The organism is Paraburkholderia hiiakae (assembly GCF_904848665.1).
In the GTDB taxonomy this organism is placed as follows: domain Bacteria; phylum Pseudomonadota; class Gammaproteobacteria; order Burkholderiales; family Burkholderiaceae; genus Paraburkholderia; species Paraburkholderia hiiakae.
The window spans coordinates 227,437-276,980 of the sequence record NZ_CAJHCQ010000011.1; the positions used below are offsets into that span (position 1 = coordinate 227,437).

Annotated in this window: 47 protein-coding genes, 2 pseudogenes and 1 riboswitch (1 of these 50 running past the window's edge); of the genes and pseudogenes, 25 read left to right on the forward strand and 24 right to left on the reverse strand. The window is 64.3% G+C overall.

Annotation, left to right across the window (positions count from 1 at the left end):
• Window positions 1-764, reverse strand: partial view of a M20 family metallopeptidase gene (locus tag JMY28_RS21770; RefSeq protein ID WP_201697978.1) — the 5' portion only. It extends 655 nt beyond the left edge of the window; 764 of the gene's 1,419 nt are visible here — the first part of the coding sequence; its start codon is at window positions 762-764; its stop codon lies beyond the left edge, outside the window.
• A 123-nt stretch (window positions 765-887) separates the two neighbouring features.
• Here JMY28_RS21770 and JMY28_RS21775 point away from each other — a divergent pair, with 123 nt between their 5' ends.
• Window positions 888-1,796: a LysR family transcriptional regulator gene (locus JMY28_RS21775; protein WP_201697979.1), complete on the forward strand. Its 909-nt coding sequence runs from the start codon at window positions 888-890 to the stop codon at window positions 1,794-1,796.
• A gap of 6 nt (window positions 1,797-1,802) precedes the next feature.
• On the opposite strand, the gene JMY28_RS21780 is transcribed toward JMY28_RS21775, so the two are convergent.
• From JMY28_RS21780 to JMY28_RS21790, 3 genes are all read right to left on the reverse strand, one after another.
• Complete coding sequence (locus JMY28_RS21780) at window positions 1,803-3,146, reverse strand: type II toxin-antitoxin system HipA family toxin (protein WP_201697980.1); 1,344 nt, start codon at window positions 3,144-3,146, stop codon at window positions 1,803-1,805.
• Window positions 3,143-3,571: a helix-turn-helix transcriptional regulator gene (locus tag JMY28_RS21785; RefSeq protein ID WP_201697981.1), complete on the reverse strand. Its 429-nt coding sequence runs from the start codon at window positions 3,569-3,571 to the stop codon at window positions 3,143-3,145. Before JMY28_RS21785 ends, JMY28_RS21780 begins: the two co-directional genes overlap by 4 nt.
• A 325-nt stretch (window positions 3,572-3,896) precedes the next feature.
• Complete coding sequence (locus JMY28_RS21790) at window positions 3,897-4,730, reverse strand: NAD-dependent epimerase/dehydratase family protein (protein ID WP_201697982.1); 834 nt, start codon at window positions 4,728-4,730, stop codon at window positions 3,897-3,899.
• 175 nt (window positions 4,731-4,905) lie between these two features.
• On the opposite strand from JMY28_RS21790, the gene JMY28_RS21795 reads away from it, so the two are divergent.
• The 5 genes and pseudogenes from JMY28_RS21795 to JMY28_RS21815 all read left to right on the forward strand — a co-directional run bounded on the left by JMY28_RS21795 (window position 4,906) and on the right by JMY28_RS21815 (window position 9,469).
• Window positions 4,906-5,898, forward strand: a complete 993-nt coding sequence (locus tag JMY28_RS21795; protein WP_201697983.1) for a LacI family DNA-binding transcriptional regulator — start codon at window positions 4,906-4,908, stop codon at window positions 5,896-5,898.
• Between the two features lie 311 nt (window positions 5,899-6,209).
• Window positions 6,210-6,470, forward strand: a pseudogene (locus JMY28_RS21800) (porin); the annotation flags it as partial.
• Window positions 6,471-6,591: 121 nt separating this feature from the next.
• Window positions 6,592-7,551 (forward strand): TRAP transporter substrate-binding protein, encoded by a 960-nt coding sequence (locus JMY28_RS21805; protein WP_236596985.1) that lies wholly within the window; start codon window positions 6,592-6,594, stop codon window positions 7,549-7,551.
• Between the two features lie 78 nt (window positions 7,552-7,629).
• Window positions 7,630-8,109, forward strand: coding sequence for a TRAP transporter small permease (locus tag JMY28_RS21810; RefSeq protein ID WP_201697986.1), 480 nt, complete (start codon window positions 7,630-7,632; stop codon window positions 8,107-8,109).
• Between the two features lie 7 nt (window positions 8,110-8,116).
• The gene (locus JMY28_RS21815) at window positions 8,117-9,469 is read left to right on the forward strand and encodes a TRAP transporter large permease (protein WP_201697987.1); all 1,353 of its coding nucleotides are present in this window, start codon (window positions 8,117-8,119) and stop codon (window positions 9,467-9,469) included.
• A gap of 68 nt (window positions 9,470-9,537) precedes the next feature.
• Here JMY28_RS21815 and JMY28_RS21820 read toward each other — a convergent pair whose 3' ends face one another.
• Window positions 9,538-10,554, reverse strand: a complete 1,017-nt coding sequence (locus JMY28_RS21820; protein ID WP_201697988.1) for a zinc-dependent alcohol dehydrogenase family protein — start codon at window positions 10,552-10,554, stop codon at window positions 9,538-9,540.
• Window positions 10,555-10,664: 110 nt separating this feature from the next.
• On the opposite strand from JMY28_RS21820, the gene JMY28_RS21825 reads away from it, so the two are divergent.
• Window positions 10,665-11,609, forward strand: coding sequence for a LysR family transcriptional regulator (locus tag JMY28_RS21825; RefSeq protein ID WP_201697989.1), 945 nt, complete (start codon window positions 10,665-10,667; stop codon window positions 11,607-11,609).
• 44 nt (window positions 11,610-11,653) lie between these two features.
• Here JMY28_RS21825 and JMY28_RS21830 read toward each other — a convergent pair whose 3' ends face one another.
• The gene (locus JMY28_RS21830; RefSeq protein WP_201697990.1) at window positions 11,654-11,839 is read right to left on the reverse strand and encodes a hypothetical protein; all 186 of its coding nucleotides are present in this window, start codon (window positions 11,837-11,839) and stop codon (window positions 11,654-11,656) included.
• A gap of 92 nt (window positions 11,840-11,931) precedes the next feature.
• Between JMY28_RS21830 and JMY28_RS21835 the strand changes: the two genes are divergently transcribed.
• Complete coding sequence (locus tag JMY28_RS21835; RefSeq protein ID WP_201697991.1) at window positions 11,932-12,795, forward strand: sugar phosphate isomerase/epimerase family protein; 864 nt, start codon at window positions 11,932-11,934, stop codon at window positions 12,793-12,795.
• 10 nt (window positions 12,796-12,805) lie between these two features.
• Here JMY28_RS21835 and JMY28_RS21840 read toward each other — a convergent pair whose 3' ends face one another.
• Window positions 12,806-13,870, reverse strand: coding sequence for a LacI family DNA-binding transcriptional regulator (locus JMY28_RS21840; RefSeq protein WP_201697992.1), 1,065 nt, complete (start codon window positions 13,868-13,870; stop codon window positions 12,806-12,808).
• Between the two features lie 125 nt (window positions 13,871-13,995).
• Here JMY28_RS21840 and JMY28_RS21845 point away from each other — a divergent pair.
• Window positions 13,996-14,340: pseudogene (locus tag JMY28_RS21845) on the forward strand (TIM barrel protein); the annotation flags it as partial.
• Between the two features lie 162 nt (window positions 14,341-14,502).
• The gene (locus JMY28_RS21850; RefSeq protein WP_201697993.1) at window positions 14,503-14,820 is read left to right on the forward strand and encodes a VF_A0006 family four-cysteine protein; all 318 of its coding nucleotides are present in this window, start codon (window positions 14,503-14,505) and stop codon (window positions 14,818-14,820) included.
• Between the two features lie 80 nt (window positions 14,821-14,900).
• Here the strand turns inward: JMY28_RS21850 and JMY28_RS21855 are convergent, their stop codons facing one another.
• On the reverse strand, window positions 14,901-16,412 hold the full coding sequence (locus JMY28_RS21855; protein ID WP_201697994.1) for a CoA-acylating methylmalonate-semialdehyde dehydrogenase: 1,512 nt from the start codon (window positions 16,410-16,412) through the stop codon (window positions 14,901-14,903).
• A gap of 184 nt (window positions 16,413-16,596) precedes the next feature.
• On the opposite strand from JMY28_RS21855, the gene JMY28_RS21860 reads away from it, so the two are divergent.
• Window positions 16,597-17,538 (forward strand): LysR family transcriptional regulator, encoded by a 942-nt coding sequence (locus tag JMY28_RS21860; protein WP_201697995.1) that lies wholly within the window; start codon window positions 16,597-16,599, stop codon window positions 17,536-17,538.
• A gap of 109 nt (window positions 17,539-17,647) precedes the next feature.
• Window positions 17,648-18,850 (forward strand): phytanoyl-CoA dioxygenase family protein, encoded by a 1,203-nt coding sequence (locus JMY28_RS21865; RefSeq protein WP_201697996.1) that lies wholly within the window; start codon window positions 17,648-17,650, stop codon window positions 18,848-18,850.
• A 3-nt stretch (window positions 18,851-18,853) separates the two neighbouring features.
• Here JMY28_RS21865 and JMY28_RS21870 read toward each other — a convergent pair whose 3' ends face one another.
• Window positions 18,854-19,747, reverse strand: a complete 894-nt coding sequence (locus JMY28_RS21870; protein WP_201697997.1) for an SDR family oxidoreductase — start codon at window positions 19,745-19,747, stop codon at window positions 18,854-18,856.
• An 80-nt stretch (window positions 19,748-19,827) separates the two neighbouring features.
• Between JMY28_RS21870 and JMY28_RS21875 the strand changes: the two genes are divergently transcribed.
• On the forward strand, window positions 19,828-20,673 hold the full coding sequence (locus JMY28_RS21875) for a helix-turn-helix transcriptional regulator (RefSeq protein WP_201697998.1): 846 nt from the start codon (window positions 19,828-19,830) through the stop codon (window positions 20,671-20,673).
• A 185-nt stretch (window positions 20,674-20,858) separates the two neighbouring features.
• Complete coding sequence (locus JMY28_RS21880) at window positions 20,859-22,337, forward strand: alkaline phosphatase family protein (protein ID WP_201697999.1); 1,479 nt, start codon at window positions 20,859-20,861, stop codon at window positions 22,335-22,337.
• A gap of 203 nt (window positions 22,338-22,540) precedes the next feature.
• On the opposite strand, the gene JMY28_RS21885 is transcribed toward JMY28_RS21880, so the two are convergent.
• The 3 genes from JMY28_RS21885 to JMY28_RS21895 all read right to left on the reverse strand — a co-directional run bounded on the left by JMY28_RS21885 (window position 22,541) and on the right by JMY28_RS21895 (window position 24,814).
• Window positions 22,541-22,816 (reverse strand): CsbD family protein, encoded by a 276-nt coding sequence (locus JMY28_RS21885; RefSeq protein ID WP_201698000.1) that lies wholly within the window; start codon window positions 22,814-22,816, stop codon window positions 22,541-22,543.
• A gap of 260 nt (window positions 22,817-23,076) precedes the next feature.
• Window positions 23,077-24,018: a hypothetical protein gene (locus JMY28_RS21890; protein WP_201698001.1), complete on the reverse strand. Its 942-nt coding sequence runs from the start codon at window positions 24,016-24,018 to the stop codon at window positions 23,077-23,079.
• Between the two features lie 304 nt (window positions 24,019-24,322).
• Window positions 24,323-24,814, reverse strand: a complete 492-nt coding sequence (locus JMY28_RS21895) for an LEA type 2 family protein (protein WP_201698002.1) — start codon at window positions 24,812-24,814, stop codon at window positions 24,323-24,325.
• Between the two features lie 285 nt (window positions 24,815-25,099).
• Here JMY28_RS21895 and JMY28_RS21900 point away from each other — a divergent pair, with 285 nt between their 5' ends.
• From JMY28_RS21900 to JMY28_RS21910, 3 genes are all read left to right on the forward strand, one after another.
• Window positions 25,100-26,230, forward strand: coding sequence for a GGDEF domain-containing protein (locus tag JMY28_RS21900; protein WP_328809440.1), 1,131 nt, complete (start codon window positions 25,100-25,102; stop codon window positions 26,228-26,230).
• A gap of 166 nt (window positions 26,231-26,396) precedes the next feature.
• Window positions 26,397-26,639 carry a hypothetical protein gene (locus JMY28_RS21905; RefSeq protein ID WP_201698004.1) on the forward strand — a complete coding sequence of 81 codons (243 nt, stop codon included), beginning with the start codon at window positions 26,397-26,399 and terminating at the stop codon, window positions 26,637-26,639.
• A gap of 261 nt (window positions 26,640-26,900) precedes the next feature.
• A complete protein-coding gene (locus JMY28_RS21910; protein ID WP_201698005.1) occupies window positions 26,901-27,680 on the forward strand; it encodes an ABC transporter substrate-binding protein in 780 nt (259 codons plus the stop codon).
• A 63-nt stretch (window positions 27,681-27,743) separates the two neighbouring features.
• On the opposite strand, the gene JMY28_RS21915 is transcribed toward JMY28_RS21910, so the two are convergent.
• On the reverse strand, window positions 27,744-28,640 hold the full coding sequence (locus JMY28_RS21915) for an AraC family transcriptional regulator (RefSeq protein ID WP_201698006.1): 897 nt from the start codon (window positions 28,638-28,640) through the stop codon (window positions 27,744-27,746).
• Between the two features lie 154 nt (window positions 28,641-28,794).
• Between JMY28_RS21915 and JMY28_RS21920 the strand changes: the two genes are divergently transcribed.
• Window positions 28,795-29,574 (forward strand): SDR family NAD(P)-dependent oxidoreductase, encoded by a 780-nt coding sequence (locus JMY28_RS21920; RefSeq protein ID WP_201698007.1) that lies wholly within the window; start codon window positions 28,795-28,797, stop codon window positions 29,572-29,574.
• A 9-nt stretch (window positions 29,575-29,583) separates the two neighbouring features.
• On the opposite strand, the gene JMY28_RS21925 is transcribed toward JMY28_RS21920, so the two are convergent.
• Window positions 29,584-29,787, reverse strand: coding sequence for a DUF3079 domain-containing protein (locus JMY28_RS21925; protein WP_201698008.1), 204 nt, complete (start codon window positions 29,785-29,787; stop codon window positions 29,584-29,586).
• A gap of 249 nt (window positions 29,788-30,036) precedes the next feature.
• On the opposite strand from JMY28_RS21925, the gene JMY28_RS21930 reads away from it, so the two are divergent.
• The 3 genes from JMY28_RS21930 (at window position 30,037) to JMY28_RS21940 (ending at window position 35,820) form a co-directional block, all read left to right on the forward strand.
• Window positions 30,037-32,526, forward strand: a complete 2,490-nt coding sequence (locus JMY28_RS21930; protein WP_201698009.1) for a penicillin acylase family protein — start codon at window positions 30,037-30,039, stop codon at window positions 32,524-32,526.
• 66 nt (window positions 32,527-32,592) lie between these two features.
• Window positions 32,593-32,664: riboswitch (Fluoride riboswitch) on the forward strand.
• A 92-nt stretch (window positions 32,665-32,756) separates the two neighbouring features.
• Complete coding sequence (locus JMY28_RS21935) at window positions 32,757-34,046, forward strand: voltage-gated chloride channel family protein (protein ID WP_201698010.1); 1,290 nt, start codon at window positions 32,757-32,759, stop codon at window positions 34,044-34,046.
• A 220-nt stretch (window positions 34,047-34,266) separates the two neighbouring features.
• Window positions 34,267-35,820 carry a methyl-accepting chemotaxis protein gene (locus JMY28_RS21940; protein WP_201698011.1) on the forward strand — a complete coding sequence of 518 codons (1,554 nt, stop codon included), beginning with the start codon at window positions 34,267-34,269 and terminating at the stop codon, window positions 35,818-35,820.
• Between the two features lie 17 nt (window positions 35,821-35,837).
• Here JMY28_RS21940 and JMY28_RS21945 read toward each other — a convergent pair whose 3' ends face one another.
• A complete protein-coding gene (locus JMY28_RS21945; protein ID WP_201698012.1) occupies window positions 35,838-37,430 on the reverse strand; it encodes an EAL domain-containing protein in 1,593 nt (530 codons plus the stop codon).
• 217 nt (window positions 37,431-37,647) lie between these two features.
• On the opposite strand from JMY28_RS21945, the gene JMY28_RS21950 reads away from it, so the two are divergent.
• Both JMY28_RS21950 and JMY28_RS21955 read left to right on the forward strand, forming a co-directional pair.
• Window positions 37,648-38,160: a hypothetical protein gene (locus JMY28_RS21950; protein ID WP_201698013.1), complete on the forward strand. Its 513-nt coding sequence runs from the start codon at window positions 37,648-37,650 to the stop codon at window positions 38,158-38,160.
• Between the two features lie 52 nt (window positions 38,161-38,212).
• On the forward strand, window positions 38,213-39,109 hold the full coding sequence (locus JMY28_RS21955; protein WP_201698014.1) for a lysozyme inhibitor LprI family protein: 897 nt from the start codon (window positions 38,213-38,215) through the stop codon (window positions 39,107-39,109).
• Between the two features lie 6 nt (window positions 39,110-39,115).
• Here the strand turns inward: JMY28_RS21955 and JMY28_RS21960 are convergent, their stop codons facing one another.
• The 7 genes from JMY28_RS21960 to JMY28_RS21990 all read right to left on the reverse strand — a co-directional run bounded on the left by JMY28_RS21960 (window position 39,116) and on the right by JMY28_RS21990 (window position 46,031).
• Entirely contained in the window at window positions 39,116-40,006 is an 891-nt protein-coding gene (locus JMY28_RS21960; RefSeq protein WP_201698015.1) for a type 2 periplasmic-binding domain-containing protein, read from the reverse strand.
• Window positions 39,999-40,859, reverse strand: coding sequence for an ABC transporter permease (locus JMY28_RS21965; protein WP_236596978.1), 861 nt, complete (start codon window positions 40,857-40,859; stop codon window positions 39,999-40,001). Before JMY28_RS21965 ends, JMY28_RS21960 begins: the two co-directional genes overlap by 8 nt.
• Window positions 40,852-41,628 carry an ABC transporter ATP-binding protein gene (locus JMY28_RS21970; protein ID WP_236596986.1) on the reverse strand — a complete coding sequence of 259 codons (777 nt, stop codon included), beginning with the start codon at window positions 41,626-41,628 and terminating at the stop codon, window positions 40,852-40,854. Before JMY28_RS21970 ends, JMY28_RS21965 begins: the two co-directional genes overlap by 8 nt.
• A 62-nt stretch (window positions 41,629-41,690) precedes the next feature.
• On the reverse strand, window positions 41,691-42,776 hold the full coding sequence (locus JMY28_RS21975; RefSeq protein ID WP_201698017.1) for an ABC transporter substrate-binding protein: 1,086 nt from the start codon (window positions 42,774-42,776) through the stop codon (window positions 41,691-41,693).
• A gap of 215 nt (window positions 42,777-42,991) precedes the next feature.
• A complete protein-coding gene (locus JMY28_RS21980; protein ID WP_201698018.1) occupies window positions 42,992-44,431 on the reverse strand; it encodes a 3-deoxy-D-arabino-heptulosonate 7-phosphate synthase in 1,440 nt (479 codons plus the stop codon).
• A gap of 95 nt (window positions 44,432-44,526) precedes the next feature.
• Entirely contained in the window at window positions 44,527-45,051 is a 525-nt protein-coding gene (locus JMY28_RS21985; protein ID WP_201698019.1) for a DUF6496 domain-containing protein, read from the reverse strand.
• 68 nt (window positions 45,052-45,119) lie between these two features.
• Window positions 45,120-46,031, reverse strand: coding sequence for a LysR family transcriptional regulator (locus JMY28_RS21990; protein WP_201698020.1), 912 nt, complete (start codon window positions 46,029-46,031; stop codon window positions 45,120-45,122).
• Between the two features lie 121 nt (window positions 46,032-46,152).
• On the opposite strand from JMY28_RS21990, the gene JMY28_RS21995 reads away from it, so the two are divergent.
• Window positions 46,153-47,091, forward strand: a complete 939-nt coding sequence (locus JMY28_RS21995; RefSeq protein WP_236596979.1) for an alpha/beta hydrolase — start codon at window positions 46,153-46,155, stop codon at window positions 47,089-47,091.
• A gap of 8 nt (window positions 47,092-47,099) precedes the next feature.
• On the opposite strand, the gene JMY28_RS22000 is transcribed toward JMY28_RS21995, so the two are convergent.
• The gene (locus JMY28_RS22000) at window positions 47,100-48,638 is read right to left on the reverse strand and encodes an MltF family protein (RefSeq protein ID WP_201698021.1); all 1,539 of its coding nucleotides are present in this window, start codon (window positions 48,636-48,638) and stop codon (window positions 47,100-47,102) included.
• A 131-nt stretch (window positions 48,639-48,769) separates the two neighbouring features.
• Window positions 48,770-49,150 carry a hypothetical protein gene (locus JMY28_RS22005; protein ID WP_201698022.1) on the reverse strand — a complete coding sequence of 127 codons (381 nt, stop codon included), beginning with the start codon at window positions 49,148-49,150 and terminating at the stop codon, window positions 48,770-48,772.
• A 162-nt stretch (window positions 49,151-49,312) separates the two neighbouring features.
• Here JMY28_RS22005 and JMY28_RS22010 point away from each other — a divergent pair, with 162 nt between their 5' ends.
• Window positions 49,313-49,522, forward strand: coding sequence for a hypothetical protein (locus JMY28_RS22010; protein WP_201698023.1), 210 nt, complete (start codon window positions 49,313-49,315; stop codon window positions 49,520-49,522).
• Window positions 49,523-49,544 lie beyond the last annotated feature (22 nt).

Here is a 49,544-nt window from a genome sequence, read left to right on the forward strand (position 1 = left end):
CCCTCTACGAGAATCTTGCCGTTTGCGTCGACCATCGAGGCGATCGCGTTCGCGAGCACGACGCCCGGATTGCGCAAGAGGCCGCCCCAGTTGCCCGAATGATGGCCGCCTTCGCGCAGCGTCAGTTCGAGCTTGAAATTGACGAGGCCGCGCGAGCCGAGAAAGATCGTCGGGCGGTGCGCGCCAAGGCGCGGGCCGTCGGAGGCGATCAGCACGTCGGCGGCGAGTTCGTCGCGCAACTGCGTGCACAGTTCGTGCAGACCCGGCGAGCCGACTTCCTCGCCCGTTTCGAAGAGCAGCTTGAGGTTGAAGCCGAGCTTGCGGCCGCGCGCGTCGAGCACGGCCTTGAGCGCGGCGAGGTTGATGCTGTGCTGGCCTTTGTTGTCGGCGGTGCCGCGGCCGTACCAGCGTTCGCCCTCGACGGTCACGTCCCACGGCGTGAGCCCTGTGCGCCATTGCGCGTCGTAGCCGCGCACCACGTCGCCGTGGCCGTAGCTGAGCACGGTGGGCAGCGCATCGTCTTCGTGACGGTGGGCAATCAGGAATGGGCCCGCGCCTTTGGCGGGATTTTCGACGACACGGCAGGTAAAGCCCCATTCGATAAGGAGCGGTGTGAGCTCATCAACCAGATAACCGCGCAGGCGCTCGCCGCTGTCCGGCTCCTGGCTCTCGGTGCGATACGCCACACGGCGGCGCAGATCGTTCAGGAAGTGACCTGAATCGTATTGACCGGCTGCGGTTTGAATGGCGGTGTCACGGGTCAACTCATGTCTCCCTGTTTTAAGGCCGTCGAACGATCCTGCAGCCGCCGATATTTCGGCACAATTACAATATTTGTGATCTATCTTTGCCGAAACGGCAAAGCGGACGAGGCCGCGCTCATCGACATGGACAACACCGCACTGCGCTATTTTCTGGAAGTGGCCCGCAGCGGCTCGCTGAGCAAGGCGTCCGAACGGCTTTACGTGGCCGTTTCGGCGCTCAGTCGCCAGATCGCCCGGCTCGAGGAAGAACTCGGCACGCCGTTATTCGAGCGGCGGCCGCGCGGCATGGTGCTGAGCGAGGCGGGGCGCATGCTCGCCGAGCACGCGCGGCGCAGTCTGCTCGAATCGGAGCGCGTGGTCGGCGAGATTCGCGGGCTGAGCGAGGGCGGTCGCGCGACCATACGCGTGGCGAGCTCCGAGGGCCTGGCGCCCGATTTTCTGCCGCAGGTGTTCGCGCATTTTCTCAGGACATATCCGCAAACGCATTTTCAGCTGGACGTGTCGGCGCCCTCTGTTGCAACGCAGCGTGTGAGAGAGGGCACGGCCGATATCGCGCTGTGCTTCAGCCTCGCGCCGGAGAAAGAAATTGCGGTGCACTATTCGCAGCGCGCACCGATATTTGCGCTCATGCGTCGCGATCATCCGCTGGCGGCGCGCGAGTCGCTTTCGTTGCGCGATTTGATTCCGTGGCCGGTCGCCATGAACAACCAGGGCGTGACGATCCGCCAGCTACTCGACATCGCGTGCAGCCTCGAAGGGTTGATCTTCGAGCCGGTGTTCGTCAGCAACTATCATGTCGCACTGCAAAGATTCGTACGCCTGACCGATGGCGTGACGTTCACCGGCTTTCTGACCGTGCGCGGCCGTCTCGAGGTAGAGGGGCTTGCCGCGGTGCCGCTCACGAACCCGGAACTGCATCAGCGCACGCTGCAGATCCAGACGATGGCGGGCCGCACGCTGCCGCAGACCATGCGGGCTTTTCTCGACCTGCTCACGCGCGCGATCGACGACGAGGATCTCGCGTGCGGCTGATTTCGCTTAAATCGTGAGCCCGGCCGTAAGCCTCGCGGCGAGCCTGCGCATGCCGGCGAAGACGGCGTCGGCTACGTCTTCGGGAAAATCGACGGGGATCTGCTTCGAGACGGCTTCGATCACACGCGGTGTTTGCGCCGCCACCTGCGCGAGCATCGCTTCGACTTCCGCCATGGCGAATCCCACGCGCTGGCCTTGCGCGATCCAGTGCCGGGGATAGATCTCCTCGACGCGATAGTGCCGGTTGCGCCCGCACACGGCCATCGCGAGGCTCACGCGCTGCGGCGGAATATGATTACGGCCCCGGCCGATGAGAGGATGCGCGCTGAGCACGTCGTAGAGCGGCGTGGTGGCGTACTCGCTGCCGGGCAGCAGCGCAATGCTGTAGTTCTTCGCGTGGCCGTCCGTTGCCGCGAGCAGCCAGAAGACGATTTGCGTCACGAAGAAGTGGCGGCGGTCGGCCGTGGCTTGCGCGGAACCGTCGAGGACTTGCATGATCGCGTCGATGCCCGGGCCGCCGTCGGCTTCGTACTTCACGAGCCCGGATGTGCCCGTGGCCTGGCACAGGTCTTCCTGCGGCAGGCGCACGATCCATTTGCCGTCGCTGGCAAGGCGCCGGTCGAAACGCTCCACGACCAGCGCCTTCGTATCCTCGAATTGCGCGATTTCGCACGGCGCGACGGGCAAGCCGTAGGCCGCGATGATTTGCGTGCACAGCCACTCGTTTTCCACCGAGGTGCGCATGTCGGCGCGCATGTTGCCGACAAGGCCGAGCGGCAGTTTCAGGATGTGCGTGGTCGGTGTGCTGCCTTCGGGAAGCAGCCACTGCCCGCCATGCCGCAGCAGCGCGGTCTTTTCCTGCGCCCCGGCAATGGACAGCCGCAGGCTGTCCACGGAATCGTGCTCGCCCGCGTGCGGCGTGGCAGTCGTTTCGCGCAAGAGTTGCGCGATGTCGCTTTCGCTCAGGACGCGCCCCTTGATGCTCCTCAGGCTGGTGGGCGCAACGCCTGCGGGGAGAATCTGCAGTGCGCCCACGCAATCACGACCGAGCGCGGCGAGCAACTCGAACGGCGAGGTGCCGCCCGTCTGGTAGCGCGCGGCGATGCGTCTGCGAATGCGGTCGCTGTCCGGCAGCAGATTGTCGAAATAATCCGCGACCATCTGGCCGCGCCAGGGCTGGTTGCCGGGCGTGAACGGCAGCGAGAGGGAGAGGGGGCGCCCTTGCTCGTCGTCGAGCCAGCTGTCGAGGTACACGAGGCGTTCATTGCCGCGCACGCTCTCCCAGTAGCCCACGGCCAGGCCGTTCATCCACAGGTCGAGCCGGTTGGGTCGACGTGGGCGTGCGCTCACCAGTTCTCCCTCGGCTTGCGGCGTGTGGCGGGCTGGGGCTGCGGCGCTTCGGCTGCCGGCGTGGTGCGGGTTGGGGTGAGGGTTGGGGTGCGGGTTGGGGTGCGTTTGCTGGCAGCCGGGGGCTTGGCCGTGCTCGACATCCTGGCTGCAGCCGCGGGGGCTTTGGCTGGGCGTGGCGTGGCTTTCGCGGTGACCGGCGATGTCTTGGCTTCGGGCGCGCCGAGTTTGATTTCGACGTCGACGAGCCGCAGAACCCGAACGAGCCGCTCGACGCTTGCCGCTTCGGGATTCGCCTCGAACGCGGCGTAGCTTTGCTGCGAGATGCCGAGCCGCGCGGCCACGTCTTTCTGGGTGAGGCCGGCTTTCTTGCGGAAGCCGACGAGAATCGGGCGCAGTTGGCTCAGAGTCTTGAGAGGGTAGTCCACGGCAACTCCGGGCGGCTAAATGCGGATGCTGCGGATACAAGCGGCCGATGCAAACGGAAACGCGCGGCGCAGGCAAATACAGTCTATACGTTGTAAAGTAAAAATACAAACCATAGACTGTAATTTTCAAATACAGCCCGCAGGTTGTACCAGGTGCCGGGCGAGTGCGGCCGCGGGGTGTGGTGCCGATCAAGCTGCAATTGTGAAACTGCAGTAAACCTGCAACTAACTGTCGAGCGCGGCCTACCACCGCCCAGCCGCTTCGCGGCCAGAGCGGTCTGCCTTCAGGCTGTCGAGCGGAGCCTTCCTATTATCAGGAGTCCGATTAGCGTTCGGCGCCTTGCATCGGCTCGCCAAGCACGAACGGGCCGCCCTGATACAGCTGCGCAGCGTCGGCAAGCTCGGCGTTCGGTGCGGCCGCCGGGAAGCGCTCAGCGTACGCCGCCGAGCTGTCGCGCGGCCGGTAGCCCAGGAAACCCGCGTTGCCGTTGTCCCACCAGCTTGCCGGGTTGTCCGACACGCCATAAACGATCGCATGACCCACGCGGTTGGTGAACAGCGAGCAGCGCACGAGTTCGATGAAGTCGCGATAGCTGAGGAACGTGACGAGCATGCGTGCGTTCTTCGGTTCTTCGAACGACGAACCAATGCGCAGACATACCGTTTCCATGCCGAAGCGATCGAAATAATAGCGCGACAGCGATTCGCCAAAGCATTTCGTCACGCCGTACAAGCTGTCCGGCCGGTGCGCGGCGTCGGTATCGAGCACGCTCGTGACCGGATGGAAGCCCGTGACGTGATTGGAACTCGCGTAGACGATGCGCTTGATGCCGTGCTTGCGCGCGGCTTCGTAGAGGTTGTACGTGCCGCGAATGTTGGCTTCGAGCAGATCGTCGAACGGCGCGTCGATGGAGATGCCGCCCAGATGCACGATCGCATCCACGCCTTCCACGAGTTGCATGACCGCCTCGCGATCCGAGAGGTCGACGCGGTGCGTTTCCTCGTGCGGCGCCGCCTCGCCCAGGTCCGTGATGTCGCTGACGCGAACGACGTCGGCCCAGTTCGCGAGCGCGCCGCGCAACTGACGCCCCAGATTGCCGCCCGCGCCAGTAAGAAGAAGGCGGCCGAATGGTTTGGCGGAAAGTGAATGTTGCGACATCAGGGCTCCCTGGGAATTATTTTGATATTCGTAGACACGAGGAAAACGTTTTCCGAATATAGCCACCGGCAGTCGCAGCGTCAATGGAGGAATACCTGCTCCGAATACGGGGTTCACCCCAGGTCCGTTTCTGCGACAATGCTCGCCGTCGATCATCCTTGGGCGTTGCCAACCTATGAAAAGTGGTTCCCCGACGATTCGCGATGTCGCCGCCATGGCCGGCGTCTCGGTCGCGACGGTATCGAAGTACGTGAACGGCACGCAACGCTTTTCGCCGGCGGTGGAAGCGAAGGTCAAGGACGCCATCGAGTCGCTCGGCTACCGCTCCAATCCGCTTGCGCGCTCGATGATCACGGGGCGCACGCGCACCATCGGCATCGCCATTCTCGACATCGCGAACCCGCACTTCACGAACGTGGTCAAGGGTGCGAACCGCGTTGCGCTCCAGCACGACTACACGCTGCTTCTCGTGGACGCCGAGGAAAATCTCGCGCGCGAGCGCTCGCTCATCGAAGCGCTTTCGCCGCGCGTGGACGGGCTCATCGTCAGCTCGCGCGCGTCCGAGGAAATCGCCAAATGGACGATGAAGCTGGGCAAGCCCGTCGTCATGCTCAGGACCGTGCGCGGGCTCGACATTCCCACCGTCGGCTTCGACAACCGGCTCGCGACTTCCATGCTGGTGCGTCATTTGCTCAATCTCGGGCACCGGCACGTTGCCTATCTCGGGTTCGCAGCGGCGACCATCAATGACGAGCGCATTGCCGGCGCAACCGAGGCGCTGGCCGAAGCCGGCCTCACGCTCGACGTGTACGAGACACACGCGCCGACCGCCCTGGCGGGCGAGCAGGCCTGCTCGCGGGTGATGCTGGGCCCGAAGCGCCCGCAGGCCGTGATCTGCTACAACGACCTCATCGCGCTTGGCTTCATGAAGGAGGCGAGGTCACTCGGCTTTCGCCTGCCGCAGGATGTCTCGGTCGCCGGCATCGATAACGTGCCGTATGGCGAATACGTGGAGCCGCGCCTGACCACGATCGACGGGCAGAGCGAGCGCATGGGCGAGTTGGCCATGCAAAAGCTCATTGACGTCCTGGCTGGCCGCCCGGATGTCGAGCAGGTCGTGCTCGAACCTCGCCTCGTCGTGCGCGACTCGACCGCCGCCTGCCGCTGATTCCCTGATTCCCGAACTTCACGCCCGCTGGCCGCTAATCGACGGCTGGCGGCTTCGTCACGCCTGCTCCCGATGACCCGCTCACGCGCACCTTCGCGCCGCCGCTCCGCGTAACTACCTACTAGCCATTTCGAAAGGAACGCATTAAATTTGAGAAAACGTTTTCCAGAAGTGGCACGCGAAGAACAAAAGGAGATCGGAGAATGTCGGAGAACACGCGCCGTTTGAAGCGCGCCGTTGCCGGGGTGGCGATTGCGGGCGCTGCGCCTGCTTTTGCACAAAGCAGTGATTTGCAACGGGCTAAAGCTATACGCGCAACGCGAGCCAACGGCATCACGAGCCGCGCGCAACACCACCAGTTCAACCTCCCGAAGGACTACACGCTTTCCAGGCGCACGGGACTCAATGCGTTGCAGGCTTTCCAGCGTGCAAACGGCGAGGCCCTCACGCCGGCAGAAAGCGCTACGCAAATCATCAACGCGACCGCGACGATCGGCGACGGCTTCCAGGCCGCGTCGTCGTCGTCTCGCAGCATGGTCGCAGTAGGTGCAGGCGTCATCCACCGGTTCTGAGACACCCGGTTGGCCAGCTAATCAGCCCACACACGGCTCGAAAACAACTCTTCCATTCATGGGGCAAGCGATGAAAAAGACCTTTCGCAACTCACATAGTGCGCGCACCGCAAAGACCGCAATGACGGTTCTGGCAGCGGCACTCGCACTCACCGCTGGCGCCGCGCAAGCGCGCGTGTTCCGCGTAGCCGATGTGCACAGCGACACCTTCCCGACCAACATGGCGCTCAAGCACATGGGCGAAGAGATTTCGCAGGCGACGGGCGGCAAAGACTCCATCAAGGTGTTCGGCAACAGCGCGCTGGGTTCGGAGAACGATACGATCGATCAGGTGCGCATTGGCGCGCTCGACATGGTTCGCGCCAATGGCGCTGCGTTCAACGAGATCGTGCCGGAATCGATGATTCCGTCGCTGCCGTTCCTCTTTCGCGACGTCGACCATTTCCGCAAGGTGATGTACGGCCCCGAAGGCCAGAAGATTCTTGACGCGTTCAAGGCCAAGGGCATGATCGCGCTGACGTTCTACGAGAGCGGCGCGCGCTCGATCTACGCGAAGCGCCCGATCAAGTCGCCGGCCGACATGAAAGGCCTGAAGGTGCGCGTACAACCGTCCGACCTCATGGTCGACGAAATCAAGGCCATGGGCGGCACGCCCACGCCGATGCCGTTCGCCGAAGTCTATACGGGCCTGAAGACGGGCCTCGTGGACGCAGCTGAAAACAATCTGCCGTCGTACGAGGAAACCAAGCACTACGAAGTGGCGCAGGTGTTTTCCGAAACCGATCACGCCATGACGCCGGAAGTGCTCGTGTTCTCGAAGAAGGTGTGGGACACGCTCACGCCGCAGGAGCAGGAGACGATCAAGAAGGCAGCGGCGGACTCGGTGCCGTACTACGTGAAGCTCTGGACGGCGCGCGAAGATACGGCGGGCAAGACGGTGCAAAAGGGCGGTGCGACGATCATTCCGGCCACGCAGGTCGATCGTGCAGCGTTCGTGAAGGCCATGCAGCCTGTGTGGGCGAAGTATGAAAAGACGCCCGAGATGAAGCAGATCGTGGACGAAATCCAGGCGATTCACTAAAGCCCGGGGCTCCGCGTCGCAAGCGGCGCGGAGCCGAAAGAACGCAGTTGTGAAGTCTGTACCGCGCGAGGATGGATCATGACCTTCCTGAAACTCCCCAACGATTTACTGTTTCGCCTGCTGACGATCCTCGCCTCGGTTGCGCTCGCCGCGCTGACGATTCTCGTCTTTTACGGCGTAATCATGCGCTACGTGTTCGAGAGCGCCCCCGATTTCGTGGAGCCGATCGCGTTGCTGCTGGTGGTCACCATCGCCATGTTCGGCGCCGCGCTCAAGGTGCGTGAGCGCGGGCATATCGGTCTCGATTCGCTCGTCAAGAAGCTTTCCCCACGGGGGCAAGTGATCGCAGAGGCGTTTCAGCACCTCTGCCTGATCGCGCTTGGCGTGGCGATTTTCTTCGGCTGCCTGCAAATGGCGGAAACAACCATGGACGACCGCATCGCGATTCTCGGCGTGCCGGAAGCGGTGCGCTACTTCATTCCGGTCGTGGCCGGCACCTGCATCGTGCTGTTTTCGCTCGAGCATTTGTTGGCGCTATTCGTACGCAAGGCAAAGTAGGGCAAACATGGAACTCGCAATTCTTTCGCTCAGCTTTTTGGTGCTCCTCGCCGTTGGAGTGCCGGTTTCTTTCTCCCTGGGTCTCGCCTGCGTCGGTACGTACCTTTACGAAGGACTGCCGGCCGCTACTGCAATGCAGTCGATGATCTCGGGCATGAACGCGTTTTCGTTTCTGGCCGTGCCGTTCTTCATCTTCTCCGGCGAGTTGATGCTGCACGGTGGCATTGCGGACCGCATTCTGCGCTTCGCCCAGGCCGCCGTGGGGCACTTCCGCGGCGGCCTCGGCATGGCCAATGTCGTTGCGTGCACGCTCTTCGGCGGTGTTTCCGGTTCGCCTTCGGCCGATACGTCTGCAATGGGCGGCGTGGTCATTCCGCTCATGAAGCGCGAAGGCTATAGCGCGGCCTACGCGGTTAACGTGACGACGCACTCGTCGCTCGCCGGCGCGTTGATGCCGACCTCGACGAACATGATCATCTACGCGTTCGCGGCGCAAGGCATTACGGGCACGCTGAACGGTCAGCAGATGAGCGGCGTTTCGATAGGTGACCTGCTTTTCTCGGGCCTGCTGCCGGTCCTGTGGGTCATGGGCTTCGTGCTGGTTGCCGCGTACTGGCAGGCGCGCCGCTTTGGCTATCCGCTCAGCGCGGACGGCTCGACCAAGCTGCAAGTGTTCCCCGGCTGGCTCGCCGTGGTGAGGGCTTTCCTCGGCGCGCTGCCTGGCTTGCTCGTGATCGGGATCATTCTTTTCTGCGTGGCCCGAGGCATTGCGACCGCGACGGAAGCGGCCGCGATTGCCGTGGTGTATTCGCTCGCGCTCACCGTGGTCGTGTATCGCTCGATGACGAAGGAGAAGCTGTTCTTCGCCCTCTCGCGCGCGGCCAAGACCACGGGCGTCGTGCTGCTGCTGATCGCGGTGTCGAACATGCTGCGCTACCAGATGGCGTATCTGGAGATTCCGGAGGCCATCGAGCGCGTGCTCGAACACGCCACGACCCTTCCCTGGCTGATGCTTCTCTACATCAACATCATTCAGGTGTTTCTGGGCACGTTCATCGACATGGCGGCGCACATCCTCATCACGACGCCGCTCTTCCTGCCGCTCGCCATGCATAGCGGCGTGGGGCCGGTGCAGTTCGGCATCATGATCCTGCTGAACTGCGCGCTGGGGCTCGTGCATCCGCCGATCGGCTCGGTGCAGTTTATCGGCTGCGCAATCGGCGACGTGTCGATCGGGGAGACGACCAAGGTCGCGTGGCCATACTATCTCGCGATTTTCAGCGCGATCAATCTGGTCACTTACTTTCCGTTCTTCTCGACGTGGCTGCCTAGCGTGATCAACGGGCATCCGGTCTTCTAAAGCGACGTTCACACCCAAAACGAAGCGGGCACCTTGAGTGCCCGCTTCGCATTTCTGCGCACGTGCTGCTAGGCCACGCGTATCACCACCTTGCCAAAATGCTTGCCGGCTTCGAGCCACGCGTAAGCTTCGGGCGCTTCATCGAAACCGAACACGCGATCCACCACCGGGCGAATCTGCTGCGCAGCGATGAAACGCGTGAGATCGTCGAGCATCGTGCGGCTGCCGACCATGAGGCCGTGCAGCCGCTTGAAACCGCCAATCACCGGAAGCAGCCCAAGTTCGGGGCCCGCGAAACTCGTCACGCCGCCGATGATCGAAACGAGCCCGCCCATCTTCGCGGCGGCCACCGAGCGCGGCAGCGTATCGCGTCCGCCCACTTCCACGACGATATCCGCGCCTTCGCCCCCCGTGAGCTTGAGCACTTCGTCCTGCCATTCGGGGTGCGAACGATAATTGATCGTCTCGCTCGCGCCAAGCGAGCGCGCGCGTTCGAGCTTCTCGTCACTCGACGAGGTGACGATGGTGCGCAGGCCCGCCGCGTGGGCGAGTTGCAGCGCCCAGATCGACACGCCGCCGGTGCCGAGGAGCACCACGGTGGCGCCGGGTTTAGCTTGCCCATCGACGAAGATCGCGTTCCAGGCCGTGATGCCGGCGCACGAGATCGTCGCGGCCTCCTCGTAACTCAGGTGCGCGGGAATCGAAACGAGTGAGGTTTCCGCCGCGACGAAACGTTCGGCCAGCACCCCGTCGAATTGCGCGCCAGGCGTCCCGTGCACTTTCCAGGGGGCGGGCGCGCCATCCACCCAATGCGGAAAGTAGGTGTTGATCACGCGGTCGCCAGGCGTAAAGCGCGTGACGGCCGCGCCGACTTCGACCACTTCTCCCGCGCCGTCGGCGACCGGCACGAGCGGCGTGTCGCCGAGTCCAAGGTAATCGCCGCGCGCGAACATCAGGTCGCGATAGTTCAGCGATGCCGCGTGAATCTTCACGACCACGTCATGCGGGCCGGGTGCGCGCGGCGTGAAGTCGGTGCGCGCGAGTGCGCCATAGCCGCTGCCGGCCTTGAGTGTCCATGCGTTCATGACTGCTCCAGTGCGAGTGGGAGCACCTATGATAGTGTTGCTTGTGCGGCGACATTGGTGAGAATCTGGAGCTTGGTTGTTGCCGTGAAGGATACAAAAGGAGTCAAGCAATGGACGATCGCCTGAGCGGCGTGGCCGAATTCGTGGACGTGGTGGACGCGGGCAGCTTCTCGGCCGCGGGCGAGCGCCTTGGCGTGACGCGCTCGGCGGTGGCGAAGATCGTCGCGCGGCTCGAGCAGCGCCTCGGCGTGCGTCTGCTGCAGCGGACCACGCGCAGTTTGAGCCTGACCGACGAAGGTCACGCCTACTACGAGCAGTGCCGCCGCGTGCTGGGCGAGCTGAGCGCCGTGGAAGCCGCCTTCGATCACGGCCGGCGCGAGCCCTCGGGGCGCTTGCGGATCAGCGCGCCGGTGCTGTTCGGGCGCCAGTGCGTCGCGCCCGTGGTGCGCCGGCTCGTGGAGGAGCATCCGCGGCTGAATGTCGAACTGTCGTTCAGCGACCGCGTGGCCGATCTTGTCGAGGACGGCTTCGATCTGGCCGTGCGCATCGGCACGCTGCCCGACTACGGCACGCTCGTCGCGCGCCGGCTCGGCGTGCAGCGTATGGGCATCTGCGCGTCGCCTGCGTATCTCGCGCAGCACGGCAAGCCCGCCGACGTCGCCTCGCTCGCCACGCATACCGGCATCGCGTATGGCCGCGCCGGGCAAACCCCGGCGTGGCGTGTGCGCGGCCCGGGCGGCGAAGTCGAAGAGTGCCGGCTCGCGTCGCGGCTGTGCTTCGACGACCTGCTGGCGATTGCCGATGCGGCCGCCGCCGGCGCCGGTCTCGCGTGGCTGCCGTGCTGGCTCATGGGCCCGTATTTGAGCGACGGACGACTCGAGCTCGTCATGGACAGCAAGAGCGTGATGGGCGACGAAGTCCACGTCGTGCGACAGAAGGCGCGCCATATGCCGTCGAAGGTGCGCGTGGCGGTGGATGCGCTCGTCGCGGATATTTCCCGCATGCTCGGCGCTGAACAGGAGCACGCGGAGCACGCCCACCTGGACGCAAATTGACGAAATTTCATCAAGATTTCCGTTGAGCGCGACTGGCGCGCCGCTTATGTTTGATCCCAAGAAGATGTTGCCGCTCGAAGCACGGCCAACGGGATCAAGGAGACTTCGGTGTCGAACACGGAAACCAGCGCAATCCTGTGGGCGATGCCCGCGTTCTTCCTCCACGGCACGCTCAACTCGCTGCTGGAAATCGGCGACACGCTGCGTGCCGATACGGTGATCGTCGGCATTGGCGTCGAGCCTGCCGATGGGCTTGCACGTGCGGCTGGAATCGAGGTCGTGCGCGGGATCGTCCTGCCTGGACGCGAAAAACGGAGACATGATGGCGCAACGACTCCTGGTGTTCCAGTCACTCTGGTCGATGGAACGCCGCCATACCGATGGCTACGAGCGCACGCTCGAAGAAAACGTGCGGATGATCGCCGAAGCGGGCTTCGACGGCGTGAGCGCGCATTGCACGAATCGCGAGGACGTGAAGCGTGTCGCAGAGTTACGCAAAACATACGGACTGGCGGCGGAAGGCCAGTGCTTCCCCGCGACCGTGGACGACCTGCAGCCGGTGCTTGAAATCGCAACCGAATTCGGCCTGCACCATGTCGACCTTCAACCCGACGTGCGCCCGCGCACGCAGCGCGAGGCGCTCGTGTTGCTGGACGGATGGCAGCGCCTGGCCGAGCAGGTGAACATACCTGTCTACATCGAAACGCATCGCGACCGCATGACGACGGACCTGTATTTCACGCTCGATCTGCTCGACGCGCGGCCCGACCTCAAACTGCTCGGCGACATTTCGCACTACCTGGTGGGGCGCGAGTTCGCATGGCCGGTATCGGAAGAGAATCACGCGCTCATGCATCGCATACTCGATGCTTCCTGGGCGTTTCATGGCCGCGTGGCTAGCCGCGAACAGGTGCAGATCGAGCTATCCTTCGCGCCGCACCGCAAATGGGTGGATCTCTTTCTCGACTGGTGGCGCTATGGCTTTCACTCGTGGCGCAAGCGTGCGGGCGCGGACGACACGCTCGCGTTCACCTGCGAGCTGGGGCCGCAGCCCTATGCGATCATCGGTCCGGACGGCAACGACACGACCGACCGCTGGCGCGAATCGCTGCTCATGCGCGACTGGATTCGCGCGCTGTGGCGAGAGGTGGAAAAGGAATCTGGGCGCGCAAGTGCCGCAGCTTGAAACTGGAAACTCAATTTCCAACGCCCAGATACGGATTGCGTCTCACATTCGCCGAGCAGAAAATCCGGAACTCCACCGGCCCCGGAGGCGCGGGCGTTTCGAGCACGCCGCATGCGTTGAGCGCATGCTGCAGCGCTGAGATGACCTGCCCGTCGGGGTCCTGGTCGATGGCGATGTCCATGGTCCCCTCCTCGATGTACTGGCGGTGCAGGTCGAGCATTTCATGGCCTGCCCACACGATCTTTCCCGTCGCGCCCACCTTGCGCAACGCGGCCTCGATTCCCGCCGACGCGTAGCCGCTGTTGTAGATGCCGACCACGTCGCCGCGTTTGAGCGACTTGAGCACCGCGCGATGACATTGGTCCACGTCATCGAGCGTTTCCACGGCTTCCTCGTCGCAAACGAGATGCGGAAACGATTCAGCCAATTGCTCGCGGCACCCGCTGATCCGCTCGATATGCGCGTGATAGTCCTTGCGCGAGCAGATCAGCAGCACGCGGCCCGGCTCTTTCGCGAGGCGCCCGACGAAATAGCCCGCCGTGCGGCCCGCAAGCCGGTTGTCGATGCCCGCGTAATGCACGCGCTCGACCGCATCGATATCGGTGACCATCGTCACCACGGCCTCGCCCTGGGCGATCACGCTGCGCAGCGCGTCGCGCACCGCCGCCGTATCGTGCGTGGTGACGATCAAGCCCGCGCGTTTGTAATTCGGCTTCAGGATGGCGCGGGTAATGACGGCGTCGTCGGCTTCGGGCAGGAACTGCCGGTGCAGCACGATGCGCCGGTCGAGCATTTGCATGGAGCGTTCGAGGCCCAGTGTCAGCCGCTGAAAAAACGGCGTGCTGTTTTGCGGCAGCAAAACGTCGATATGCACCAGCCCGTGATGCGTTTCGGGTAGTACACGCGGCACGCCGAGCTGGCGGGCGGCCGTTACGACACGCGCGCGCATCGCGGCGGACACGCTGCCGCGCTCGTTGAGCACGCGGTCGACCGTGGCGGGGCTCACGCCCGCGGCTTCGGCAATCTCCACGAAACGCGCCGTGCGCTTGCGGCGCGGCGAAGCGGTGTCCGTCATGGGGCGTCTCCATCCGTTTTGTTGTCTGCTCGGCATTGACAAACCCGCGCGCGGCGTAGTCGCATTGCAGCACGAAGCGGCTTGATCCGCCGCGTTGCCGCTGACGAAAAATCATCAATCTTTTCGTTGAGGCGAGTCATCATCATCACCTCGCGGGCGAAGACATTTTCTATCCCGATCTCACGGGCCTCGTGCACATCTCAGGCGTGGAAGACAGCGCGCGGAAAGTGGACGAGATGCGCGACGGCCATCGCGTGCTCGTGGGCCGCGACGACTGTCTCGGCAACGTGCGCCAGCTCGCGGCGCTGCGCGCGCGTGGCTACCGCGGTTACGCCTCGTACGAACCGTTCGCCGATGAAATCGCTCAGGCCAGCGACATCGAGCAGCGTCTCGCGGCGAGCATGAGCCATATCCGCGAAGCGCTCGACGTCGCAATGGATGAGCCACGCCAATTGGCCACTGCGGCGTAGGGAGTGCGCATTGGGAATGCGTCATGCGTCTGATTTCGACTCGCAGGTGACGCCTCCATCGAAGCAAAAACGACGTCCTTTGATACACTGCCGCAGGAGCGAGGCCGGTGTTCGTGCCGTGCAAACTCACGCAGACAGACGAGAATCATAATAAGGAACGTCATGACAAGGAATGTTCGATGGAGTTCGGCCCTGCGGACTACGATTGGTCTGGTCGGCCTGCTGATCGCGCACGCGGCGCTGGCAGATGGTCAGTCGTCCTATGATGATTGTATGCTGTCTGGATTGCGCGACGCCCGCAATGAGGCTGCATCGAACTATATCCAGCGCTCGTGCTACGCGCTGTATCGGAATGGCGAAATGCTGTTGCCGCGCGAGAAGGCATACCACGAGTGCATCCTGCAGAATATGCCGGGCGCGAGAGAACCGTCCGCGATTTCACGGATCGCTCAGATCTGCTCCCGGCGGGGGCAGATGTAAGTCCGTGTCCACGGGCTCCCTGCGACGCGCCATAAAAAAAGCCCACGTGAAGTGGGCTTTTTTCCTCTCACCAACAGTCGTTACTTCGCCACCGGCATCGAAAACTCCGCACCCTTTTCGGTGCTTTCCGGCCAGCGCTGCATGATCGACTTCTGCTTCGTATAGAAGCGCACGCCTTCTTCGCCATACGCGTGCATGTCGCCAAAGAGGCTGCGCTTCCAGCCGCCAAAGCCGTGCCATGCCATCGGCACCGGAATCGGCACATTGATGCCCACCATGCCCACTTCGATCTGGCGGCCGAACTCGCGCGCCACGTTGCCGTCGCGCGTAAAGCAGGCCACGCCGTTGCCGAACTCGTGGTCGTTGATCAGTTGCACCGCTTCGGCAAAATCCCTGGCGCGCACGCAGGCGAGCACCGGCCCGAAGATCTCTTCCTTGTAGATGCGCATTTCAGGCGTGACGTTGTCGAACAGCGTGCCGCCGGTGAAGAAGCCATCTTCATGGCCGGGCACCTTCAGGCCGCGCCCATCGACCACGAGCGTCGCGCCTTCTTCCACGCCGGTCGCGATATAGCCTTCGATGCGCTCGAGCGCCTGCTTCGTGACGATCGGGCCCATTTCCGCGTCGGCTTCCATGCCGTTCTTGATCTTCAGCGTGCGGGCGCGCTCGGCGAGGCGCGGCACGATCTTGTCGGCGACATCGCCCACCAGCACGGCCACCGAGATCGCCATGCAGCGCTCGCCGGCCGACCCGTAGCCCGCGCCGATCAGCGCATCCACGGTTTGTTCGATATCGGCGTCGGGCATCACGACCATATGGTTCTTCGCGCCGCCCAGCGCCTGCACGCGCTTGCCGTGCTTCGCGCCGGTCTCGTAGATATAGTTCGCGATCGGTGTGGAGCCCACGAAGCTCACAGCCTTCACGTCGCGGTGCGCGAGGAGGGCGTCGACCACGACCTTGTCGCCCTGGACGACGTTGAACACGCCGTCGGGCAGGCCCGCTTCCTTGAGCAGACGCGCCATGAAAAGCGAAGCCGAAGGATCGCGCTCGCTAGGCTTGAGGATGAACGTGCAGCCCGCTGCGAGCGCCACCGGGAACATCCAGCACGGCACCATGCAGGGGAAGTTGAACGGCGTGATGCCGGCCACCACGCCCAGCGGTTGGCGCACGGTCCAGTTGTCCATGCCCGTGGAAACCTGCTCGGTGTAGTCGCCCTTGAGCAGTTGCGGAATGCCGCAGGCAAATTCGATCACGTCGATGCCGCGCGCGACTTCGCCCTGCGCGTCGGAGAACACCTTGCCATGCTCGGCCGTGATGATGGCCGCGAGTTCGTCCTTGTGGCGATTCATCAGTTCGAGAAAACGCAGCATGACGCGCGCGCGGCGAATGGGCGGCGTGTCGCGCCAGGCCGGGAACGCGGCTTTCGCGCTCGCCACGGCGGCGTCCACATCGGCCGCTTCGCCCAGCACGAGGCGGCGCGCGGTGGCGCCGGTCGCGGGGTTGAAGATCGCTTGCGTACGGTCGCCCGCGCCGCGTTCGGTCTTGCCGCCGATAAAGTGGATCACGTCTGCGGAATCGGTGTAGGCCTGCATGTCATCTCCTCGTCTGGTGAGTGCGTGCCGCCAGTCTACGGAGACCGCGGAGGCGGGGAAAGACTCTGTCGCTGAATTGATTGTTTTCAGCTGTGAACAATCGCTTGCAGAGTCTGTGAAAGATGCGCAGACGGCATGCTAGTATCGGCGCGGGGATCACGAGTTTTGACGCGGACTTTCGTTCATGGATACGCAGCGAGTCGAGGCACTCTGGACGCATTTGCACTGGCTCAATGTGCTCGCCACACAGGGCAGCTATACCGCGGCGGCGGCGCGCCTGGGCGTAAGCAAGGCGGCCGTGAGCCAGCGCATTGCCGAACTGGAGCGGGTGGCGGGCGTGCCGCTTGTGCAGCGCACCACGCGCAGCGTGCGCTTCACGGAGGCGGGGCTGCGGCTCGTGGAAGACACTCGCGCGCAGTTCGACAGTATTGCCGCCAGTTTTGCGAGCGTGCGCGAGATGGCCGATGTCGCGCGCGGCACCGTGCGCGTCACCGCGCCCGTGGCGTTCGCGCGCCAGCAACTGGTGCCGCGGCTTGCGCAGTTTTCGCGCGCCCATCCCGAAGTGCGCGTGCAACTGGAGCTTTCCGACCGGCTGACCTCGATCGCGACCGAAGGGTTCGATCTCGCGATCCGCCATAGCGCGCAGGTGCCCGAAACTCACGTGGCCTGGAAGCTGTGCGACACGCGCTCGGTCATTGTCGCCACGCGCACTTACCTCAAGCAGCGCGGCACGCCGCAAACGCCCGCCGATCTCGCCCAGCACGACTGTCTGTTCTATCCCCGCGCGCTGGGCGCGGGCGTGTGGACGTTCGAAAAAGCCGGCCGCCGCGCGCAAGGCGCGCGCGAGACGGTGACGGTGAACGGCCCGTTCTCGGCCAACAACAGCGAAGCGCTGCGCGACGCGGCGCTCGAACATCTCGGCATCGCGCTGCTACCCGACTTCAGCGCGCAGGCCGCGCTGCAGGCCGGCAAGCTCGCGGTGCTGCTGGCCGACTGGCGTCCGGTGGGCGCGTTCGCTTCGCAACTGCACGTCGTGCGGCCGTATGGGGCGCAAGTGCCGCGTGCGGTCAAGCACTTTACGGAGTTCCTGCGGCAGACGTTCAAGGATGGCTTTCCGCTGGTGTGACGCGCGCACGCAGCCATGCCTTCGCCTTGCTGATGTGTTTTTGATAGCTTTTTGGTATCCCCGGCGCCGGGTGCCAACGCTATGCTTGAGTCAAATCGGAGGCAGACGCATGAATCAGCACGAGACACCCGTGGTGGATTTGGGGCGGCAATGGTACGCCGAGCGAGAGTGCTCGCTAGAGGCATTCGTGAACCGGCTGCACGACGACGGCCGCTCGTTGCGTTTCGCGAGCGATGTGCGGCAGCGCATTCCCGTGTACGGCTGCCAGGCACTCCAGAGCGTGCTTGACGACGCGACGCAGCGCGCGCAATTGCAGGCCGAGTGGGCGTACGTGCTGCACGACGGCGCCGGCGTGCTGGTGCTCGAACGCGCTTACGCCAACACGCAGCTAGTGGACGAAGCGACCGCCGTGTTCGAATCCATCATTCGCGACGAGCGGGAGAAGGGCGCGAGTGGTGCGGACCATTTTGCCAAGGCAGGCGCGAACGACCGCATATGGAACGCGCAACAGAAGCTCTGCCTCGAGGCGCCCGCCGTATTCGTCGATTACTTCGCGAACCTGCCGCTCATGGCCCTATGCGAGGCATGGCTCGGCCCGTGCTATCAGATGACCTCGCAGGTCAACGTCGTGCGTCCTGGCGGCGCGGCGCAGGAGGCGCACCGCGACTATCACCTGGGATTCCAGACGATCGAGGAGGCGCAACGCTATCCGGCGCACGTGCATCACGTATCGCCTTTCCTCACGCTCCAGGGGGCGGTGGCGCACAGCGATATGCCGCTCGAGAGCGGGCCGACCAAACTCTTGCCATACTCGCAGCGCTATGCAGAGGGCTATCTTGCATGGCGGCGCGCTGATTTCCGCGCGTATTTCGAAGCGCATTGCGTGCAGTTGCCGCTCGCAAAGGGCGACGCCTTGTTCTTCAATCCCGCGCTATTTCATGCGGCGGGCGCGAACCGCACCGCCGACGTGCAGCGCATGGCGAACCTGCTGCAGGTTTCATCGGCGATGGGTCGCGCAATGGAGGCGCTCGACCGCACGAGCATGTGCGAAGCGATCTATCCCGTGCTGCACGAGCGCCGAACGAAAGGCGGCTCGGGGGTTGCAGTCGAACTCGCGAGCGTTGCGGCCATCGCGTCGTGCGCGGAAGGCTATCCGTTTCCCACGAATCTCGACCGCGACCCGCCCGTGGGCGGCCTCGCGCCAGAAAGCCAGCAGGCGCTCATGCAGCGCGCGCTGCGCGAGGACTGGGAACCGGGCAGATTCGCGCAGGCGTTGCGCGCGCATGACGCGCGACGCGATCCTGCGACCTGAAGCTCACACCTCGGCGAAGCGCGCTTCGTTCAGATCGGCGATGAGCGTCGGACCGGTCGGGCGCCAGCCGAGCCGCGCCTGGGTGAGCGCGCTCGAAGCGGGCATGTCCATACCGACGAACATACCCATCCACCCGAAATGCGCGGCCGCGTCCTCCGGCGCGATCGAACCGGCCGGCAGGCCGAGCCCGCGGCCGAGCGCCTCGGCGATTTCGCGGCTGCTCACGCCTTCTTCGCCGACCGCGTGATAGCGCGCGCCGGGCTGCCCTTTTTCCACGGCGAGGCGGTAGAGGCGCACGACGTCGGACAGATGGCCGGCCGGCCAGCGGTTCTGACCGTCGCCCACGTAGGCGCAAACACCTTTTTCGCGTGCGATCGCTACGAGCGGCGTAATGAGCCCCTGGCGCAACGGGTTGTGGACTTGCGGCAGCCGCACCGCGCCCACGTTGAGCCCCTGTTCCAGCAGCACTTGCCCGGCCAGTTCGGACGCAATGCGCGGGTTGGGATGGCTCGTATTGAGGACGTCTTCGCTCGCCAGCTCGCCGTGCGCTCCGCTGCCGATGCCCGTGCCGGAGGTGATGAGCAACGGTCGCCCGGAGCCGGCGAGCGCGGCGCCGAGTGCCGCAATGGCGCGCTTGTCCTTTTCGCAGTTCTCGACGAAGCGCGAGAAGTCATGATCGAAGGCGGTATGGATCACGGCGTCCGCCTGCTCCGCGCCGCTGCACAGCGTTTGCGGGTCCTCCAGCGTGCCGCGATGTACATGGGCGCCCGCCTTGGCGAGCGCCTGTGCGCCGGCTTCCGAGCGGGTCATGCCAATCACCTCGTGACCGGCTTCGATGAGTTCCGGCACGAGCGCCGAGCCGATGAAGCCGGTCGCACCGGTCAGAAAAATACGCATGGTCGCTTCTCCTGGGTCGTGACTGGCGTACTATCTCCAAATTCTTTATACCGTTAAAGTAGTGAGTTCATCATATTAAGATGACTAACAGGCTGTCCATTCCGATCCACTCGGCCGGCTCGCTCGGCGACTTCCTGAGGCGTTGCCGCACGCGGCTCGACCCGGCGAGTTTCGGCTTCAGCGGCCGCCGCCGCACGCCCGGGTTGCGCCGCGAAGAAGTGGCGCAGCGCGCCAACATCAGTCCGACCTGGTACACGTGGCTCGAACAGGGGCGCGGCGGCGCGCCTTCGCCGGAGGTGCTCGAGCGCATATGCAGCGCGCTGATGCTCACCGATCCGGAGCGCGAACACCTCTTCATGCTGGGGCTCGGGCGGCCGCCCGAAGTGCGCTACCGGCCCGTGGACGGGGTCAATCCGCGGCTGCAACGCCTGCTCGACTCGCTGCGCTTCAGCCCCGCCATCGTCAAGACGGCTACCTGGGAGGTCGTAGCCTGGAATCGCGCCGCCGCCGTCGTGCTGACTGACTACGGCAAGCTGCCGCCCGGTCAGCGCAATATTCTGCGCTTCCTGTTCTGCAACCCGGACGTGCGCGCCAAGCAGCACGACTGGGACAGCGTGGCCCGCTTCGTGGTGGGCGCGTTCCGGGCCGACGTTGCGCGCGCGGGCCTGGTTTCGGCAGTGGGTGAACTCGTCGAGGAGCTGTGCAGCGTCAGCCCCGAGTTCGACGCCCTGTGGCGCGACAACGAAGTGCTCACGCACGCGGAAGCCGACAACGTCAAGCGCCTGCACCATCCCACGCTCGGGCTGATCGCGCTGGAGCAGTCGGCGTTTTCCGTCGATGGCCGGCCGGACCTCCACATGATCGTCTACAACCCGGTCGACGCCGGGCAGGCCGAGCGCATCAAGGCGCTGATCGAGCAGTCGTGACGACGCTGTGTCCATCCTGACCTCCCTGGTCTTCCTCTCTCATCGCAACTAACCGCCTGTCCCCACGGCGGGCGCGAAGCTTGCGCGCAAGGGCCGTCCGCTGCTCGAAGTGGCGAGCGCGTATCGCTTCGCGGCTGCGAGGCAAGGACGCATTGCCTGCGCCGCATCCAACCGGGAGACGTGTCATGGGAGACGAGATTCACGAGAATCATGGCTATGACCGGCGCCGTTTTCTGGCCGGTGTAGCCGCGGTTGCTGGCAGCGTTGCGCTGTCGGGGTGCGGTGGCGGCGGCGGGGGATCGGGCGCTCAGGACGGCGAAGCGCCGGCGCCATCGATTGCCGACGTTCCCTCGCCAGACGGCGCCGACCGCTATAGCCTGCCGCGCCAGGCGCTGCCCGATCCGGCGACTTCGGGCATCGATTTCATCGTGCTGGTCACGATGGAAAATCGTTCATTCGACCACTTCCTCGGCTGGGTGCCGGGCGCCGAAGGCATGCCCGCGAACCAGCAATTCGCGGACGCGTTCGGCGTGATGCAAACGCCGTTTTCGCTCGCGGCGAATTCCGCCTATGGCTACCAGGCGTGCTCGTACCAGGACCCCAATCACAGCTACGACGGGGCCCGCACGCAACTGGCTTCCGGCGCGATGAACGGCTTTCTCCTCACGCCGGGCACGAGCCTGCACCAGGGCGACTTGCTGCCGATCGGTTACTACACCTCCGCCGATGTGCAGTTCTTCGACGCCGTGGAGAGCAGCTACACGATCGGCGACTTCTACTTCAGCGGCATCCTCACCAGCACGTTTCCCAACCGCCTCTACCTGCACAGCGGCGCAACCGATCGCCTCGACGACAGTATCGACAGTGCGTCGCTCCCCACGATCTGGGACAGGCTGAGCGCCGCGAATATCGGCTGCAACTACTACTATCACGACGTCCCGTTCACGGCGCTTTACGGCACGCGCTACGTCGGCATTTCGCATTCGTTTTCGGATTTTGTCTCGCATGCCGCGGCGGGCACGCTGCCACCGTTCTGCATGGTCGATCCGGCGTTCGCGGGCGAGCCGCAAGGCACGTCGGCGGACGATCATCCGCACGCGGACATCCGCAACGGGGAGGCATTTCTCGGGCAGGTCTACGAGGCGTTGCGCACGAGCCCGACGTGGAACCGCACGCTGATGATCGTCGTGTACGACGAATGGGGCGGTTTTCTCGAGCACGTCGTTCCGCCCACCAGACCGATCAGCAAGAACGAACTCGCGCTCGGCAACGACGGCAAGCTAGGTTTTCGCGTGCCGCTCGCGTTGTTGGGGCCGCGCGTTCGTGCGGGCACGGTCACGCGCTATCCGTTCGATCCGAGTTCGATTCACGCGCTGCTGCAATGGCGCTTCGGCTTGCAGCCGCTCGGCGTGCGCGGCAGCGATCCGGCGACGGTCAATCTTGCCTATGCGCTCGATTTCACCGACCCGCCTCGTACCGACGCCCCGGCGTTCACGATTGCCCAAGGCACGTTCGGCGGCGAGTGCTCAGGATTGCCCGGATTGTCGTCGTCAAACCCCGTGTCCTCGATCGATCAGTCGCAGCTTGCGACCAACCCGAACGTTGACCGCTTCGCAGACTTGCGCGCGAAAGCGGCTTCGTTAGGATTCCAGACGGGAGGTTAGCGCCGCGGCGTGGCCGCCTGTGTTCCGGTGTCGCCGTGTCAGCGCGCGGCGATCGATGCCGCGATGCGGTCGGCGAGTTCGCCGAGTACGCGGCTGAGCGCGGCGATGATGAAACAATAGCCGCCCGCGCCGATCGTGCCGGTAAGATTCTGCGTGACGCGCAGGCTGCGCGGCGCGCGGGCGTTCGCACGCCGTACCGGGGGTTATCCCCGGTCTTCGGTTCTGCTGCGGTTCAAGGCCCATGCCGCGCCGAGCGCGAAGCCAACGGCGGCGGCGAGCCCGATCGCCGTCATGGGCTTGTCGGCGACGTTGTCGCGCGTGGCGTCGGCGGCATTGTTCAATGCCTGCTGCGATTTGCCATATAGCACTTTGGCCTTGCCGGCCAATCCCGTGGCGGGGTCGCCCAGCACGCTGCCGGCCAGGTGCTGCGCTTCTCCCGCGACCTTGTTCGCGATGGCGTGTGCGTCTCTCGTGTCCATGATCGTCCTCCGGTGTGTTTCTCTAAAAGCCTTGCATGTCGCGCGATTGACGACGCGCGCGACAGGGGTGTCGCAAGATCAGTACCCCGAATGTCCCAAGCGCACCAAGCGCAGCAGGACGTCGTAACGTCAGTGCCAAAAGAGCGCGATGAGAATGATGATCGGAATCGGAACGCCGAGCAGATAAAGAAGAATCGAGCGCATGTGAGCCTCCTCACGGTTCGGAAATTGGCGTCATTGCCATGTCGGTAAAATTCGCGTCAAAACTCGCGCATCCGGCCGCCGATCGTCGCCATGAGACTCGCGGCAAAGGCACCCATCAGCAGGGAGATGAAGAGCCACAGCGTGACGTGGACAGTCGCCTTGCGGGCCGTTTCCACCGCAGCGCGCGCGGCGTTTTCCTCGGCTTGCGCCTTCTCCTGCAAGCGCGACCAGGTGGTCGTGACGCGGGCGCGGGCATCTGCCGGCGCGAGCCCCGTTTTTTGCGCCACGATGCGCGCCACGTAGTCGCTGTCGTCGGGCGAAAGCGCGCCGCCGGCAGGCAAGCTGTTGAGGAAGATGCGCGCAATCTCCTGCTTCTGTTGCGCGGTCGCGAAGACCGGGTCCGCGCCCGAGGTGTCCGAAGCGCTTGAAGTGCCTGCGGCGGGGCGCAGCATGCCGTCGATCAGATAGCCCATGGGCCAGGTGCTGTAGGCGGTAAGGGCGTTGCCACGGTTGAGCGCGCCGGTGCCGCTCGCCATGCGTTCGGTGCTTTGCGCGCCCACGCTCACGCCCTCGCGCGCCAGCCCCGAAATGGCCGACGTGAGGATGGCGGCGGAGAGGAGCGTGGCGAGCGCCCAGGCAAGAAAGCCGTGGGCGGTGTCGCGAAAGTGGGTCTCGTCGGTGCCGATGCCGGGCCAGTGCCGGCGCAGCCGCCCCGCGAGATACCCGCCGAGGCCGGCGGACATCACTTGCGTCACGCAGATCCAGATAACCGCCGCCACGCCGAAGGTTTTGGCGTGCGCGCCGCTGCCGGGCCATGGCGAGAGGGACGAAAGGCCGAGGCCTGTGCCGAGCGTGAGCAGAATGAGGGAAAAGGCGGCCATGCCCACCGCGCCGGCCACAATCGCGCTCCAGGAAACGGCGGCGCGTGCGCGTCCATATGGCTGTTGCTCGGCGCTTGCCGTTCCGTATTCAGCCGCAAGTCGATCGATATCTTCCATGGCGCTCCCCCTCGTCGGTCGTGGGCCTGCGCGGCGTAGTAAGCCGGCAGCAGGCGGGTCGAGAGTTGCAGCGCAGGAAGCGTGCCGCGCGCCGCGTGCTGGACGGCGGCGTGCTTATCAGCGGCTTATCAGCGGCTTATCAGCGGCTTATCAGCGGTTTGTCAGCGGCTTTTAGGCGCGTGCAGATGCCAGTAATGGTCTTCTTCCATCATGACGATGGCAGCGGGTACATCGTGCACGAGCGCTCGGCAATGCGGGCGGCTCCGCTCGAGCGGGGAGGCATACCCCGCTGGCGGCCACGCCGTCACGGGCCGAGCAGGCCTTCGGTCGGCAGCGACAGCTTGCCGTGGTCGACAAAGCGAGTGCCACCGCCTATGCCGCCTGCCAGGCGCCCGCGTATTTCGTAGGGAATGCTGCCGGCCTGTGCACTGCCCGCAAAGGCGAAAGCCTGGCGCACGGCGGCGAATGCCGGCACGGTCAACGGTACGACGACCACCGCTTCACCGTAGCGCGGCACGACGCCGCCTTGATCGCTCACGCCGCTGGCGAACGATTGACCGTTAAGATCCAGTTGCAGCGACACGCCGCTAAATTCGACCGGCGCGTCGTTGGGATTCTGGATGCGCAACTTCACGTTAAAGCGCATCTCCATGCCTTCGCCCTGGAGCGGCTCGAGCCCCGCGACGTTGACCCGCAGCGGGTCCTGACCCATCCCCGCGCAGCCGCCCAGCCAGAAAACCACGCAAAGCAAGGCGCAGAGCAGTCGAAGTGCGCGTCTGGTGTCAGGTGCTGGCATGGAAGGTACCTCGCCCGTAGAGTCCGCAGGAGCCGTTTAGTGTAGCGTCGATCCGTCGCGCGTTTCGTACAGTGGCAGGGATCCAGGCGAAACCTGCGATACGATATGTCCCCGACGCTTATGCGACACGCGCGATATGCGCAACTCGCGGCTAAAAATAGTTTCAATTTGCTTTCAACGATCAGGCGTTGCCTCGCGCGTCCCTGATTCTCTCCTTTCGTTGCCCGGCCCGTTCTCATGCTCAGCGCAATCGCTCTATTCGGGATCTTGATCGTATCTTGCCTGATGAGCGTCGCCATCCTGGGCTCGCTGATTCGAACCGCCGTGCCGGGCGTGCGCCGCTGGTGTCTGGGCTATGCGCTGCTGGCAGCGGCCTCCGCCTGGATCGTGCTCGCCGGCGCGCGGGCTGGCGGGATGACGATCGTCGGCGCTTCGATCGCGACCTTGGGCGCCGTGGTACTGCTCGTGCAGGGCACGCGCCAGTTCTTCGGCAAGCGTGCCGTGTGGGGCGCGGAATCCGCGGCGCTTGTTGTGATCTGTGCAGCGCTCGTGTATTTCACGTGGGTGTCGCCCAATGTCGACGCGAGGGGCGTGCTCATTTCGCTGGGCCTCATCTATGGGCGGCTCGCGGTGGGGACATTGGCGCTTCGCCATGCCTCGTGCGAGGGCACGCGCTACCCATGCCGGCTCATCGCCGTGGCCGCCGGGCTCGGGGCGCTCGTTTATGTCGCGCGAATCGGCGCGATTGTCTTCGGCGCCGCGCCGTCACTTTCGTTTGTGCAGCCGTCTCCCTGGAACGTGGTGCTGCTCGGGCTCGCGATCCTCACGTTGCCCTGCATGTCGATCGGTATGGTGATGCTCGCTCACGATCGGGTCCTGGGGAGAATGGAAAAGCTCGCGACGATCGACGAACTGACGGGCGCACTCACGCGCGGTGCGTTCATCGCCCGGGCGCAAGTCCTGCTTTCGCAAGCGCGGGAGAAGGGCGATCCCTTGTCGATCGCCATTCTCGACATCGACAACTTCAAGGCTGTCAACGACGGCTTTGGCCACGCGGTGGGCGATCGCATTCTCAAGCACGTCGCCTCGGTCGTCACCGGCCAATTGAGGTCGTGCGATCTGTTCGGACGGCTGGGTGGCGAAGAGTTCGCGATCCTGTTCGCCTACGCGCAAAAGCACGACGCAGCGACGCTGACGAATACGCTCAGGCTCGCTGTCGAGCGTTCGCCCGCCGAAGGCGTGCACTGCACGCTCAGCGCGGGCGTTGGCAAGTTCGTGCCGGCCGATACGCTGGAGAGCGCGATGGTGCGGGCCGACGCTGCGCTTTATATGGCGAAGGCGGCGGGGCGCAATCGCGTCATCATGACATCGGACGCCGAAGAAGGCGAAGCGCGCTACCTCGCCGAATCTCGTTGAATCGCGCTGAATAAATGCTTGCCCGGTAAATTTATTCCAGGGAGAATTCGCGCTGACGAAGCCGGCATCGACGCTGGCTTCGTGCGACCCGGTGCGTCGTACCGGGCAGGTCAATCATTTCTCGGGCAATGGCGTCCGCAACGGTGGTCATGCCGGATAACTGCCCATGTTCAAGCGCATTCTTATCGAACTCGCCCGTGTGTTCGTCCCGGCCTGGCGAAACTCCGACTTGCCCGCTCTGCTCGACCTCTCGCGCAGCGCTTTCGATAGTGCGGCCATCGAGCGGGAAAGCGCTCTGTCCCGATTGCGCGACTGTGCGGGCATGCGTGCGGCCCGCTCGCGCCGCCGCGTCTGGAGGCTTCGCGAAGATCGCTATGGTCGGCAAGGTGCATTCCCCCGCCGTCACTAGTTTAGGGGTCTTCCCTGCCATGCAAGCGGGCTGGCCCGGCTCCTCCTGAGTTTCTCCCAGGGTTCTCCCGCGCCATAGGTGTTTTCGCGTGTTTTTGACGACTCGACGCGAGTATTCTGGACTGCTACCTTGTCTGGCGCAGGTGCACCCACGGCGTCGACCACGCTTGCGGCGCGTGCCGCTGGGGAACGTCCGCGCGCAACCATGCGGGCGGAGTCCATGTCTTGAGCACTCTGTCTATCCAGAACCGAGGGAGATCCCATGAAAAAGTTGTTTGCAGCCGTGTCTATTGCCTTGATCTCCGCCACGGCCAGCGCCGGAGCATTTGCGGCGGACACCATTCGCTTTGGTGTCGATGCGAGCTATCCGCCGTTTGAATCGAAAGCACCGGACGGCAAACTGGTCGGCTTCGACATCGATCTCGGCAACGAGATCTGCCACCGTCTGAATGCGCAATGCGTCTGGATCGAAAACGACTTCGACGGCATGATCCCGGCGCTCAAGGCGCGCAAGTTCGACGGCGTGCTCTCGTCGATGTCGATGACTCCTGCGCGCAAAGAGCAGATCGCGTTCTCGGACAAACTGTTCAACACGCCGACGCGCCTCGTCGCCAAGACGGGCTCGGGCATCAAGCCGACTGCGGAATCGCTCAAGGGTAAGCGCGTGGGCGTGGAGCAGGGCACGATTCAGGAGGCCTACGCAAAGGCGCATTGGGCAACGGCTGGCGTGGAGGTCGTGCCTTACCAGAACCAGGACCAGGTCTATCAGGACCTGCTGGCCGGCCGCGTGGACGCGGCGCTGCAAGACGCCGTGCAGGCCGACGTGGGCTTCCTGAAGACGCCGCGCGGCCAGGGCTACAGCTTCGCGGGCGGCGACCTGGATGACCCGGCTACGCTCGGCAACGGCGCCGGCATCGGCCTGCGCAAGGAAGACACCGCGCTCAAGACGAAGATCGACGGTGCGATTGCCAGCATCATCAAGGACGGCACGTACAAGAAGATCGAGAAGAAGTACTTCGACTTCGACGTGTATGGCAAGTGATGTTTGATCAATGACGTGCGCACGGCGCGAAAGCGGACGCATTGCTTTCGCGCCGCGTGCACCCTACGCGGCCTCGCGCATTGCCTTCGCCTGGCTCGACTCTTTTTTCGGTGGCGCGCCAAACATGCGCGTGTATTCCCGGCTGAACTGCGAGGCGCTCTCGTAACCCACTTCGAATGCGGCGGCCTGTACGCTCATCGACAGTGAAAGCAGCAGTCTACGGGCTTCCAGAAGCCGCAATTGCTTCTGGTATTGAAGGGGCGGCAGCCCCGTCAACGCCTTGAATTGGCGGTGGAACGCCGACGCGCTGAGCTGGGCGAGCGCCGCCAGGTCTTCCACCCGCACGGGCTCGGCAAACCGCTTCCGCAAATTTTCTACTGCGCGCCGCAGACTATGAGACGGGCTTTCGGTCGACGCGAGCCGCGCGATTTCAGATCCATTCGGACCCCTTAGCAGCCAGTAGCAAATCTCGCGCATGAGCATGGGGTACAGCATGCCGATTGCGTCGGGCGTATCCAGCAGGCGCACGGCGCGCAGCGCGCAATCGGAGAGGGGGCCATCGAAGTTCGCGACGAACACGCCGCGGCTTGCGTCTGCCGCCGGCACGGGCGCAGGCGACATCTCTCTCGCTACGGCGCGCAGCGTGGCGAGCTCCAGCTCGAGAATCAGAACCAGGCAAGGTTTGTCCGGGCTCGCTTCGAACACGCGGCCCCGCGACGGCGTTTCCACGCCGACCACGAGCGCCTGACCGGCCCGGTATTCCAGTTGCGCCCCACCAAAACTCGCCCATTTGGCGCCTTGAGCGACGATGCACAAAGCCGGGCGCGCCGAGCGAAACGTGGGCGGGGCGGGGTGGTCGGAGCGCAGAATGAGCAGTCCGTCGGCAGCGGTGCTGTATGGGCTCGTGCCTGGCTGCGTTTGCGTATAGCGCAGCAGGGCGGCGGCCAGTTCGTTCGTCATGGCGGCTCGATCAGGAACGCGCGATGGAAAGCGCCCGTCGACCCATCTTAGTCAGCGAAGCAGGATTAGGCAAGAATCGGGCAGATTCGGGTATTCACTCGCAGGGGGCGCCAGGCTCAGAATCGACGCTATCCAAACTAGCGAGAGGTGCCAAATGGCAACGAACAAAGGCAGTCAGCCGGGCGCGAAAATCGCGGTCATCACCGGAGGCAGCCGCGGCATTGGCCGCGACACCGTTCTGCGGCTGGCAAGCCGCGGCGTCCACACGGTTTTCACTTACAACACCAATCGAGCCGAGGCAGAGAAGGTCTGTGCGGAGGTCGCTCAAGCGGGCGGCCGGGCGATTGCGCTGCAATTGGACATGGCGAATTCGGGCGCGTTCGACGACTTCGTCGCGCGCCTGCGAGAAGCACTTGGAACGCTGAACGCGAAGGGCTTCGACTATCTGGTGAACAACGCCGGTATTTCTTCCACAGCCACGCTTGCGGCCGGCACCGAAGCGGAACTCGACGCGCAGTTCGCGGTGCACTTCAAGGGGCCGTTTCTGCTGACGCAAAAGCTGCTGCCGCTCATTCATGACGGCGGCCGGATCGTGAACCTCTCCTCGGGCCTTGCGCGTTTCGCGTTTCCGGGCCGCGCGATTTACGGCCCGATGAAGGCGGCCGTCGAAGCGCTCACACGCTATATGGCGCTCGAACTCGCGCCGCGCCGAATCGCGGTCAACGTCGTGGCGCCAGGCGCCATTGCGACCGACTTTAGCGGCGGCATCGTGCGGGACAATCCGGAGGTCAACAAAGCCGTGGCGGAACATACCGCGCTGGGCCGCGCGGGATTACCGACTGACGTGGGGCCCGTTATCGCGGGTTTATTGTCGGATGACTTTGGCTGGGTGAATGCGCAGCGCATCGAGGTGGCTGGCGGCATGCATATTTGATTGCGCCGGTCATGGCGTGACGCTTGTGCCGGACGCGTCGACTTCGATGCCCCAGTCGCCCTGTTCGAGCCAGTCGTCGCCGAGCAGTTCGGCCGGATGCTGCGTGCGGCTCTGGCCGTTGCCGCATCGCATGTCGTTGGCGGGGCAGTAGTGGTCGCATCCCCAGCACAAGCGCTCTGGGTGCGGTGGGTGAATCGGAAACTTCTTTGCCATGATGTCGCCCCTGTGCGATCTCGAACAGAACGCAATAGCAAGATTGTCGTCCTTGCGTGGCACGGTGGCTGATGGCAGAGTGTCGCGCCCAGCTAGCGCGGGGAGCGAAGACGCGAACGAAAGGCGCAGCGCCGTGCGTCCGCGCAGTTGCCGCAGGGTGTCGCATCGTCATGCTATGGTCGTACGGCATCCGGCCAATCCGGTCGCAGCGCCAGGAAGCGCTAAACAAATCGATCCGCATGCTCAGTCATGACCCGTTCGAGCCTTTCTTCGCAAAAGCGGCGCCGCGCGTGGCCGCTGATGTTGTTGTGTGCCGTCGTCATCGTCCTGGCCGCTGTGGTGCTGGCGGTCTGGCTGACATTGCGCGCCAGCTTGCCGCAACTGGACGGCACGCGTGCCGCGCCGCTCGTTGCACCGGTGACGATCGGGCGCGACGCGGTTGGCGTACCGACGGTGCAGGGCAGCACGCGTGGCGACGTCGCGTATGCGAGCGGTTTCGTTCACGCGCAAGACCGTTTCTTCCAGATGGATTTGTTGCGCCGGGTCGCCGCTGGCGAGATGGCGGCGCTCATCGGACCGGCGGCGTTGCCTCTGGACCGCCGCGACCGGCCCTTGCGCTTTCGCGAACGCGCACAGACGGCGCTCGCCGCGCTCTCCGCCGACCAGCGGCAACTGATCGAACGCTATACGGCGGGCGTCAACGACGGCCTGCGCTCGCTTCGCGCGCGGCCGTTCGAATACTGGTTGTTGCGCACGCAACCGACGCCGTGGCTTCCCGAGGACACCGTGCTCGCGGTCTATGCGATGTACTTCGATCTTCAGTACGACCAGGTGAGACGCGTGCTGTCGCGCGCGGCGCTACGCGAGCGCGTCCCCGCCGAACTGCTTGCGTTCCTGCTCCCTGAGACGAGCCACTGGGACGCCCCGCTCGACGGGCAGCGCGCATGGGTGCAGCCGCCGGCGGCGCTGCCCGCAGCGCCCCCATCATGGCTCCCGGCAACGCAGTCCGCCGTCGATGTCGAACCGGATGCCACAGCGCTGCTCAGCAGCGTGCCCGGTTTCGCCGGCAGTGAGAGCGCGGTCGATTCGATGGTCGGCAGCAACGGGTTCGCGGTCGACAGCGCGCATAGTGCACACGGCGGCGCGCTGCTCGCGAGCGACATGCACCTCGGCCTGTCGCTGCCGAACGTCTGGTACCGCATCTCGCTCGTCTATCCCGCGCCCGATGGCGGCGAGCGGCGTATCACGGGTGTTAGTTTGCCGGGTACGCCGTCCGTGGTGGCCGGCAGCAATGGCCATATCGCGTGGGGCTTTACCAACAGCTATGGGCGCTTCGTCGATCTGGTCGAACTTCAACGCGATCCGGCCGATCCATTGCGCTACCGGGTGCCGGGCGGCGGATGGGAGAGGGCGCGGGTGATCCACGAGCGCCTCGACGTGAACGGCGGCGCGAGCGTTGATCTGCCAGTCGTGCAAACGCGCTGGGGGCCGCAACTCGTGGCCGGCGAACACGCGTATGCATTGCATTGGGTCGCGCAAGATCCCCAGGCGACCAATATGAACTTCATGCGGCTCGAAGGCGCCACGAACGTCGCCGACGCGTTGCGCGCCGCGCAGACCTTCGGCATGCCGACGCAGAACTTCATGGTGGCCGACGCGCAAGGCCATATCGGCTGGACGCTCGCCGGGCCGCTGCCACGCTTCGCGGACGCCGACGGTGATGCGGCAGCGCTCGCGAGCTTGCCGTACCGCTCCGAAACGTATGCCGGCTGGCAAGGGTATCGCCCGCCCGATGCGTATCCGGCGCGCGTCGATCCGCCAGCCGGCCGCATCTGGACCGCGAACAACCGTACCCTGCCGCTGGAGGACGTGGCGCGCATCGGCGACTCCGGCACGGATCTCGGCGCGCGCGCAACGCAGATACGTAACGACCTGCTTGCGCTGCCGCATGCGACCGAGCGCGACCTGCTCGCAGTGCAGACCGACGACCGCGCGTTCTGGATCGCGTACTGGCGACGCGTCGCGCTAGCGCCGCTCGATGCGCGCGCACTCGACGGCCATCCCAAACGCGCCGAATTCCAGCGGCTGGTTCAAGCGTGGGATGGCTGCGCCGATGTCGATGCAGTCGGCTACCGGCTGGTGCGCGCGTTCTACGATTCGCTCTACGAATCATGGTTCGGTGTACTGGACAAGCAGATGGCCGCGATTGCGCCGGACCTGAGCTATCGCGCGGCGAACTCGCGTTACGAAGCGACCATGGAGACACTCGCCGACCATCACGCCTGGATACCGGGTGGTTTCGCGGACTGGCGCGCGTTCATGCTGGAGCGCATCGACCACACGATCGAACGCTTTCCCAAGGGCACGAAGCTCGAAGACGCGCGCTGGGGCGAGCGCAACCGGTCGGCAATTGCGCATCCGTTCGCGCGCATGGTGCCGGAGTGGCTGCCGTGGGTTCGCGGCTGGCTCAGCGCGCCGCACGACCCGCTGCCGGGCGACATCAATATGCCGCGCGTGCAGACGCCGGTGTTTGGCGCGTCCGAGCGTTTTGCGGTGTCGCCCGGGCGCGAGCAGGACGGTATCTTCGAGATGCCGGGCGGCCAGTCGGGCAATCCCATGTCGCCGTATTTCCTTGCGGGACATGAAACATGGGTGCATGGCGACGCTGCGCCGTTCGTGCCGGGTCCCGCCGTTCATATACTCAAGCTCATACCGGCTCGCGCGCAGGCTGGAAACTGAGGCTCACAGGTTAGCGAGCGTGGCGACGATCCTGTTGCAGTGCCCTAAGTTGTCGCATAGAATCGCCGGGCTTTCGGAGATGGCATTCCTCCCGTAACCGCCCTGCATTCCCGCAGCGCTGATGATGCCTACGAGTTCCTGGGTGCAGGAGGTCGTAGGCCGTCCACGCGACGCCCCCTGTCGCCCAGGTACGCAAATGCGACGCAAACGCGACGCAAACCTGGACCGCAATGAAACCCCTGAAGTCTATCGAGCCGTTCGCGATGGTTCCGTACCTCGCGCGCTGGCTGCTGCTCTCGTCCGTCCTTGGTGCCCTGGCGGGCAGCGCATCCGCCGTGTTCCTCTATGCGCTCGATCGCGCGACCGATATCCGCGTCGCCCACGCCTGGCTGCTCTGGCTGTTGCCCGTTGCCGGCTTCGTGACCGGCTGGGTCTATCACCGTGTCGGCAAGCCGGTAGAAGGCGGGAACAACCTGCTGATCGACGAAATCCACGACCCCCGAAAAATCGTGCCCAAGCGGATGGCGCCGCTCGTGCTCGTCGCCACCGTGGTCACGCATCTGTTCGGCGGCTCGGCCGGGCGCGAGGGCACGGCCGTGCAGATGGGCGGCGCGCTCGCCGACCAGGTGACGCGTCTCTTCGGCCTCGACCGGGAAGACCGCCGCATCCTGCTGATGGGCGGCATCGCCGCGGGCTTCTCGTCCGTGTTCGGCACGCCGTTGGCTGGCGCGATCTTCGGGCTGGAAGTGCTCGCAATCGGGCGCCTGCGTTATGACGCGTTGCTCACCTGCGTGGCGTCGTCGCTGGTCGCGGACCAGGTGTGCCGTGTTTGGGGCATCCATCACACGGTCTACAGCATTGCGTTCGTTCCGCCCGTCTCGCCGCTCGGTCTTGCATCGGTCATCCTCGCGGGCATCGCGTTCGGCGTGGTGGGCATGCTGTTCGCCGACTCGACGCACGCGCTCTCGGCGTTCATCAAGCGCAAGATTGCCTACGCGCCGGCGCGACCGTTCGTGGGCGGCATCGTCGTAGCGGTTGTCGCAACCGCGCTGAACGTGCCGCAATATCTCGGCTTGGGCATTCCGACCATTGTCGAGTCGTTCAATCATCCGTTGCCCGTCTACGACTTCGCGGGCAAGTTCGGCTTCACGGTCGTGACGCTTGCCTCGGGTTTCAAAGGCGGCGAAGTCACGCCGCTGTTCTATATCGGCGCGACGCTCGGCAATGCGTTGGGGCATGTGCTGGCGTTGCCGATGCCTGTGCTCGCGGGCCTCGGTTTCGTCGCCGTATTCGCTGGCGCCGCTAACACGCCTGTCGCTTCGACCGTCATGGCAATCGAGTTGTTTGGCGCCGACATCGGCATGTATGCGGCGCTGGCCTGCGTGGTGGCTTATCTGTTTTCTGGCCACACGGGCATCTACCGCGCGCAACGCGTGGGGCAGGCGAAGCATCCACTTCTGCCCGCTGGCATGCGGCTTTCGGACATCCCCGCGTTGCGCCGTGCACGCAACGACGATTGAGCCCCAGCAACGCGACATCGTTGTCTTGTCCACCTAAAAGCGAATCGCGCCTGGCTGGTTAGCAGAAGTCCGCTGACGACGCTAGAAGCGCCGACTGATTCTCCCTATATCCGTTCCCCGCCTACCCTCGGTGGGGTGATTGAGTCAAGCTTGCCGCGCTCGCGTCGAGGCATGCTCTCGACGCGAGCGACATAACAGGGAATCGAATAAGGGGACAGCCATGAAGTGGCTCGATCGCATGACGGTATTCAAAAAGCTGCTCACAGCGTTCGCCGTTGTGATCGTATTTGCGGTAGCCGTCGGTGTTGCCGGCGTCTCGTCGCTGGCGTCGATGCACGATCTCGCCGATGCAATCTGCAACCGGCACATGAGCGGCCAGTTCTGGCTGGAGGAGGCGGCCCGCAGCAAGCTGAGCACGGACCTCGACGCAGCGAATCTGGGCTACGCCGATGAAGCGGGTCGCCATCGACTCAAGGAAGACATCGTCGCGCAACTCAAGCGCATGCATGAGTCGCTGGATCGCTACGCCGATGCAGGCGTGTCGGCTGGCGACCGCGCCCTTTATGACGACGTGCTCAGGAAAACCTCGGCATGGGAGGCGATCGTGCATCAGCAGATCGGTTTCGAGCCGGTGCCGACAGGCGTGGACAATGCCGAACTCGTGCGCCGCGCGATTGCGGCGAGCGTTGCGTTGGGCGACAGCGTGACCGCACTGATCGATTCGCTGCAACGCGAGGCGAAAAACGCGCAGACCGAAGCCACGGCGCAATTCCAGCACATGCGCACCCTCATCATGGCGATTCTGCTCGGGGCGGTCGCGACCGGCGCGCTGCTAGCCTGGTTGATTTCGCAACGGCTTTCACGCCAGCTGGGCTGCGAGCCCGCTCGCGCCATGGAGATTGCTGGCCGTATCGCGGCCGGCGATCTTTCGGTATCCATAGAAACGCGTGCCGGCGATTCGAGCAGCCTGCTACACGCGCTGGGCGAGATGCGTGTGCAGCTCGCGGGCATCGTGGCCAACATTCATGACTCGAGCGGCTCCATTCTTCTCGCTGCCCGCGAAATCTCGCAGGGCAACACCGACCTCTCGCAACGCACCGAAGAGCAGGCGGCGTCGCTCGGCGAAACCGCGACGAGCATGGAGCAACTGACTTCGACCGTGCGGCAGAATGCCGGGAACGCTAGACAAGTGGGCGGACTCGCCCGCGGCGCTTCGGAGGTTGCGGCGCGCGGCAGCGAGTTGGTGAGCGAAGTGGCGAGAACAATGAACGAGGTGGCGCAGGACGCGAAGCGCATGACCGATATCATCGCGACGATCGAAAAAATCGCGTTCCAGACCAATATTCTCGCGCTCAACGCCGCCGTAGAATCGGCGCGCGCCGGCGAGCAAGGGCGCGGCTTTGCGGTCGTCGCGGGCGAGGTGCGCGCGCTCGCGCAGCGCAGCGCGGCTTCGGCGCGGGAGATCAAGGCGCTGATTGAAGCCTCGACGGCGGGTGTCGCAAACGGCGCAACGCTGGCGCAGCGCGCGGGCTCGACGATGGTCGAAGTGACGGCGGCGGTGCAGCGCGTCACCGACATCATGGGCGAGATCGTCGCCGCCTCGGGCGAGCAAAGCACGGGCATCGAGCAGGTCAATCGCGCGGTCGCGCAAATGGACCAGGTCACGCAGCAAAACGCGGCCCTGGTCGAACAGGCGGCCGCCGCTGCAAGCTCGATGGCCGATCAGGCGGCGCAGTTGCAGCAGGCCGTTTCGGTATTCAGATTCGCGCATTAAGCCGCTTTTTGCTTCGCTTACATCGCCGGCATGCTGTTCGCCTCGCGCGGCATGCGATGCTTGCCCAGCCATTTCGCGAGATCGCCGGCGGACATCGCCTTCGCGTAGTACCAGCCCTGGCCATACTGGACGCCTTTATCGCGCAGCCACGTCACCTGTGCGCCCGACTCCACGCCCTCGGCGACGATTTGCAGGCCCAACTCATGGGCCATCGAAATGATGTGCGGCGCGACGACACTCGAGGCGGTGTCCTGGACAATCGTATCGACGAACGACTTGTCGATCTTCAGCACGTCGACCTCGAAGGTCTGCAGATACGAGAGGCTCGAGTAGCCGGTGCCAAAATCGTCGATATAGATGGGATGACCGGCGGCCCGGAACGCCGCAATGAAACCGCGCGTGGCTTCTGCGTTCATGAAGCTGCGCTCCGTCGCCTCGATGCGGATTTGCGCGGGCGCGATGCCGGTTCCATTGAGCGACGCGGTAAGGAGGTTCAGAAAGCGGAAGCTCTGCAGATCCTCGCCGCTCACGTTGATCGAGACATAAAACGAAGGATTCGCCGTGAGCAATTTCCCGAGTTGCGCGATGGTCTTTTCGAGCACGAGATCGGTCAAAGGCTGAATGAGGTGATTGTCTTCGGCCACGCGCACGAAGACCTCGGGCGAGATGGCGCGTCCGTTCAGCGTCCAGCGCACCAGCGCTTCGGCGCCGGCGCACTGGTTGTCGGCGAGCCGCACGATGGGCTGGAAAACTACGTCGATCTTGCGCCGGGAAATGGCCCAGTGCAGCGTCGCGGGAAACGAGAGTTGCCGCGAAACGCGCTTGTAGGCGAGCCAGCCCAGCGCGGCGCCCGCGAACACGCCGATGGTCAGCCACGCGGCGAGCAGTTTGGGCCAGTCGCCCGCGACGCTGCTGCGCGGCGACATCACCACGACGCCGAGCGGCCGTGTCGACGAATGGGCGACAGCGTAATTCCACTCGTCGCTCTTCACGTTGCCGCTGTGCTTCCACGCATTGAGCATGTCGTCGGGATCCGCGCCAGCCGAGATGGCGAGCAGCCTGCCCGTCGTAATCTGGACCACGGCGATGGGGCGTCTCGCCGGATCGATGAGATCGACGTAGGAGCCCGGATCGATGGAAACGTAGTGGCCATCGCGGCCCATCTGAATGTCCTTGCGGACGTCGCTTAGCGGGCTCTTCTGCTCGAACCACACCAGGTAGCCGTCGTTGCTGCGATAGTCGGGCGGCGGCAGCGTGAGATCCTGGTTGCGCACGTCGCCAAGCAGCGGAGAGCAGAGATAATGCCCATCGGCGTAGGTGCCGGCATCCTGAACATAGCGGTAGTTGTAGATGACACGCGCGGCCTGTTCGAGGTTGGACGGCGAGCAGGGCGCGCCCGGTTCCCGGTCCAGGTCGGAAAGGGCGGCGATGGCCTGGTACGTGACGAGGTCCGTGCGCATCACCGCCTTGTCGGCGAACTCGCTGAGCTCGAGACGGTCGCGCCGCTGGACGTCCTTGTTCGCGACGTAAAGACTCGTGAAAACGGGGACGAGGGTGGCGAGGCACCCAAGGGCGACCGAAGCCGCAATCAGCGTGATGCGCTGGATCATTCCGCACCCCGGGGGTATGGAACGTTAGGAAACGAACCGCAGACCGGAAGGGCACGCGCGGCGCGCCTCCGATATTCTGGAGCCCGAACATCACATCGAAGCATACTCCCGCCACCGATGGCTTGCCGGTAGGACCATGGTCCGATTGTCCGCATCGGCCACGCCCGGCATGATCTGCACGTGTTGTTCGCCAGGTTCGCGGCTCAAGGGGGCGTGAATGGGGACGCTGTCCAACAACGTGAAGCGCGCGTGGCTTGCCGCCGCGATGGCGCTCGTGGCCGGTTGCGCCCAGCCGTGGCAAAGCGTCGAGCCGGGCACTGACCAGTCCGCGTTGATCGCGCGTCTCGGGCCGCCGCGCGAAACCTATAACCTGCCGGACGGCGGCAAACGGCTCATGTGGCCGACCCAGCCGATGGGGTCGACGAACACCGTGGCCGACATCGACGCGAGCGGCAAGGTCGTGAGTGTGCGCCAGGTCTTGCAGGAGAGCGAGTTCTATCGCGCCAGAGTCAACGAGTGGACACGTGACGATGTCCTGATCAATTTCGGCCGGCCCGCGGAGACCGCATACTTTTCGCGCATGCAGCGGGAAGTCTGGTCCTACCGCTACATCGAGAACAACATCGACTACATGATGTTCCACTTCTACTTCGACGATCAGGGGATCTTGCGACTCACGCAAAAGACGCCTGATCCGATGCGCGACCGGAACCTGAGGCGCGGGTTCTAGGGACGCTCAATTCCAGTTCCGGTCCGCTGGCGTGCGCCGCACGGAGGCGTGTATGCGTAGCGCGTGGCGTTCGCCGACCTTGCACAGCCTGACGCGTGTGTGGCTATTTGCTGCGCTGCTCATGCTCCCTGCCGTATCGCGGGCAATGGAGTTCAAGATCTATTACCAACCCGATCTAAAACTGAAGGTGATCATCGGGAAGGGAAAGATTCAGAGCGGCGACGCCGAAAAATTTCTGGCGGCCGCCAAACTTGCCGGCCGTGATAGCGAAGGGCATGTTCTCCTGGTCCTTGATAGCCCGGGCGGAAATGTCGAAGCGGCTTTCAGGGTTGTGGATGCAATGGATCAGGTCAGGGTATATACGGCCGTCCCGGATCATGCGAGGTGCGCGTCCGCATGTGCTTCGATTCTGTTCGCCTCGGGGGAGCGTAGAAGTGTCGTGGGCACGGGACAGCTCGGCTTTCACAGCTGTTATCGGCGCGCCGGGAGCACGTATGCCGAGGACTCGCTCTGCAACGAAATCATCGCGGCGAACGCCATGCAACGGGGCGTGAGCCACGCCGGCATCAATCGCTTCGTCAAGCAATACGGCGCGGCGGACATGGCGTGGGTAGGGCGCAATATCGCGTGCACCTCGCTTCAAGGGCTGTGCAGGCCTGGGTTGCTGGAAACGCAACCCGCAACGAAAGCGGCGCTGACGCAAAGCTTCGATTGCAGCGAACTCATCTCTGCTCAGGCACAGCTTGTTTGCGGAGATTCCGAGCTTGCCCGCATCGATAAAACCATGGCCGAAGTCTTTAACCAGAAGCTGATGGTATCGACTAATAAAGCCCGGCTAAGAGCAGCGCAACGGGCGTGGCTTCGAAACTCGCGTAATGCGTGCGGTGACAAAGCGTGTCTGTTGAAGAGCTATCAGGTTCGGCTGGCTGAACTGAAGCGGAACGGCTAGTGGTAACTAATGGCAATAGAGATCGTTTTCAGCATTGAACATGTCGAACGCAAGGCTTATCGCCTGATCCTTGCGCACGGTCGCGAGCCACCGGCTACGCCGCCATTGCGTCACCGTGTTGTCGACAAAGACGGCGCTTGCCGCATCGCCCGCGCGCGTCGCGATGAACGCCGCCTGCGCAGCAATCGTTCCGGGCAGCGGGCGATAGTAGGACCAGTCTGCCTGTTTGAGCAGCCCTTCGATCACGAACTCGTCGTCGACCAGTGCGGCGCAATCGCCCGCCTGGAACGCCAGCAGGGCATCGAGCGGCCGGTCGAAACCGTGCACACTCGCGTGGAACTCGCGCGCCGCACGAGCGGCATACGGGTTGCCTTGCGACGCGCAAATCGCGCGGCCGCGCAGGTCGCGCCATGCCCGCACATTGCCGTGGTTCAGGACGAGCGCCATGCCGCGGCCGCTTGTGTACGAAGCCGGTGCGAACGCCACTCGCGCGTCGGGCGAGAAGCTCAGGCCGGCGATGGCGGCATCGGCCTTCCCTGACTGCAGGGCGGCGCGCGCGGCCGCCGGTTCGGCCAGCAGATACTGCACGGGCAGCCCCACGCGGCGGGCGAGGTCGGAAGCGAGCGCAGCCGCGAACGGATCGGGCGCGCCGACCGTGCGGTCGACCTTGCCGACGTAAAGCGTAGGCGCGGGGCGCGGCGGCACCGCCACGATCAGCACGCCGCGCGCGGCCGCAGCGGCGAAAGGGCGCTCGTTGTCGAGAAGGTTGCGTGGAAAGTCGTTTTTCAGCGCCCACGCGAGCAGCGCGAGACAGGTGAGCGCAGCCGCTAGCGCGGTGGCCGGCCAGTGCAAGCGCCGCGGAACTGGCGAGGCGGCGAGCGGAGCGTTCCTAGCCATTCTGCGCGAGTCCGACGCGCCAGCGCAGCAGTTGCCGCTCCAATATCGACAGGCTCTGATTGATCAGCAGTCCAAAGATGGCGAGCAGGACGATGCCCGCGTACATGTCGGGAATCTGAAACGTCTCTTGCGAATTGAGCGTATAGAAGCCGAGCCCCGAACGCGCACCGATCATCTCCGCCGCCACCAGCGCGGTAATGCTGTAAGCGCCCGCGAGGCGCACGCCCGTGAGGATCTGTGGCAGCGCTGCAGGCAACACCACCTTCGTCGCGATGAAGCGCTGCGAAGCGCCCATCGAGCGCGCGCAGTCGATCAGCACGCGCTCGACCTGCTTCACGCCCGCAATGGTATTGAGCAAGACCGGCCAGAACGCGGCCCACACGACAATGGCGATCTTCGACGATTCGCCAATGCCGAGAAACAGCATGAACACGGGAAAGAGCGCGAAGGCCGACACCTGCCGCAGCAGTTGAAAGACGGGGTCGACAACACGTTCGACGCGCCGGAACCAGCCCAGCAGGAAGCCGCACACAATACCGCCCGCCACGGCGAGCAGCAGGCCGCTAAGGGATCGCACGGCGCTGGCGCCGATATGCGTCCACGCGTCGCCGTTTTCGAAAAGCCGCGCGATCGCGAGAGCGACCTGCGAAGGCGGGCTCAGATAAGCCGCATTGACCACGCCGAGCCGGGGCAGCAGCTCCCATAACAGCAGGAAGGCGACGAGCGCAATGGAGCGCTCGACACCGACGCAAACACGGGCGATGGACGAGCGAACGCGCACGCGCCGGGCGCCGCGAGGCAGAAGAGCGGGCGATTGGCGGACCGCGCCTGGGTCGGACATCGAATCAGACATGATGGGCTCCAGTCACTGCGTGCGCTTCGGGTTCCGCCGTACGCCGCGCGTCGAGCTCCGTGCTGAGGCTTTCCCATGCGCGCTGCCGCAACGCGATGAACGCCGGCGAGTGACGCAACGCGGCGTCACGCGGGCGCGGCAGATCGACGTCGATGATCTCTTTCACGCGCCCGGGGCCACGGCCGAGTATGGCGATGCGATCGGAGAGAAAGATCGCCTCGTCGATGCTGTGCGTAACGAACACGACAGTCGTCGCGCTTTGCTCCCAGATCGCGAGCAATTCCTGCTGAAGCAATTCGCGCGTCTGCGCGTCGAGCGCGCCGAACGGTTCGTCCATTAGTAAAATTTCGGGGCCATACGCAAGCGCGCGTGCGATGGCCACGCGCTGGCGCATGCCGCCGGAAAGCTGATGCGGATAGTGATCGGCGAACTCCAGCAGGCCCACGAGGCGCAAAAAGCGTTCGGCCTCGCTGCGCCGCCCGGCGCGCTTCATGCCGCGAATTTCCAGCCCCGCTTCCACGTTCCTGCGCACGGTGCGCCACGGAAAGAGCGCATAGCCCTGGAACACGAAGCCGAGTTTTTGCCGCACGGCGCTCACGGGCTCCCCGTCCACGCGAATATCGCCCGAGGTTGGCGGCGTGAGGCCGGCGAGCACGTTCAGGAACGTCGACTTGCCGCACCCGCTTGGACCCAGCAGCGAAATGAATTCGCCTTCGCGCACGGCGAGATCGAAACGCTTGAGCACCGTATGGTGCGTGTCCGTTTGCACGTTGCTATAAGTGAGCGAGAGATCGCGCGTGACGATCTTCTCGCGTAGCGCGGTCGTCGTGCTCACGAGCGTGTTCCGTTCGGCGATGTCGTCACACTGGCCTGGGCCTCGTGCTTCGCAAACGGATTGAAGTCGTTCGTGTAGACATCCTTGACGTTGACCTTGCCCTTCGGAATCTTGCCGGCCTGTTCAAGGATGTCGATGTAGTACTGGATGGGCGGCTCCGTGACCACGAGGTCCTTCACGTAGGCATAGCGCTCCACGAGCCGGACGTCGATACCAAGCCGCTCGGCCGTGAGCTTGCGCGCTTCGTCGGGATGCGCGTTGACCCAGTTGCCCGCCTTCGCGATGGCGGTGACGAAGTCGCGCACCGCCTGCGGGTGGGCGCGCGCGAACGCGCCGTTCACGCTATAGGGCGCCATGCCGCCAAGACCGTGGTCTTCGTCCCAGTCGCTCCACAGCTTGCGCAATTGCGGATCGGCTTCGGCCGAGCCGGAAAAGGGCGGATGAATGATCGCAACATCCACGTTTTTCGTGACGAGCGCCTGCTCGGACTGATTGTCAGGCACGACGAGCCAGTTGACCTTCGAGACATTCACGCCGTGCTGCGCCAGATACTTTTTGGTGACGAACTCCGCGCACGCGCCGAAGCTGTTGAACGCCACTGTTTTACCTTCAAAGTCCTTCGGCCCGAGAATTCCCGAATCCTTGCGCACGAAATACTTCATGTGCGGCGCGTCGGGCAGCGTTTCGCCGCCCGCGGAAATGACCTTGATATCCGCGCCGCTGGCAATCGCGGAGATGACGAGCGGCACCATGCGCGTGCCGAAATCAATATCGCCGGTGCCCACGAGCGGAATGATCTGCGGCGCGGAGATCTTGCCGACATATTTGGGTCGCGTGCTCGTGTTGTCGAAATAGCCCAGCTTGTCAGCGAGATAGACAAGATCGAACGCGGGATTGTCGGGATACTTGAAATACGTGATTTCCTGCTGCGCCGACGCCTGGCTTTTCGATGCGGCCGTGTCTTGCGCCTGATCTTCATGCGGCTTGCAGCCGCTTTGGAGAATCAGGGCGGCGGCAGCGCACGCGGTAAGCAGGAGGGTTCCGGCACGGCGCCGACGGATATTCGAGGAGAACGCCTTCATGGGCTCAGGCTCGGCAACGAGCAGGGTAGTTGAGTGAATGGACGATGCTCGATGATTGTCGATCTGCAAGGGTTACAGGCAAACCAACGAATTATGATTTGCTTAGTTGTTCATATCGACAACGCGCCAATTCGTCTGTTTCTGCTGTTACGTCGAAATATCCGCTGCTGCCCTAAGGTGAGCGAGCGGGGAAGTGGCAGGGCAGGCGCGTGCGCTCAACGAGTCTGTTCGTTTGTCGTGCACTGGGAACGTCCCATTGCATCGCGAATCGTGGCCATCAGGTCGTCGGGATGCACCATCAATTCGCGCACGAGGCGCAGCATCGCGTATTGGTGAAGCACGGCATGCCAGCGCGGCGATTGGGTGAGTTGCTGCCAGACCGCATCCAGTATTTCCGGATCTGCACGTTGCCCGTCCCGCTGGGCATTGGCGAATTCAAGGCTCGCCTGTGCCGATAGAAGCTGCATGCGGCTCGCGGCATTGAGCATTCGCGGGGCGCTTTCGGCAGGCGCGTCGCAGCAGTAGAGAATGGCTTTCATCAAGCCGGACTCTTCGGTGCCTTGCGCGCGTAGCGATGCGCCGTTCAACTGCACAGGGCCCTGATGCGTCTCGAACGTGTACACGACGTTGTCTTCGGCGTGCGCGAGCAGTCGCAAACCGCGCATGAGCCGCGGGAGGTCGGTCGTTGCGGACTCGACGGATGACTTCGCTTCGACGAGCAGGCGCACGTTCCAGACCGGCGCGGTATCGAGGGTCTTCGCGTGCAGCCGCTCCAGGAGGACCACGTCCCATTCCGTTTTTGCGCGCTCGTGCTTGCCCGGTATCGAGGCCGGAACGCGCATCGAACTCACGACACGGTAAGCCTGCGGGTTCTCCTGCGCTGCGTTGAGCCGTTGAGCCAGTGCTTCGAGCGCGTGTACGGCCAGCGCTTCGACAGCAGCGCCGCGCCGCTGCGACGCCCGGCCTTGCGCCAAGGCCGCCGGCGTACCCGGCCGTGGACCATAGGCATCCAGTAATGATACGTACTGCTGTACGAGTGGTTCCGACGCCAGGGCTTCGAGCCGGCACAAGCGCGCGAGTGCCGGACTGTCCAGCAGATCAGCCAGCGCGTGCTCGAAATCCGCGTCCTTTGCCGCAAGCTCCGGCGCGGTGAGAAGGGTTCGCAACGTATCGTCTAGCCCAGCGTAGTGCGCCTCGTGGTGCGCAGAAGACGCGGACGAATGCAACTGCGCGAGTGCTTCGCGCAGCCACGCTTGCGGGGCGCGCTGCTGCCTGGCCGGATGCGCGATCGCATTGACTGCGGCATGGATCTGCCGGCGGTCCTGGTCGGCCTGCGCCGAAAGCGACGCAAACTCGCGAACTTGAGGGGCGCGATGCCGCAGAACCATCGCCTGGTAGGCCCGGTCCCCGGAATCGGCGCGTATTGCCTCGGCGATCATGGCGCCGAGCGCCTCGATAAAGCGCGGCTTGAGCGTCGGGTTGGGTGTTGCGCCGTGCGCCGTGGCTTCTCGCACTTGTTCAATGACGAGCGCCAGTGCGCAGGCCGGACTCGCATTTCGAAGCTGCATCCCTGACGCCGCAACATCTTGCGGTAAGCGATAACGACGGGGGACGTCGCGCAGGATGTTTTCGAGCAGCAGGGCGGGAGAGGACATCGGCGGAGTTGTGGCATGCGTGTGCGGGGCGATGAGGCACATAGTCTCATAACCCCGCGTGCAAGCCTGGCCGCCTGAGCCGAGCCTGCGTCGCGCTAGTGGCGTGTGTGCGCGCGTGCGGCGCGTGTCTTCGCGGCCTTTTTTGCCGCGGCGGAACGGCCCGCGGCGCCCTTGGTCTGCGCAGCCTTTTTCGCGGCCGCCGAACGGCTTGCCGCAGGGCGGCGCGCCGCCGCGGTCTTCGCCTGCTTCGACACGGCTTGCGGCGATGCCCCTGCCTTACTCTCGCGCTTGAGCACTTGCGTTGTTGCGCGCGAACGTTTGGCCTTCGATTCCGTGCCCGCGCGGGTCTTTTTCTCGCCGTGGCCTGCCGCGAGATCCTTGGCGGCCTTCTTGCGCGTCGCTTCGCTGGTCTTCCCCTGCGCCGGCGGCTTCAGGTCTACACCGGCGCGGCGCGCCTTCGAGAGGCCGATCGCCACGGCCTGCTTCGCGGAGCGCACGCCATGTTTGCCCTCGCGCACGCGATCGAATTCCTCCTTCACGAATTCGCCGGCCTGGGTGCTTGCGGATTTGCCCGCGCGCTTGTCCGCGCGCGCACGCTCGATCGTTTTCTTCTCGGGCATTTTGGCTCTCCTTAGTCAGTGACCCACTCGTCCCAGCAAGCGCCGTTCCGCGCCTGCGCGGCAAGACATCAGACCGGAACAAAAGCCGGGCGCGGATCAGCCGCGAGGATTTCGGCCACGAAGTCGAGAAACACGCGGGTCTTGTTCGGCAGCCGCCTGCCTGAGGGATGCACGCCGTGGACGGGCAACGACGGCGGCGCGAAATCCTCCAGCACGCTGACGACCGCACCGCTCGCAATCTCCGCTGCGAAGAGCCAGCCGGGCGCCTGCACCAACCCCATATGGGCGAGGACTGCAGCGCGAATCTGTTCCGCGTCGCCGGTGCGGAAATTGCCGGACGGAACATACAGGCCCCGCCCTTCGACATTCGCGAAGCGCCATGCTCGCGGCTCGTGCATGGGCGCGAAAACGACACAGGTATGGTGTTCGATATCTTGTGGCGACTCGGGCCGCCCATGCTTTTCGAGGTATTCCGGCGTCGCGACGACAACGACCGGAGTCGAGGCCAGGTGCCTCGAAATCATCGAGGAGTCGGCGAGCGGTCCGCTTTTGATCGAAAGGTCGAAGCCTTCCTCGACGAGATTGACGTTTCGCTCCGTTGCGGAAAGGTCCACGCACACCTGCGGATATCGGGAGAAAAACACCGGCAGGCGCGGCACGATATACAGCCGGCCAAAAACCGGCGGCACGGTGACGCGAATCAGCCCGCTCGGGGACACCTGGCCGTGCCCGACGGAAGCCTCGAGCTCGGTGAAGTCGCCGATGATGCGCAAGCCCGCTTCATAGACCGACTGACCGGTCGCGGTGAGCGTCATGCTGCGCGATGTGCGTCTGACCAGTTGAGCGCCAAGATAGCGCTCGAGCGACGCGATCTGCTTGCTGACCGCAGGCTGGCCCACGCCAATGTCGCGCGCCGCCGCAGCGAAACTTCCGCTTTCGACGATGCGGATGAAAAGTTTGAGCGCATCGAGCCGGTCCATCTCTTCTTCCCCAAAACTTCCTGGATGGAATGGATTCTATTCCACTTGGCCTTCTTCCATGGCCTGATTGGAATCGATATCGTCATGCCCATCGACCACGCATTCACGCAACGAAGGAGCCATGATGAGCATCGGACAACGCGCAAACCTGATCGAAATGCGGCACAGCCTGAGCGACAGCGACCGTGACGCAGCGAGCGCCGCGATCGCGCGCTCGCAACGGCATTTCAACGAATTCAGTGGAACGATGCGTGAGGCGTACGACGCCATGACCGCGCAGACGCCGGTGGCGGATGGCGTAGGCCTCGAGCGCATCGACCACGCGGACGCAAAAGGGTGGTGGATTCGGCCGCCATCCGCGCCTGCCCGCCGCGCGATCCTGTTCCTGCACGGCGGCGCCTTTGTGCTCGGGTCTGCGAGCGGGTATCGCGGTTTTGCGAGTCAGATCGCGGTGCGCGCTGGCGTTGACACCTTTGTTCTCGACTATCCGCTTGCGCCCGAGCATCCGTTTCCCGCGGCGTACGATGCCGTGCTTGCCGCGCTGCGGTGGTTCGCGAACTGCGGCATACGCGAGGTCGCCCTCGTTGGCGATTCTGCGGGCGGCGGCCTTGCGCTTGCGGTTGTGGGCGTCGAGGAGCGGCGGGCGTTGACCATCGCGAGTGTGGCCGCTTTCTCGCCGTGGGTCGATCTTGCGTTCACGGGGCCGTCGTTCCATAGCGAAGCGACCCAGGACCCCGTCTTGACGCGGCCCGTGCTCGCCAATGCCGCCGCGGCGTATCTTGGCGCTGCCGATCCCACAGATGGACGCGCGTCGCCACTGCATGCCATTGCGAAACACCTGCCGCCCATCGCGCTCCAGGTGGGCACGGACGAACTCCTGCTCGACGACGCGCGGCGTTATGCGACGGCTGCGGCGGAGCAGGGCAACACGGTGCAACTGGAAGTCTACGAAGGACTGCACCACGTGTTCCAGCGATCCACCCATGAGCTGGCGAGCGCCCGGTACGCGTTGGATCAGGTTGCGAGCTTCATCTCGCGAAACTGGACGCTTGACGCTTAAGGCACGCCTCAGCCCTGCTTGCGCACTTGTCCGATGGCGCGATCGCGCGCAGCCTGCGCTTGCTGAACGAGCCGGTAGGCGGCGTAGTACTTGTAGATATTGCGCACGTAAGTGGTCGTCTCGATCCCGATTTTCTCGCCAACCACGATCTCGACGTTGTTGAACCATTTGTCGGGTGAGAGTCCCCGGTCGGCTGCTTCTTTGCGCATCTTCGCGATCCTCGCCGGACCCGCGTTGTAGCTCGCGAACGCGAAGAGCGCGCGGTCCGAGTCGGAAAAATGCGCATCGGGGAAATAGCGGGACATCAGGCGATCCAGGTATTTCGCGCCGGCATGGATGTTCGATTCCGTCACGCGGATGTCGCCGACAGCCAGTTCCTTCCCGGTTGCCGGCATGAGCTGCATGATGCCGATCGCCCCAACGTGACTGCGGGCACTTTGGTTGAGCTGCGATTCCTGGAATCCCTGCGCGGCAAGCATCAATGGATCGAAGTGATATTGCGCACCGTACTTTTCGAAGAGGCCGACCGTTTGCGTGAAGCGCTTCAGTTCTGCTTCCTCGGTATTGCTGGTGATCTGCTTGACGCGCTGCAGTTCCTGTTGCAGGCGCACTTCCGCCACGCTCTGCTTTTTCACGTAGCCAACGTAGAAGTCGTTGATGGCCTGCTGGAGTTTGGGACTCTGCTTGCGAATCGCCCAGCCGATGTAGCCGGCGTCGCGCACAGACATGTTGTCGTGCACAACGATGCCCGGCAGCACCTGCGCCCAGAATTTCGCCTTCCAGTCGTCGACGACGAGGATCTGGACCAGCCCGACATTGAGCATCTCCATGGCGTCCTCGTCCTCGAGCGCGTCGGGCAGCATCACCAGCTTCATCGGCGGCTTGCCGTCTTTTTTGAAGCGTGCGTTCAGGGCGCTCAGGCTCTCGAAGTAGCTGCTGCTCGCGCGTACGTGCACGGTCTTGCCGCTCAGGTCGTCGAGTTTGGCGAGCGCGGGTGACTTCGGACCGGTGACAACCAGTTCGCGAACCGCCTTGCGGTCTCGCGGCGCGACGAAGTCGACCTGCTTCAGCCGCGGTTCCGTGGCGGTCAGATTGCCGGCGGCGATGTCGCCTTTCCCGGCAAGGAGACCAGGAATAAGCTGATCGCGTGTCGTCGGGATCATCACGAGCGTCAATGGACGTTTGCCGAGGCTGCTCTGGTACGTCTTGTTCAGGTAGCGCTCGAAGTCGCGCATGAGCCCGGCGGTCAGCCCGCGCTCATGACCGAGTTCGTTGAAATAGAGTGTCCTGCTGTACGGCACCAGTACGCGGATCAACCGGCGGTTGAGCATGGCGTCGAAATCGCCAAACTTAGGCTGGTTCGCGAGGGTGAGCCGGCGGGCTGCGGCGTCAGCAGGCGGCGCTGGAGCACTGGCTGGCGCTGTTGCCGCGGCCTGTGACGCAACGGCTTGCGCAGGCGTTCCCTGGGCCGCAAGGCAATCTGCCTGCCGGCCGGCAATACCCATGCCGAAAGCCAGGATGATCAGCAACGTATGAACAATACGCATGGCGCCAGGGCGAGTGTTCCGCTCATTCCCATCATGTCACAACCACACAGGCTGAATATTGGCCGATGGTCCTATAGAGCCGGTTTCCCGGCGGCGATCTGGCGCCCGGTTGCGGCGAGTGAGAATAGTCGCTATTTCGCTGACGTCATGACGTCGCAACCGCCGTGGGTGCCGGTGTTTTTCAGGGTAAGCGTAAGCCGGCTGCCCCTGTTCGCCGTGATGATCTGCCCATAGCTCACCGTGGGAATGAACTGGATATCCGGCGCGACCGCCACAGGGGGATTCCTTGCCCCGTCGACGGTCAGGTCGAGTTCCACGGTGACCGAGTCGATTGCGGCGCCCATATCCGGCTTCCGGTCGGCTTGTTCTTTCCTGAAATTGCACAGGCCCGTGAGAATCTGCTCGAGGGCGGTCGGGATATCAACCGGCTTGCCCGGTGGGATCGGCGGTGTGTTGCAGCCAACGATCAAGAAGGGCAAAGCGCAAAGGACCACATATCGGCAGGCGCGCATCGGGTTCCCCTGTTATGAGCCGAAGGATGGCTTTGCCGAAGGGTGCCACGTGTGGACGCCCAGTCAATCGGACCTAGGTCCTAGGCGGAAGCTACATTCCTAAAGCTCGCGTGTGTCCCCGCCGATATCAACGCTTGCGGCTACGACATCAAGGCCAATAGCATGCACATTGAAAGCGATGCCGCGTACCGCTACGGGAGTTTCGGCAAACTGGAAGACCAGTTCGATCAGTCGGTGACGGGCCTTAAAGCGTGCGAGCAAGCCGTGGTGGCGATGATTGGACTGAGGTTCCCCCGGTTTTTCGCCTTCCAGAGGTCACGGGTTATGCAGCCGCATCCCTTGTCCGCTGAGCCACAAGCCAGTCTTGCATGAACTGGGTTGGCGACATGAAACC

Bases quoted from the DNA above. Each gene is read 5' to 3' on its own strand.
- JMY28_RS21890 (WP_201698001.1), bottom strand. From the start codon at position 24,018: ATGGAAGATATCGATCGACTTGCGGCTGAATACGGAACGGCAAGCGCC.
- JMY28_RS21920 (WP_201698007.1), top strand. From the start codon at position 28,795: ATGGCAACGAACAAAGGCAGTCAGCCGGGCGCGAAAATCGCGGTCATC.
- JMY28_RS21915 (WP_201698006.1), bottom strand. From the start codon at position 28,640: ATGACGAACGAACTGGCCGCCGCCCTGCTGCGCTATACGCAAACGCAG.
- JMY28_RS21835 (WP_201697991.1), top strand. From the start codon at position 11,932: ATGGCGCAACGACTCCTGGTGTTCCAGTCACTCTGGTCGATGGAACGC.
- JMY28_RS22005 (WP_201698022.1), bottom strand. From the start codon at position 49,150: ATGCGCGCCTGCCGATATGTGGTCCTTTGCGCTTTGCCCTTCTTGATC.
- JMY28_RS22000 (WP_201698021.1), bottom strand. From the start codon at position 48,638: ATGCGTATTGTTCATACGTTGCTGATCATCCTGGCTTTCGGCATGGGT.
- JMY28_RS21850 (WP_201697993.1), top strand. From the start codon at position 14,503: ATGACAAGGAATGTTCGATGGAGTTCGGCCCTGCGGACTACGATTGGT.
- JMY28_RS21965 (WP_236596978.1), bottom strand. From the start codon at position 40,859: ATGTCTGATTCGATGTCCGACCCAGGCGCGGTCCGCCAATCGCCCGCT.
- JMY28_RS21865 (WP_201697996.1), top strand. From the start codon at position 17,648: ATGAATCAGCACGAGACACCCGTGGTGGATTTGGGGCGGCAATGGTAC.
- JMY28_RS21885 (WP_201698000.1), bottom strand. From the start codon at position 22,816: ATGGACACGAGAGACGCACACGCCATCGCGAACAAGGTCGCGGGAGAA.
- JMY28_RS21860 (WP_201697995.1), top strand. From the start codon at position 16,597: ATGGATACGCAGCGAGTCGAGGCACTCTGGACGCATTTGCACTGGCTC.
- JMY28_RS21935 (WP_201698010.1), top strand. From the start codon at position 32,757: ATGAAACCCCTGAAGTCTATCGAGCCGTTCGCGATGGTTCCGTACCTC.
- JMY28_RS21830 (WP_201697990.1), bottom strand. From the start codon at position 11,839: ATGCCGACGATCACCGTATCGGCACGCAGCGTGTCGCCGATTTCCAGC.
- JMY28_RS21945 (WP_201698012.1), bottom strand. From the start codon at position 37,430: ATGATCCAGCGCATCACGCTGATTGCGGCTTCGGTCGCCCTTGGGTGC.
- JMY28_RS21880 (WP_201697999.1), top strand. From the start codon at position 20,859: ATGGGAGACGAGATTCACGAGAATCATGGCTATGACCGGCGCCGTTTT.
- JMY28_RS22010 (WP_201698023.1), top strand. From the start codon at position 49,313: ATGCACATTGAAAGCGATGCCGCGTACCGCTACGGGAGTTTCGGCAAA.
- JMY28_RS21825 (WP_201697989.1), top strand. From the start codon at position 10,665: ATGGACGATCGCCTGAGCGGCGTGGCCGAATTCGTGGACGTGGTGGAC.
- JMY28_RS21900 (WP_328809440.1), top strand. From the start codon at position 25,100: ATGAGCGTCGCCATCCTGGGCTCGCTGATTCGAACCGCCGTGCCGGGC.
- JMY28_RS21995 (WP_236596979.1), top strand. From the start codon at position 46,153: ATGATGAGCATCGGACAACGCGCAAACCTGATCGAAATGCGGCACAGC.
- JMY28_RS21990 (WP_201698020.1), bottom strand. From the start codon at position 46,031: ATGGACCGGCTCGATGCGCTCAAACTTTTCATCCGCATCGTCGAAAGC.
- JMY28_RS21790 (WP_201697982.1), bottom strand. From the start codon at position 4,730: ATGTCGCAACATTCACTTTCCGCCAAACCATTCGGCCGCCTTCTTCTT.
- JMY28_RS21910 (WP_201698005.1), top strand. From the start codon at position 26,901: ATGAAAAAGTTGTTTGCAGCCGTGTCTATTGCCTTGATCTCCGCCACG.
- JMY28_RS21930 (WP_201698009.1), top strand. From the start codon at position 30,037: ATGACCCGTTCGAGCCTTTCTTCGCAAAAGCGGCGCCGCGCGTGGCCG.
- JMY28_RS21875 (WP_201697998.1), top strand. From the start codon at position 19,828: ATGACTAACAGGCTGTCCATTCCGATCCACTCGGCCGGCTCGCTCGGC.
- JMY28_RS21775 (WP_201697979.1), top strand. From the start codon at position 888: ATGGACAACACCGCACTGCGCTATTTTCTGGAAGTGGCCCGCAGCGGC.
- JMY28_RS21950 (WP_201698013.1), top strand. From the start codon at position 37,648: ATGGGGACGCTGTCCAACAACGTGAAGCGCGCGTGGCTTGCCGCCGCG.
- JMY28_RS21985 (WP_201698019.1), bottom strand. From the start codon at position 45,051: ATGCCCGAGAAGAAAACGATCGAGCGTGCGCGCGCGGACAAGCGCGCG.
- JMY28_RS21980 (WP_201698018.1), bottom strand. From the start codon at position 44,431: ATGTCCTCTCCCGCCCTGCTGCTCGAAAACATCCTGCGCGACGTCCCC.
- JMY28_RS21795 (WP_201697983.1), top strand. From the start codon at position 4,906: ATGAAAAGTGGTTCCCCGACGATTCGCGATGTCGCCGCCATGGCCGGC.
- JMY28_RS21805 (WP_236596985.1), top strand. From the start codon at position 6,592: ATGACGGTTCTGGCAGCGGCACTCGCACTCACCGCTGGCGCCGCGCAA.
- JMY28_RS21925 (WP_201698008.1), bottom strand. From the start codon at position 29,787: ATGGCAAAGAAGTTTCCGATTCACCCACCGCACCCAGAGCGCTTGTGC.
- JMY28_RS21815 (WP_201697987.1), top strand. From the start codon at position 8,117: ATGGAACTCGCAATTCTTTCGCTCAGCTTTTTGGTGCTCCTCGCCGTT.
- JMY28_RS21820 (WP_201697988.1), bottom strand. From the start codon at position 10,554: ATGAACGCATGGACACTCAAGGCCGGCAGCGGCTATGGCGCACTCGCG.
- JMY28_RS21955 (WP_201698014.1), top strand. From the start codon at position 38,213: ATGCGTAGCGCGTGGCGTTCGCCGACCTTGCACAGCCTGACGCGTGTG.
- JMY28_RS21905 (WP_201698004.1), top strand. From the start codon at position 26,397: ATGTTCAAGCGCATTCTTATCGAACTCGCCCGTGTGTTCGTCCCGGCC.
- JMY28_RS21855 (WP_201697994.1), bottom strand. From the start codon at position 16,412: ATGCAGGCCTACACCGATTCCGCAGACGTGATCCACTTTATCGGCGGC.
- JMY28_RS21895 (WP_201698002.1), bottom strand. From the start codon at position 24,814: ATGCCAGCACCTGACACCAGACGCGCACTTCGACTGCTCTGCGCCTTG.
- JMY28_RS21960 (WP_201698015.1), bottom strand. From the start codon at position 40,006: ATGGCTAGGAACGCTCCGCTCGCCGCCTCGCCAGTTCCGCGGCGCTTG.
- JMY28_RS21840 (WP_201697992.1), bottom strand. From the start codon at position 13,870: ATGACGGACACCGCTTCGCCGCGCCGCAAGCGCACGGCGCGTTTCGTG.
- JMY28_RS21810 (WP_201697986.1), top strand. From the start codon at position 7,630: ATGACCTTCCTGAAACTCCCCAACGATTTACTGTTTCGCCTGCTGACG.
- JMY28_RS21870 (WP_201697997.1), bottom strand. From the start codon at position 19,747: ATGCGTATTTTTCTGACCGGTGCGACCGGCTTCATCGGCTCGGCGCTC.
- JMY28_RS21975 (WP_201698017.1), bottom strand. From the start codon at position 42,776: ATGAAGGCGTTCTCCTCGAATATCCGTCGGCGCCGTGCCGGAACCCTC.
- JMY28_RS21940 (WP_201698011.1), top strand. From the start codon at position 34,267: ATGAAGTGGCTCGATCGCATGACGGTATTCAAAAAGCTGCTCACAGCG.